We start from the raw sequence: 57,671 nt of genomic DNA on the forward strand, positions 1-57,671 counted from the left end.
TACCGTTTTTATCAGTAAATATATCCGAACAGCAGACAGCAGTCCCGGGTGGCGTGCACCGCTGGCTTTCGGCTGGACGGGCATGCGCGGCGTGGTTTCACTTGCAGCTGCATTGTCCATTCCGCATCTGATCAATGGCGGACAGCCGTTTCCGCAGCGAAATCTCATTCTCTTTATTACATTCGTGGTGATCATGGTAACCCTTGTATTGCAAGGACTGACACTACCGTGGGTGATCCGAAAGCTGAGTATAGAAGAAACAGATTACGAAATCACGGCACAGGAGCAGGATGTGCTGATTCGCCGGAAACTTGCTGAAGAGGCACTTACTCTTATCAATGAACAGTACGCCGACATAGTACCCCGAAATGAGCTGCTGCAAACCCTTAAATACAAGCTCGAAGGCGATATCGGATTTTTGAATCGCGTAAGAGAAAGCGATCCGATGCATTCCGGGCACGACTACATCGCCCAGTATCAGGCCGTCAGCAAGAAAATCCTGGAAAGAAAACGGGAGCTACTCCTCAAATTCAATAAAAAAGCGATGTTTGAAGAAGAGATAGTGAGACAACACCTCGCCCAGCTTGATCTGGAAGAGGAAAAAGTTAGGCAGCAATTCCTGCACATGGAATAATGCTGCCCAGGGTTATACCCAATCCTGCGCGTGAATGGGATAAACGTTAGATACCATCCTTTGCCTGCCCGATTCCCGGTCAAAAAAGTAGTCGAGTCTCCCGAGATTGATCCCGGCGAACCCTACCTGATTGATTGTCGTCGGCTTTCCGTCGAGATTCATCACTGCTTCGGGCGCTTTCATGAATGTGTGCGTATGTCCGCCGATGATCAGGTCGATGTTCCGCGTTGACCTGGCGAGTACCAAATCTGAAACTTTCTCGTCGCGGTACTTATATCCTAAATGCGACAGACAAACGACGAGGTCGCATTTGAGATCGTTTTTGAGCAGCGTGGCCATTTCATTTGCCTTTTGCACAGGATCAAGATACTCTGTTTCGAGGTAGTTCTTTTTGTTGACCAAACCATGCAGCTGAATACCTAAGCCAAACACACCTATCTTGATTCCCTGCTTTTTAAATACCTTATAGGATTGGGTTTTGCCTTTCAGTTCGGTATTTTCAAAATTGTAGTTGCTTACCAGAAAAGGAAAGTTTGCATGCGGAAGTTGTTTTACAAAGCCCGCTATCCCATTGTCAAAATCGTGGTTTCCCATCGTGGCCGCATCGTAGCCCATTTTGCTCATTGCGACCATCTCTACTTCACCTCCGTACAAATTGAAATACGGAGTACCCTGAAATATATCTCCAGCATCAAGCAGCAGCACATTGGGCTGTTCCTGTCTGATCTTAGTTATCAATGCTGCCCTTCTGGCCACGCCGCCGAGTCCCTGATTGCGCGACCCATCCATTGGAAACGGTTCAATCTGACTATGCACATCGTTGGTATGCAAAATAGTAAGCTGAACGGTCGAATCTTTCCCGAAGGCAGCCAGAGGCGCAGGTGCCAGACCCATCAATGCAGCCGCGCCCAGACTTTTACGTAAAAACTCCCTTCTGCTATTCATTGACAATCGTGATTCTTCCATCGAGTTGCGCATTGATTTTCTTACCCTGCCGGGTTAATTCATTGATATAATCCAATAATGCATCGCGAACTTTCGTGCCGATATCTCGTCGTTCTACAACCTTTTTGAGGAAATCCAATTCATCGCCGCCGTCTGCCAGATAGTCGTAAGTAACGAGCACGTAGGTTTTGTTTTGGTCAAAAGGCTGCCCTGCAATTTCAATATCCATTGCCTTTCCGTCTTTAATCTTCATCCGCATTCCCGCAACCGGCTGTCCACCTTTCTTGGCTACAAAATCGGCCAGTTCCTGCACATTCTCCCCGTTCAGTTTCAGAACAACCATTTCATTTTCAAATGGCATGAGTTCGAAAACGTTGGAAACCGTGATGTTACCCTGCGGCCAGGTAGTCCGGAGGCCACCTTTTGTTGCCAGCGCAAACTGGATCGAAGGCTCACGCTTCAAGCCTTCTGCCAGCATAAAATCAGCAAAGAAATTACCAAGGAGTGTTTCCGGGTTTCCCGGCTTAGTAAGCGCCTGCTCCGCCTGCCCGACCACGCGGCTCATTTCAGCCTGCATCTTTTGTTTGTAAGGAAGGTAATATTTCACCATCGACGAGTCCTCGCCGCTTTGCTGATCAATGCTGTACTGCTTGTAATCGCTGCTGGAAACAGTAAGGTGCTTCTGGCAGGAAGCGAGGAATAATGTAGTCAGGAGCAGGATATATAATCCTTTTCGTTCTTGATTAGAGGAAGTCATAACAACCATTTGGTACCTAAAATTAGCATGGAAAGTCCAAACAATTAGCGGCCGGGCCGAATAGTTGTGATACTATTTCCCGGCCCGGCCGCTATTTATCTTGCTGTCAATGTAATCTTAACTTTCACCAACCCTCATTCTGCCGCAAGTTCGGGTTTGCGTCTATTTGGCTTTGTGGGATCGGGTAGATTTCCAGCCGCTCGGAATACGGGATCAGTACGTTATCTACGATCTGGTCTGTGGTCATTGCTGCGATTTCGTCTTTCAATGTTCCCCAGCGGCGGATATCGTAAACGGTGTTGAACTCTCCGCTCAGTTCCAGCCTGCGCTCGCGACGGATTGCCGCGCGCATTTCGGCCACTGTACCCGCGCGCAATGCAGAAGCTTTTGCCCTGGCGCGTACCCTGTTCACCAGCGGCAGCGCCTGCGCACTCTTGCCGGTTTCATTCAATGCTTCCGCAAGCATCAGCAGCACATCAGGAAAACGCATTTCAATCAGATCCGTGCTGTATCCCTGCACTGCCGAGCCAGCCGGACGCGCAACCCGAGCCAGCTTTCCATAAGCAATTCCATACTTGAAATCGTCGTGAGCGAATGGCGCATTTGTTCTCTTTACAACATAGTTACCAAGTGTAGGATTGTAGATAATGCTGTCGCCAGGCACAGCTCCTGCCCTTGCTGTTCCCTGGAAGATATACCTCGGAACCGTCGTAAAATCTCTCCTCAGGTCTGTTTTTTCAAACAATTGATAAAAACTGTAAGTTAACCCGTAGTTCGTTTGCTCGTCGCCATTTACAAGTCCGGAAGGAAAAAGATTGAAAGGCAAAATGCTTCCATTCGGCTGCGATGAGTTGATAAAATATCCGAAAGAAAGGACGATTTCACGGTTGCGCTCATTGTCAAGCGAGAAAACATCCGTAAAATCCGGTAGCAGCTCAAAGTCATATTTCTCTTCATTCTCTGTTCCTACCAGCTGACTCAGTACATCTGCCGCTTTCTGGTAATTCTCTGTCCGGTTCAATGGGCGGCCCGCCATTTGCAGGTACACTTTTCCGAGCATTGCTTTGGCTGTACCCGCCGATACGCGCCCCAGTTCTGCACCTCCCCGCGAATCCGGCAGGTTGGCCTCGGCAAATGTCAGATCTGCGATGATGGCTTCGTAAACCTCCACATCCGTCGACCGAGGCGCAAAAATCAGGTTTTCATCTTTCAGCGATTTGATCTCGTCCAGGATCAGCGGCACGCCGCCGAACAGTCTAACCAAATGAAAATATGCATATCCTCTCAAAAATCGCGCTTCGGCAATGTAGGGATCGGCTTCTTCTTCCTCGCCTGGCACCGCCAGTTTTGCATTCGCGATAACAGTATTGGCCCGAAAAATAATCTTGTAAAAACGGCTCCAAACTGACTCGAATGCGGGAGAATTCGCATTGTGCCCAAAACGGTAATAAGGGTCAGCCCCGGAACCGAGTATACCGGCTGTCGCATAGCGGTGCCCTGACTCCGTCAGATTGAACCTGTTGCTGATATCCCCGAAATCAGGGGCTGTGTAAGCGTGGTAAACACCAATTGTCGCCTGGTTGAGACCGTCTTCATCTTTGAAAACTACTTCCTTGCTTAGGGACGAATATGGAGATTCTTCCAGATTTCCCTTGCAAGAACCGATCATAGTCAGCAAAGCCAGTACCGATATTTTTATATGAACTTTCATAGCATTTGTGTCGAGTTAGAAATTGCACGAGATACCGATTGTGTAGGAACGCTGCGCCGGATAAGCGCCATAATCAATGCCTTGCTGCAGCAGTGACTGTGCGTAGGAGCTTACCTCGGGATCAAAGCCGGTGTATTTGGTCAAAGTCCAAAGGTTGGTTCCTGTTACAAACAGCCGCGGATTCTGTATCGGGCCAAGTCGCGGGAAAGTGTATGAAAGACTCAGCATTTTGAGACGAACGAAACTTCCATCTTCCAGCATCGTGGAGTTGATATCACCAGAAGGGATGCCTCTCTGAATACCAGGGTACTTGGGATCATTGTGAGGGTTCGACTCGGTGTATCTTTTATTAAACCAATCTTCCGACTGATTGAACCCCACCCCGCTGTACTCCACCACCCCATTCATAATGTAAAAATTGGTGAGGTTTAGTACGTCGTTGCCGACAGATCCCGTAAACAATGCATTCACCGCCAGGTTCTTCCAGGTTAAATCGTAAGTCCAGCCGAAAGTGAAGTCGGGATTGGATTTGCCCAGCACGACCCGGTCATTGGCCGTGATGATGTTGTCTCCGTTTGTATCTGCATAAATCCACGCACCGTATATCGGTGTACCTGTGCTGCCGGCAGGCCGCGGGCCTTCAAATGTGGCGAAGGTTGGGTTTCCGTTTGCGTCAAAGTCGGTGGTCTGAGTGAGACCAGCAACCTTGTACCCGAAGAACCGTCCTACTTCTTCTCCCGGCGTCAGGATACCCGAAACGCCTCCCAGCAGGTTTCCATTCAAACTTACAAAATCAGATTGCGTACGCTCACCCAGGTCTATCAGCGTATTTACGTTTCTGGAAATGTTCAAACGTGTTGAGAAAGTCACATTCTTCTTCTGAACAATGTTTCCGGTGATGCTCACTTCAAAACCCCGGTTCCGCATGGTACCGTAGTTGTCGATGATCGTGCTTACCCCAGCCTGCGTCGGTACTCTTCTAGGTTGCAGGAGGTCGGAAGTAACCTTATTATAATAATCAAAGCTGAAAACGAGGCGATCTTTGGCGGTATTGAAATCAAAACCCAGGTTCAGCTGGCGGGTTCTTTCCCAGGAAAGATTCGGGTTAGCAATGGTGTTCGGGAAAATGCCTGTACCGATCACGGCGCCGTCTCCCTGCGGCCCCATTTCGTAAAAGCCGCTCGCATACTGCGACAATGAGGAATATGCCCCGATAGCCTGGCTGCCCGTTTCACCCCAGGAACCCCGGAATTTGGTATTGGAAATAAAAGTAATCCCTCTCATAAACTCCTCCTGATCGAGGTTCCAGGCTAGCGCTACTGACGGAAATACCCCGTACTTATTATTGGCCGCAAAAGCAGAGGCCCCGTCAATGCGCACGGAACTGTTCAGCACATATTTACCCTTGAACGAGTAATTGGCCCGCAAAAAGGCTGATTGTAAAACGCGTTTTTCCTTGAATGAACCGATCGACTGGGACTGCGCGCTGCCTATGTTATCTACCCCGAAAAACGGAATATCGTAGCCGCTCGAACTGGTGTTGACGAATTCAACAGTCTGGTCGTTATATTCCACACCCAGGGTTGTATTCAGGTAATGGTCTGTTTTAAAGGTCTTTTCGTACTGCATGTAGGCATTTACATTGTAGCTGTACGTGTTGGAAGTGTTGTTGCTGCCCTTTCCCTTCACGGGGTTTCCTTCGGCTGTGGAAGGAGGAAGAAAAACTTTCCTGCGGGTAAGGTTCTGGTTCCCGGCCAGGCTCACAACCAGGCTCAGCCCATCAGTCAGGCGGAAGAAATTTTCAATGTTCAGGATGGAGTAGTCGCTCTGCGTCACGTCTGTCTTTGCAGTCAGCTCATTCACCGGATTGGAAAAGTAGTAGCCTGAGTAGTTGGGAATACCCATACTGTTGTTTCCCAGATAATCCAGTTCCAATGTAGGCGCCGCGCGAAGTCCGTCCATTAACCCGCCTGAACTTGGCCAGGCGCGGGAGGCTGTTACCGCCCGGTTGGTCTTCTGGCGGCTGAACGAAACCTGACCTTTGACAGTATACCAATCGTTGATCTCATTGTTGAGGTTGACACGCAAGCTCGCCCTGTTATTGTCCGAATTGATGATTGTACCTTTTTCCTTTAAATAATTAGCGGAAATGTAGTAGGAGGATTTCGGGCTGCCGCCTGACAAGCTGAGCGTAATATCTTCGCGGAAGCTCGGCTGCGTGATGGCCTCGACCCAGTCTGTATTCGTGAATGCACTATCCAGGTTTTCGAAAGGCGCATTACGGCCGGTGAGCAGGTAGCTCTCGTTGATCACCTGTGCATACTGCCGCGAATTCATCATTTTGATCGGGTTTGAAACAGAGCCGAACGAGGTTTTGTTAACCAGCTCCACGCGTCCCTCGCCCCTTTTTCCTGATTTGGTCGTGATCAGAACTACGCCATTTGCTCCGCGTGAACCGTAGATAGCGGTAGCTGATGCATCTTTCAGAATCTCCATGCTCTCGATATCATTCGGATTGATCCCGTAAAGTCCGTTTTGTGAAGTGGCGCCTGTGAAATTCGCCCCGGCTTCGCGGTAAGGCGGCATTGGAAATCCGTCGACCACGTAAAGCGGCTCATTGTTCCCACTGAGTGAATTGTTGCCCCTGATCCGCACAACCGTCGCTGCGCCGGGTTCGCCGGAAGTTTCAGTTACCTGCACGCCGGTGGCCCTTCCCTGAAGCGCCTGGTCAACAGTATTGACCACTGCTGATTTATATTCCGTACCTGCTACCCTCGAAGTCGAACTCGCGAGATCGCGTTTGCTTTGCGCCCCGTAACCTACCACTACGACCTCTTTCAAGGCTTTTGCTTCTGGTAAGAGCTGCACATTAAATGTGGTTTGATTACCGATTGGCGTTTCTTTTGAAGTAAAACCTACGAAGCTGTAAACCAGGGTTCCGCCATTTGCGGGTACTTTCATTTGAAAAGAACCGTCCGGCTCAGTTATCGCCTGGATCTGCGTTCCTTTTACGAGAACCGCGACACCCGGCATTCCTATACCTTTTTCGTCGACAACCTTACCTTTAATGGACCTGGCGTCGGGACCAAGTTCTTGCGAAGCAGGGCCTGCGACCGCAGAATCTGCGGGTTGAGAAATTGGCTGGCCGGGTTGCTGTGCCGCCTGTTGCGCTGGCTGGGTGGCAGGCTGTCCCGGCTGATTTTGCGAACCAATGCTGTCGGTTTTCGCTGGTGCAGCAGTTGAGTCAGTTAATGCAGCTGCTTTTTGAGTAGTGTCAGGAGGAGTAGTCGGTTTGACCAGCGGATCGAAACTTTGCGAAGTTTTAGCTGGCGTAGTTGGTGAGGAAGTCGAGGCTCCGGGAGTCGGCACTCCAGGAGTCGGCACTCCGGGAGTCGATACTCCGGGAGTCGATACTCCGGGAGTCGATACTCCGGGAGTCGATACTCCGGGAGTCGACACTCCGGGAGTCGGCACTCGGGAAGCTGGGTTGTTGGCTGAGTCTGCGGGTATCTTTGATTTGGGGAGGGTATCAGCGGCTGGCCTGATTACCGGTTGTGGAATTGTAGCATCGGGCTTTGCCTTGCGGGTTGTGTCCGGACTTACCTGTTGTGCGTGAATGTTGTTGACTTTAAATAAAAATAACAGCAGGGAAACCAAACCAATCCTCAGAAAAATGAACGTGCCCGCAGCGGAGCTACGCCCATTTAATCGTCGAGTTTTTTGCATATAGATTCGTGGCTAGGTGAGAGGACGTTTGTCCGTATTTGTTTGAGTTACATAGCCGAGGACAAAAACCGTACCGCTATGTTCCCAGCGGTTATAAAATAGCTTCTCCCGTGAATGGGCGGCTGTTTCAGCTTATCCTTAAAAGCCGCCCGCTTGCTAACCGTTGTTGCTATATGCAACACCTTTTTTACCCGCCGCACTAGGCTGTCGGTATGTATTTTGTACATTGGCAAATAATGGCGAAAGCCAGCTCATTAATTTTTGGAAACAATAAGCTTCCGATTACATTTGCTAAACTCCCATGGTTCGTTTGGGACTATATTGCTTTTTTGTAAAAGGAGTTCAAGAAAACAGCTTCGAAATGCGCCAGGAACAACTGCTTACCGCCGACTATATTGATTCTCAGATAGGAAATGTAATTGAATATTATGTTCGCTGGGAATTTGAAGAAGACCCTTTTTATGGGAAAGCCAGGATAAAAGGATTAGTCGACGATGATTCGGGAGGATTGAAAATCATTTGCGACGTGATCGAAGGAAGTGACCTGGAACTTGCCTACGAAGAAGAAGAGATCTTCATGATGTCCGACAATCATCCCATTTACACCGGCACGCTTCCCGAAATTTACTCTGCCAACTGGGTCAGTACCGACGGCAAGAAAAAGAAGCAGATCTTCATTGCCCCTGAAAACGAGAATGCGAAGGATTTTGCGATTTCTCAGACAAACAGTAAGGTGATCGTCAAAAGGATTTATTGATTTTAAGAATATCAGAAACAGGAAAGGCGCGGTGAATGCTACTGCGCCTTTCCTGTTTCGTTTTTATTCCTTGACAATCTTCTTGGTTAATACGCGGTCCTCAAATTCGGCTTTGATGATATACAACCCTGAGGAATAATTCGTCAGATTGAAGTCGTACACATTCGATGCCACCTCACCGGTAATCAGTCGCTCGGCCACTTTCTGGCCTGCTACATTGTACACGGTAATAGCTTTCAAACCGACCGGATGCGGGTAGAACTGAACCGAGAAAATGCCCGTCGTAGGGTTAGGCGACACCAGAAACCCGGCTTCTTTCAAATTCGGATTCACGGTAACTGCCCTCACATTGACATCGTCGAGGAAAATGTCGTTCTCATTTCCATTGCTGTTCAGGAACGCGATCAGGATCTCGCCTTGTCCGATAAACTCACTGATGTTGATTTCTTCCCTCCTCCATTCGTTAACAGTCGGCGTAAATGCAACACGCGTAGCCGCGCTTCTTGTCACCAGGCTCGAGCCCCATTTCCGGTAAACACTCCGGTAAGTCTGCCCGCAATCCGTGCTGACTAGTACCTGCAAAGTATCCCAGACATTGTTTTGTACCGAGGTACTCGTGTAAGTAGCCGCGGCGAGCTGGAAGGAAACAAATGCAGAGTCGGCGCCCGCAATGTTCACGGTCGGCAGGCGCAGGTAGTCACGCTGGCCTATTGACGCGTTATTGAAGTTTGAAATACGAACTGACGCGCTGCCCGTTTTTGCCGCCACATTTGTTTTTTCCCACGTGGATCCATTATCAGGATTTACAATATCCCAGCCGCGCGGCGGGAATAGACGTTCGAAGCTCTCTGTGATCGGCGGTGCAAATGGCTCATAATATATGAAGTCAAGTGACAATGCATCGTTGGAAGTATTTTCATCCTGTGCACCATTTGGATCGGAGGTGTAGATCGTAAGCACGTGGTTACCCTCTGCGGTAGTCAGCGCTGGGAGGGTTACTGTTGTCTCTGCAAACGTGGCCAGCGAGCCGGTCCAGCGGTACGTCTGCGTGGTTCCATTGTCGATTACCGCATGAACAGTTACCGAAGTAAGTGTTTCGGTGCCCCTGTTTTCGAGGATAATGCGCGGGGTAAATGTATTTGTACAAATCCGTTGATCGGGCTGTGTAATTGATTGAACGGACGCGTCTTTGGCTTTCAGATTAACCGGCGTGCAGCCGTTTGACTGGGCCAACAATGCACGGTAGGCTTCAAAAGCAGCCTCCATCCTGGCGACCTGCTGCCTGGTGAACATCAGCAAACAAGCGTCGGGCGTGTAGTCCATATAATTCTGGTACATAATTCCGGGACTCGTCGGAGTACATCTGTCCGTTAAGATACCTGTTCTGCAAGTGTTCGTGCTCCCCGACTGGTTGGGCGTATCATCCACCTCGTCGCTTCCGGAGCAGGAATCATTATCATCGCCCCAGATGTGGTACAGATTAAAGAAATGCCCCAGCTCGTGCGTAAGTGTTTTGCCCTGGTTATATCCGGTCGTAACGCCGCCGGGCAGTGAACCATAATCTACAACGACACCTTGCTCGTCTTTCACACCGTCATTGGGGAACGTTGCGTAGCCAAGCGTCGAATTTGACAAATCACATATCCATATATTCAAGTACTTATCCGTATCCCAGGCATCCGCGCCACCTGATTCGACGTGTTTGACGAAGTTCGTTGTGTAATCGAAAGTCGAGCGATTGGTTTGGTAACGCACGATTCCATTCGAGGGAAGATCATCAGGGGTGCGCTGAGCAAGGCAGAATTTGATGCCCGACTGCCCGAACAGCGACCGGAAATGGGAAGGTATCTGGCTGGCGCCTGCATTCTGGCCCGCATAGTCTTTGTTGATCGTATCGAGCTGCGCGAGGATCTGCGCGTCGGTTACCTGCGACTGGCGGTTGAGCACCACGTGAAATACAACCGGTATCGTGACTTCCGACGTAGTCCGCATCGATTTTCCCGATTGAATACGCGCATTTACGATTTGTTTTAAAACAGCTTCCCGCTGGTCAAACATCAGCTTTAATGCAGGCTGGGCAATAAAACGCTGGTTGAGCAGCTCCATGGTTCCGCATCTTTCCTGTGCAGCGGCTGGCACCAGTATTGTGAAAAAGAGCAAACAAAATAGGTATGTAATCCGTGGTATAGAATATTGCATTGAGTGTTAGAGGAACGTTGTTGAATATCAAACCCTGCTTCAGGTTCAAAGTCTCACATGGATTACGAAAAATAAATAGCTAATGATGCGAATTGTAAAACATTTAATTTGTTTTTAACATTAAAAGTATTCCACTTTCCGTATCCCAGCATTGATGATGCCGGCCGCTCAAAGAAAAATTATTCACATTGACATGGACGCATTCTACGCTTCCGTAGAGCAGCGCGACTTTCCCGAGTATAGGGGAAAACCGCTGGCGGTGGGTGGCTCGCCTACCGGAAGGGGCGTGGTGGCCACCGCGAGTTATGAGGCGCGGAAGTTTGGCGTACGATCAGCAATGCCTTCCCGGCAGGCTATTAAACTTTGTCCGCAAATCATATTTGTACCGCCTAGGTTTGAGGTATATAAAGCTGCGTCGCGCAAAATACGAGAGATTTTCTCGCGCTATACCGATCTGATCGAACCCCTTTCACTAGACGAAGCTTACCTGGACGTGACAGAAGACAAGCTGCACATTGGATCGGCAATGGAAATTGCGAAACGTATTAAGCAGGAAATCAAAGAGGAACTGCAGTTAACGGCGTCTGCCGGCGTGTCTATTAACAAGTTTGTGGCAAAAATCGCGTCCGACCTGAACAAACCCGACGGGCTGACCTTTATCGGTCCTTCCAAAATAGAAAACTTCATGAGTACGCTGCCAGTTGAGAAATTTCACGGTGTAGGCAAGGTAACTGCTGACAAAATGAAGACGATGGGCCTGTTTACCGGAGGAGATCTGAAAGCATTGTCCGAGGAAGAGCTCACCCGGAGATTCGGAAAAAGCGGCTTGTTCTTCTATCGCATTGTCAGAGGAATTGACGAGCGGGAAGTCCAGACGCATCGTGAGACCAAATCGCTGGGCGCCGAGGATACCTTTACGTACGATCTTACCACGCCGGAGGAAATGTATAAGGAGCTGGACAGGATCGGTGAAACGGTTTGCAACAGGTTAAAGAAAAGCCACCTGCAGGGCCGAACAGTTACACTTAAAGTCAAATTCAGCGATTTTACACAGATTACCAGAAACCAGTCTTTTCCAAAGCCAATCTCGGATTTTGATTCTATTGTAGAAACAGCGCGGGCTTTGCTGGATAAGGTAGAAATGAATGAAAAGCCTGTGCGGCTGCTCGGTATTTCCTTATCAAACTTTCACGAACCCGAAGTAAGGAGCAGAAAGCCGCGGGATCCCGAGCAGCTGGAATTATTCCCTTGAGTCAAAGCAGCAATGCATCTACCCGGTGTGCCTGCACTTTTTTCTCGCAGGGCGACCATGAAAATATGGTAAACCTGCCGTCCTGTGAAGCTACGAGTGCGATAGCATCACGCTGATCGTGCACAAACTGTGCAGCAGACAAATGCCTTGTGCCGCCAGTTTGCACAGGATGGACTACCATTCCTTCATTGCCTATAACCGGCTCCGTAACTATAATTTCTTCTACCGGAGATCCATCTGCGGCGCGGCCGATCTTGGCGCCGAACGCAAGCAGTTCATAACTATCATTGATAATCGTTGCGCCGTCTACCGCAGTAAGTCCGGCCATATTGTTGATCGCGGAGCTGAATTGTGTTTGCCACGAAAAGGGATTCGGTTCTTTCAGGTATCCTCTGTAAAGCTCTGCCAGCTCAGAGAACGCGGGCTGAACATGATACGTAATGGGATGTATAATGGATTTGCGCCAGGTTTCCTGGCCGGTAGGCACAACCAGCAAAATGCCGCCGCGCTCGTGGGCGCGCATGGAAACAGCCAGCTGCACAAGCAGGTTCGGCGAATCGTTCCACATGGTTGGGGATCTGAAACCCATCATGGAATTCACCACGGAGGGACAGTCTTTTACTTTCCCGCTCTCTTCATTCACAATCTTAACCTGGTCTCCTTTAAGCACAGCCACATTGACGAACTTACCAAAACCATCTACCCGCCGGTGCTTGATTACCAGCATTCCCGGCTCAATAACTTCCAGTACGAAACACAAACCCGGGATTACCCGCGTGGTACCCCAAATGCGCAGCTCGCCACCCTCCTGCCAAACGCCCAAATGGATTCCTGACCGTTCCACAGCAGGCGCGAGCTTGGTGAGGGTGTTGGCCGACAGCGGCAATGTTTCTGCAAAAATAAGCGGGTGCTCTGCGTCGCGCGGCGGCAGATAGGCGATAGACACTTTGGGGGACCTCCCCTCTTCTTTCCGTAAACTGGCCCAAAAAGTGGTATCTACAATCGCCTCTATCGTCTTCCGATCCGGTTTGGGGGCCAGGTCCTGTTCGTAATACCTGCTGACGGCACTGTGGTGTTTCTCAAAGTGGCTGACAACCTGCTCTGCGATTTCGCGAGCTGCTTTATAGGTAGTGGTCGGGTATAACTCGCTTGCGTCGAAAGTAAATTCGGTATTAAGCATTGTAGAAAGATTAGACAGTCGGAGAAAATGAATGTTCCGGAGAGAACCTCGGTTTAGTACAAGAAACAAAAACTGGTCTTAAAAAGTTAAATCAGTAAAAAATTTAAGCAAGGTTTTAGATTACCGTACAACCATTGAGTATTTTTTTTCACACATTATTAAAAAGCAGCACCCCAGATGCAAAGTTTTTATTGATTGATTATGAGGTATTTCAAGGTGAATAAAGCCGTTAAATCATTATTTTCCGGAAAATAAAAGTGTATGCTTCCAACCAATTTAGTTTGGACAGGATCATAGGGATATCAGATACTCTGTTAGCCATGAAAATTTAAATTTAGCTTTACCGGTATGAATAACGTCCTAGAATATCGAACTTGCCTGCAACAAACCCCTATCTTTTCTGGTATTTTAAATCAAAGCAGTTAAAATTAAATTTTGTAATTGAAAAATACAGAAACAGCCTATTAAAAAGCATCGCGGATATTCTCCGGCTTTTTGACCCACCTCTCCTCGTATCATATTTTTAAGTCAGCATTCGTGGTCAGTTTTTTGAGACTACTATTTTAATAATTCAACGATATCAAGTGAACGCGTATATAGTTTTCGTGAGTAGGCGTGATTTACAATCTTAATGGTTCAATTATTTAAGGCAAGCGAGTGACTTGCCGGATACAATGAAATAATGAAGGGGTCGTTTCAAGAGGAACCTAACCTTCACAGGTTCATCCATCAACATTAATAAAATCGCTATCGGAAACACTATTACGCTACACTAAAACTGTAAATTAATGAGAAGCATCTCCGTAGTAATTCCGAATTTTAACGGAAGACACTTGTTCGAAAAATATTTCGAGACCAATTATAAAATCCTGAAAGGGCTCGGGCCGGAGGTACAAATCATCGTTGTAGACGATGCATCTACGGACGACTCGGTTGCGTATCTGGAACAACACTATGGTGATAATATCACTATCATCCGTAAGGAAAAGAACTCCGGCTTTGCGAACACCTGCAACCTGGGCATCAGAAAGGCAACCAACGATCTTATCTTCCTCCTGAATACGGATGTTACTCTGGAAGAAGGTTATTTTGAAAAGCTATATAAGTATTTTGAGCTCGAAGATACCTTCGGCGTAATGGGGCGGATCATCGGAATGGATGACGATAATATCCTCGATGCCGCACGCTCACCCAAAATCCTGGGCCGGAAAATAAAGCCGAGCAATTTCTTTTACTTGCAGGATTCCGATACACTGACGCCTACTTTCTACCTTTCCGGCGCAATTGCATTGATGGATACCCGGAAGCTGAAAGCGATCAACGGGTTCAATGAAATGTTCAATCCTTATTACGGCGAAGATCAGGAAATGTCGATCCGCGCCTGGCGTTTGGGTTGGAAATGCTACTACGAGCACAATGCGGTTTGTCGCCACGAAGTATCTGCTACGACAAAAGGCCACAAGGATATATACTCGGTAAAAAGGATCTATTTCCGCAACCGCTATTACATGCACCACCTGCACCTGCACGGCATTGATCTGAACCTTTACCATTTACAGGTTATCCTGAGCGACGTGCTGCCAAGTCTGCTTACTTTCCAGTTTTACAAAGCAGAAGCCTACCTCGACTTCCTGCGGAACATGAATGAGCTGAAAATGAGAAAGCGCGCTTTCAAGCGGCAGATGAAAGTCCACAAATCCAACATCGGGATCATCGAGGTCATCGAAAACATACAGTACATGCTCAAATACAAGCAGGTTGTGAAATTGTAACCTCGGCTAGTACTTTTACAAAGGATAAGCATTAATTTGCGTCCTCAACCGGAAATTTCTCAGTTTCCGGCTATTTTACTTTCGGGTGTACGCAATGTACACTATCCATTTAATAATGAAAACATACTTCCGATTACTGTCATTTGCACAGCCAATTGCCAGATTTGCATTTCCTTACATTGTTTGTACAGTCCTTGGTGTCATATTCAATACGCTAAACCTTGCCCTGCTGGCGCCTCTGCTCAGCACATTATTTAACAACAATGATGAAGGTACAGCGCTGATTGCCAGACCAGACAGCTGGTTCGATGTTCCTACCGCATTAAACTATTTTGCCCAACAGGCCAACCTGGAATACGGTGCACACGGCGCGCTTCGTATTGTTTGCGGCGTGATCGTGATCTCAGTTCTGCTTTCCAATATCTTCAAATACTTTTCGCAGCGCATCATGGAAAACTTACGTATCCATACGTTGCTGAACCTGCGCAAAACAGTTTTTGATCACGTCATGAACCTGCATGTAGGTTATTTCAGCAATCAGCGAAAAGGGGATATTATTTCAAAGATTGCATCCGACGTACAGGTAGTCCAATTTTCTGTGACCGGCACTTTGCAGGTGGTTTTCAAAGAGCCGCTTCAATTGATCGCTTACATTTTCATGCTCTTTGCGACCTCCGTAAAGCTGACATTGTTTGCGATTCTGGTCATTCCGGTCTCAGCTTTTCTTATTTCAAAAATTGTAAAGCGCCTGAAAGAGCAGGCTGCATTGGCGCAGCATTATTTTGGTCTGATGATCAGCTATCTCGATGAAGCTTTAAGCGGCGTTAAGATCATCAAAGCTTTCAATGCCACTGAGCAGATCAAGGAGAAGTTCCATAGTGAAAACATCCGGTACTCGGAGCTCGGCAGGAAAATGGCCCGCAGGCAGCAGTTAAGTTCACCTGTATCCGAATTCCTCGGTGTGGGTATGGTCGCGATCATCGTACTTTATGGCGGCTCGCTGATACTCGACAATCAATCTGATCTCAGCGTATCCAAGTTTGTGGCGTACATCGCTTTATTTTCACAGGTAATGCGCCCGGCGAAAGCATTGACTGATTCGTTCAGTACCATTCACGCGGGAATAGCCGCGGGAGAGCGGGTTCTGGAATTGATTGATGAAAAACCGGAAATCAACGATGCGCCCGACGCTATTGACCTGAAAGACTTCAAAGAGGCGATCAAGCTCGAAAACCTATCGTTCTCCTACCCCGCCCGGCCTGTCCTCAACGCAATTAATGTAACCGTCCCGAAAGGCAAAACCGTCGCATTGGTAGGTCCGTCAGGAGGCGGCAAATCGACGCTGATGGATTTACTGCCCAGGTTTATAGATGCGCAGTCCGGCAGGGTTACCCTGGACGGTATCGATGTCAGGAACATCAAGCAAGAGTCACTTTGGGCACTTTTCGGTTTGGTTAACCAGGAATCCATGCTCTTTAACGACACAATTTTCCAGAACATCGCTTTTGGAAATCCGGATGCTACAATGGAACAGGTGGAAGCTGCTGCACGCGTCGCCAACGCACACGAATTCATCATGAATACAGAGCACGGCTATTATAGCAACATTGGTGACCGGGGTATGAAGCTCTCCGGCGGGCAGAAGCAGCGGATCTGTATTGCGCGTGCAGTATTAAAAAATCCACCGATCATGCTTTTAGATGAAGCTACTTCGGCGCTGGACACCGAATCGGAAAAATTGGTACAGGAAGCATTGAACAATCTGATGAAAAACCGGACTTCACTGGTGATCGCGCACAGGCTGAGCACGATTCAGAATGCAGATATGATTTTGGTACTCGACCAAGGGAAAGTTGTTGAACAGGGCAATCACTCGGAGCTCATCGCACACGAAGGTCTTTACAAACGATTGATTGACATGCAGACATTTAACGAGTAGTTTAATAGTAACCAATTATGTTTAAAAAGAGAAATCTGGTTTCCCGGCTTTGGCTGAAACATACGGACAAAATCCGCTATAAACAGTATAAGTGGGAGTTGCGGAACCAGAAGCAACTGGCTTTTTCCAACTTCATAACAGACTCAGAAAAACTGACAAGCCCGGCGAAGATCATCAATTTCGCAAAACAAAACGGGAAGATCCGGCTTAGCCACAGCGGCAATGCCGGTGACGTAATATATGCATTGCCGACGATCGAGGCAATTCGCAAACTGACTGGTGCACGCATTGAACTGTACCTCCGCCTTGGCCAGCCGCTGATACTTTCGGGCTACAACACGCACCCGCTGGGCAATGTAATGCTGAATGAAAAGATGGCCGAAATGCTGATCAAACTACTCCGGCCGCAGCGATACATTGATCACGTGGAAATTCATACTGATCAAACAATTGACATAGATCTTGACTATTTCCGCGCTGGCGGAATCCCTCTTGACAAAGGAAATATCGCGCGCTGGTGCAGCTATCTGACCGGCGTCAATCCTGTGCTTTGGAAACCCTGGCTGGAAGTGGAACCGGATCGGAGTTACGAGAACATCATCGTGATGGCACGTAGCGAACGTTACCGGAACTACACAATCAACTACAAATTCATGAACCAGTACCCCGATATTGTTTTTATCGGTGTGGAATCTGAATACAAGGATATTAAGAAGACGATACCAAACATCCGCTGGGTGCAGGTGGATGATTTTATGCAAATGGCGCGGATTATCGCTGGTTGCAAGTTTTTTATAGGTAACCAGTCTTTCCCCTACTCCATTGCCGAAGGTCTGAAAGTGCCTCGCATTCTGGAAACATCATTTGAAGTAATCAATGTAGTGCCTGAGGGAAATGACGGATTCGATTTCTTTTTCCAGGAACATCTCGAATCGCTTGTAAGTACGCTCAATAATCAAAAGCAGCAGGAAAAAACTATTTAGGTACAACTTTTCAAAAGTACCTGATCAATCAACGTTCGTTATATAAATGGATAGCCCCGGAAACGTGGCAGTGGTGGTACCCCTTTACAAAACCACCCTGACCCACTATGAAGAAATTTCATTGCAGCAATGCGCGCGCGTGCTCGGCAACTATCCCATTATCGCTGTAAAACCGGAGAACCTGGAAATCAGTACACTGCCCGAAATGGCAGCTTTCAGTAAAGTGATCAGCTTCGACCCTGCCTATTTTTCGGGAATTGAAGGCTACAACCAGCTCATGCTCAGTCAGGAATTTTATGCAAAATTTATCAACTACGAATTCATTCTCATTCACCAGCTTGACGCATTTGTTTTCCAGGACGAACTAACCAGGTGGTGCAAAAGCGGGTACGACTACATTGGGGCCCCCTGGCCCAAGCGCCTGGAAGAACCCGATTTCATTAAAGCATTCAAAACAAAAGCAATTACCTTTTACCACCAGTGGCGCAACATTCAGGAAGACGGATTACCGCACCCACGCCAGTTTGATAACCAGGTAGGAAATGGCGGCTTTTCACTGCGCAGGGTACGCAAATTCCATCGTATTGCGGGAGAAATGCGGGACAAGATTGAAGAATACCATCGACGGACCGAGCACCAGTTTCACGAAGATGTATTCTGGAGTATCGAAACAAACCGCGGAATTCCCAAGCTGCGCATTCCGGAGTACAAAAAAGCTTATCAGTTTTCCATTGAAAACAACCCTGAGCGCGGCGTGCGCTTTAATAAAGGCAAGCTTCCGTTTGGCTGCCACTCCTGGGACCATAATCTCGATTTCTGGAAGCCTTATATTGAAGCATGCGGCTACACTTTGGACTAAGTCAACCACGCTTTTTCCATACCCGCCAAAGGTCGACATACAACTTATACCATTTGCCCCCGGCAAAAATCCGCGACTTACGCGACTTCCAGAGTATTTCGGCAAGACGCCCGTAAGAACTACCCTGATCCAGTTGCCTGTTATGAAAAGCTTTGAATGCTTTTCGCTCATTGCGGAGTAAATGCGCCTCATTGAGCTCATCCGTATTCACAGGCAGAATTGCACTCCATTTTTCGTGTACTTTTAAAATCGCATCTTCCCAATCCTTTGAAAAAGCGCCTTCGGAAAAGTGCCGCAGCAGGATCTCGTAGGTCACAGCCACTTCATATTTAGTACCTGTTGCAAGTGAAAAGTCGATATCGTAAGCATGAAAGCCCGTCAGCAGCTTCTCGTCGAATGGATGTTGTTCAGCAATGGATTTCCTGGTACACATCCAGCAACCGTCAATACTTGCGACCTTTGATAACTTTTCATTCCGCGGATTCCGGTAATCCAGAAACTCCTCCTTTCCGGAATACTTGAATCCCTGCATCAGGCAGCAATAAAACGCTCCATTCAATTCGAGATCTGCATTGTACCAGCTGGAAGGTACGACAGACTTATACCCGCCACCTGCCACGCCAAGTAAACCCAAGCCTGCATTGTTCCTGAAGATATCCACCAGTTTCTGCCCCCAGTTCACAGTTATCATCTCAATATCTTCATGCATGAAGCAAATGATATCATAGCTTGCCTGCCGGGCGCCCATGTTGTAAATCTCGCAGATACCTTTTTTCAGTACATTATTATCAAAGTCAAGAAGCTCAAAAGGTACCCCGATGGTAATTTCTATACTTTGCTTTACCCGGGAAAGATCCCGCGGATTGGCGGAACATATTACGATTGAAATCATGGAATACTGGCCTGGCTAATAGTTTTGGAAGTGAGGCCAAAATTAATGCTTTAAGTAGATCACCCCCAACGCATGTTTTATAAACTAATTCCAATTCAATAGATCCAGATGAAACGTTTGCTCTTCTTAGTACTCCTTTTTACCTCTCAGGCCGCTTTTTGTCAACTGAAACTCGCCCGCTTGTTCTCCGACCATGTTGTACTGCAACGCCAGAAACCCATTCCGGTTTGGGGCTGGTCGAAGCCCGGTGAAAAGGTCAAAGTAACCCTCGCGGGTCAAAGTTTGGAAGGTAAAGCCGATAATTCAGGTAAGTGGCAGGTGAGCTTCAAACCAATCGAGGCAGGTGGCCCGCATACAATGCAGGTAACGGGTAAGTCTGGCAATGTGGTTGTGAATGATATACTGATCGGTGAAGTCTGGCTTTGTTCGGGACAGTCTAATATGGAATGGCCGGTTAGTGCAGCCAAGAATTATGAAGCAGAAAAAAAAGATGCTGAATACCCCCAGATCCGTCACTTTCGCGTAGATCACCAGGTTTCAATGCAACCGGAAAAAGATTTGAATGCGGGCGAATGGAAAATTGCGACTTCCGAGGCAGTAGGCGCGTTTTCTGCTATCGGGTTTTTCTTTGCTCGTGAAATCAATCAAAAACTCAACATACCTGTCGGCATTCTGCATTCATCCTGGGGCGGCTCCCAGATCGAAGGCTGGATCAGCAAAGAAGCGATGCTCGAAGATGAGGAGCTGAAAAACTACGTCGCAACAATGCCGAAGACCTGGGAAGAAGCCGACGTAGTAATGGACGCAAAGCTGCGGAAACAGCTTTTTAAAAGCGCCTCCGTTTCGCCTTCGGCAGAGGATGAAAAAAGATACACTTCCGGAAACGCGGATTTCAGTTACTGGCAAAAAGTAGCAGATCCGGTTGGACAATGGGACTGGAAAGGTTCGCAGGGATTTCGTGGACAGGGCTATATGGCAAAAGAAGTGGACGTAACCGCCAACGTGACAGCACAGCCAACTACCCTTTCGCTACCTGAAAACGACAGTCCCAACCAGATCTATATTAATGGAAAGCTGGTGTACGAAGGCGCGATGAAAGGAACCAGAAAGATCAGTATTCCCGCGAATACATGGAAAGCAGGGAAAAACCAGCTTGTGATCAAAATGGGCAACATGGTCGGACAATCGTGGTTTGGGCCAGGCTTCATGGGCTCGGCCAATGACCTTTATCTGGAAGAAAGCGCAGGTAAGATAAGCATTTCCAAAGATTGGTACCTGATGCCGGCATTCTCAGAAAAACACGAATACGCGCACTTGGTGAACAATGTGGGAACAACCATTTATAACGCGATGATCGTGCCGTTGATCCCATTTGCGATCCGCGGTACATTATGGTATCAGGGCGAAACAAACGCCTCCCGCGCATATCAGTATAGAAAATCATTTCCGTTGATGATCAATGACTGGCGCAAACGCTGGAAAGATGATTTTTCCTTTTACTGGGTACAACTATCCAGCTTTGGAAGTGAAAATAACAGCAATCAGGGCAGTTCCTGGGCCGAATTGCGCGAGGCGCAGAATATGACATTGAGCCTGCTAAAAACAGGAATGGCTGTGTCTACTGACGTCGGAAACCCGAACGATATTCACCCCACAAACAAACAGGACGTTGCGCACCGCCTCGCGACCAATGCATTGAAGCTCGATTATGGACAGAACATTCCTTATGCTTCTCCCATTTTCGACAAGGCTGTTTTCAGTGATAAAAACGCGGAGGTAACTTTCAAGAATGCCGCAAATGGTTTGATGACGCGCGATAAATACGGGTATGTAAAAGGATTTGAAATTGCCGGTGAAGACAAGGTGTTCCATTTCGCTCAGGCAGTGATCGAGGGTGATAAAGTAATTGTTTTAAACCCTACCAACACTAAGCCTGTTTCAGTTAGATACGCATGGTCCGACGCGCCGGAAGATGCTAACCTGTACAGCAAAGACGGTTTTCCGGTCAGCGCATTCAGAAGCGACGATTGGACAGGAAAGACAGAGGGGGTTAGTTTTGAATGAATGACTGAATGACTGAATGAGTGAATGAGTGAATGAGTGAATGAGTGAGTGAATGAATGAGCCGCCGTGGAACGGCCGCCAATGAATGAGAGAATCTGATGTGGAGCGGAAGTGAACAATAAATGACCAAATGACTTAATGACCCAATGACAAAATGATAAAATCAATTCCCAAGAAATTTCTGTTGGTCGCTGTTCTGTCGTTATCAGTTTTTATCAGTTCCCGCTCTCTTTTTGTTGAAGCTCCCGCAGATGATAAGGAATGGCCGGAATACCTCGGCGGACCAGACCGCAACCATTACTCTTCGCTTACTCAGATCAACCCGGGTAATGTGAAACAATTGCAGGTAGCCTGGACCTATTCCATGCCGGACTCTGGTCAGACACAGGTCAATCCCATTGTTATAGATGGCGTTTTGTACGGCGTAACTGCCACGGTGCAGGCATTTGCATTGGACGCTTTTACCGGCAAACAGCTTTGGATTTTTGGTGATAAATCAAAAAACGGTTCCAATACAAGCCGCGGACTAACCTATTGGAGTGATGGAGAAGACAAGCGGATTCTGCATGCGATGGGTGAATTCCTGTACGCACTCGACGCGAAAACCGGAAAACCGATCAAAACCTTCGGCGATAACGGTCGCATTGACCTGCACACGGGGCTTCCCGAGGTGGCGTTGAAAAAGTACATGGTTTCAAATACGCCCGGGACAATTTTCGAAGATCTGATCATTATGCCGTTGCGCCTTTCTGAGGAATCCGATGCGGCACCGGGCGATTTGCGCGCATTCAATGTGCGTACAGGCAAGCTCGTCTGGACTTTTCATACAATCCCCTATCCAGGTGAATTCGGTTACGAAACTTTCCCGCCGGACGCTTACAAAAACACCTATACCGGCGCGGCAAATAATTGGGCTGGTACCGCAATCGATCGAAAACGCGGGATATTATATGTACCCACCGGTTCCGCAGGTTATGATTTTTATGGAGGAAAACGGAAAGGAGCTAACCTCTTTTCCAACTGTCTGCTCGCATTGGATGCACGGACCGGAAAGAGAATCTGGCATTACCAAACCATGCATCATGATATATGGGACAGAGATTTGCCTGCTCCGCCGAACTTAATTACGATCACGAAAAATGGTCAGAAGATCGATGCGGTAGCCCAGGTAAGTAAACAAGGGTACATTTTCCTCTTCGACCGGGTTACTGGCAAGCCCATTTACCCGATCCGCGAAGTCACTGCGCCGCAAACTGCGTTGCCGGGTGAACATCCCTGGCCCACCCAGCCGGTACCAACCAGGCCGGCTGCGTTTGCAAGACAAGCCTACGCGCTGACAGAGAACGACATCAGTCAATATGCACCGGACCGGGATTCACTGAAAATGAAATTCAAAACCTACAAAAAAGCATTGTTTGCGGCGCCAAGTAAGGAAGGTACCGTGATCCTCCCCGGATTCGACGGTGGCGCCGAATGGGGCGGCGCGGCGGCTGATCCTGATAAGGGTATTTTATATGTAAACAGCAATGAAATGGCGTGGATCCTGACCATGAAGGACACACCAAAAGAGTCGGAACTATCGGCATTGAGCCCAGGTGAGAAAACCTACACGACCTACTGCGCCACCTGCCACGGTGCACAGCGGAAAGGCAATGCGAAAAGCGGGTATCCCTCGCTTGTTGATATTGGTACGCGCCGAGACCGGGCATTTGTCAGCCAGCTAGTTACATCAGGAAAAGGAATGATGTCCGGCTTCCCGATGCTCACTGCCGGTGAAAAGCAGGCATTAATTTCGTTCCTTTTTGGCGAGGAAAAGGTAGAAGCTGTGTCACAAACACCTGCTTCGAAAAAGACATTTCTCCCCTATCAGAGTACCGGCTACAACAAATTTCTCGACGCAAACGGGCTGCCTGCTATCTCGCCACCCTGGGGTACTTTGAATGCAATCGATTTGAATACAGGTAAATACCTCTGGAAGATCCCATTTGGCGAAGTGGAATCTTTAAAGGCCAAAGGAGCGCCTGTTACCGGCACTGAGAATTACGGTGGCCCGGTCGTAACTGCCAGCGGACTCCTGTTTATTGCGGCTACCAAGGATGGAAAGTTCAGGGTATTTGATAAAAACAATGGAAAGCTGCTGTGGGAAACAATGCTTCCCGCTGCCGGATTTGCCACTCCCGCTACTTACGAGGTAAATGGAAAGCAGTTCGTCGTAATAGCCTGCGGAGGCACCAAACTGGGCACGAGAAAAGGAAACCAATATGTTGCTTTTGCATTGCCCTGATTTTTCAATGCAATCATTAGCCAGGCCCTGCGTAGCTTTCAGGTTAGTTATGAAACTGGGCACAAGCTTCACGCTTACAAGCTGATTTGAACCACCAGATCATTTCATTGCCGCGCTACGAGAACAAAAGGCGATGTTTGGATTTAACAAACAACAACTCGAAATGGCTATGTTCAATGACAATAAGGCGGTGGATGCAACTGGTAATGAGCTGAACTTTCTTTACGAAATGCTTTTCTGTGATGAGCTTTCCCTTTTTGAAGAAGTATTAGAAGATACCAAAGTTTACCCGTGGCAAGTGCTTTTCGACCCGGCAGCTACTCCGGCCGAGCTCTACGAACTCATTGATCTCGCCAGCAATGAGACGCGCATCAAGCTGCTTGCCTACCAAAGATTACAGCAGGCCAATCAGCCGATTTTGAAACAGGAACTGCTGGGCGTGATCATCGAAGTAGGCTTGCAGGACGGCCTGGATGTACTGGCAGCTTACCAGGACGGAACAGCCCGGTACCTGCACCACTCCGGAAAAGTGATCATGTGGGAGTCTGCTAATGAGCAATCACAGGTACTTATTGATACTTTATTTGAAGAAAGCGAAAAGGTAGTCCGGCAAATCGGTGTGTGGCCGCGCGGGCGGCTCAATCCTCCAAAAAAGGGGAATGCAAGGATTTCTTTCCTGGTATCAAACGGGCTTTATTTCGGCGAGGCAGATTGCGACGTGCTTTTCAGCGACGAGCTGGCCGGCCCGGCGCTGCTTGCTGCCACTGCATTGCTCAATTATCTTACTTCCAAAGTACAAGCGTAGCTGCATTACAGCGTTTCAAGATACTTCACCATCATTCTTCTCGTATTTGCATCAGGTAACTTGCCCGTTGCTGCACCAAGATTATCAACCAGGTGCTTCACGTCGGACGTACCCGGGATGACGCAGGTAACTGCCTGATGGCTGATCATGTATTTGAGAAAAAACTGAGCCCAAGTTTTGATATCATAATCGGCTGCCCAGCCCGGCAGCTGCTTACCTTTGGTAGCCCTGAATAATGCCCCCTGTTCAAAAGGTTCATTGATCAAAACAGCCACTCCATTATCTTTCGCCGCATCAAGCAGGCTCTTCTCCGCATTGCGGGAACGGATTGAATAGTTAAATTGAACAAAGTCCACCGATTTCGATTTAACGATCTGTTCAAGCCGGGAATGCGCCGAATCCGTGTAATGCGTGATCCCGATGTACCTTGTTTTCCCCTGCGCTTTCCAGTCTTTCAGTGTTTTCAAATGCGTTTCCCAGTCAAGCAGGTTATGTATCTGGATCAGGTCCAGCTTCGTGCGCTTCATTTTCTTCAATGAGGCATTCATCTGATCAATGCCCTCCTGCCGGCCGCTTGTCCATACTTTCGTAGCAAAGAAGAATTGCTCATTCAGCTTCAACTCAGCCGACAGGTCACCAATTACCTGCTCGGCCCGTCCGTACATCGGCGAGGCGTCCACTACCTTTCCGCCCAGCTCGTTCATTTTTTTTAAAACATCTTTCAATGGATTGCGCTCATCGGCGGAGCTACCCACATCAAACTGCTGCCAGGAACCCAGCCCCACTACCGGAAGCTTCTCTCCCGACGAAGGAATTGTACGTTGCATTAACATAGCTGGTGCTTTAAAGGCATTGCCGGGAACGGGATCGAGAAGCAGAGTTGTACCGAGAGCTCCTATTCCCTTTAATACTTCCCTTCTTGAAAATCTGGGGTCCATTGCATTAAATCATATTGTGACAGCTCAATTTACACAACAATCGATAGCGCCCCAACACTTTATAAAATAGAAAAGGAGCCAGATCGAGCTAACTCCTTTTACAAACCTTACACCAAATTTTACTTTTTACTTCTTTTCAATGGAAACATTTACCTTATAGTCTTCCAATTTAGGAGACTGGCTGGTCTCAGGATAAGGAAGTACCTCATTGACACTCAGTACATAATTTTGACCGCTGAGCGTAAATGTTTGAAAGTCGGTCCGCTTGTCTCCTTTAAAAGCTACACTCACGTCGGTAGCGTTCTTTCCATCGGAAACATTGAACTTCACATTTGCGCTACCCATTTGAATGCAGACTACGTTCTTTGGACAGCGACTGTCGGTTACCTCCCGGAGATCTACTTTCAGGTCCTCGCCTGTCGTAGGAACGGTGGTTAACTGACGGTAAGGTACAATGGTAGCTTCTGCTTTTTCCTGCGGAGCGGCCATTTCATTTTTTGTGCATGCCAGTGTAGAAGCACAGATCAATGCGATAAGAATTGTTTTTTTCATGGTATGTTAATTAAAGACAATCAAAAGAACCATGTGCGCAAAAAATGGTTGTAAGCGATGCCCGTAAATTTGCCGGATCAGATCTGTTTGGCGAGAAAAAAGTTGCTAAACTTCGAATGGAAGCTCGTATTCTCTCGAAATCGGCTTGGAGCTTCTGGTTTTGACGGTAACACGCGCTTTTAGCGGACTGCCGAGCAACAGGTGGTATTTAATGTATTCATCGTCGCTTTTCGCCCACGATTTATCCTCGATATAGTATTCAGTAGCGCCTGTTTTTCCGGCCAGGTAAGCCCAGCGTTCAGCTGTGTTTGGCTCAAAAGTGATAAACTGCCCCATAGTTACGATCTGGATTCCCGGCAGCCCTGCATTCCCCAACTCAGTCCCCGACTCGACTACTACATTAATGCTTGTATTATCTTCTAAATCCTTCACCGACCACTGGTCGATCATCGTTTTTGTATTCGCCATTGTTCCTGTTTTAAGTTTCTGATACTCAAAGTAGGGGTTCTGAAAACCTTTGCGCTTTCAAATGACGGAGCGGTAGCGTTCATTTATTTTCAGGCAAGATTGAAAGTTTAGGCATCAAAAAAGCCGGAAACGAGTTCCGGCTTGCATTAATTGCTTAGTCTGAAAATATTATCCGGCATTGTTACCATTCTTATCTAGTTTCACGCGGGCATTCTCCTTGCCCTTAGCCACCTGCAATTCGTAGTATTGCGAGCTATTGTCTTCCGTTACCAGGAAAGCTTTTTTAACTGTCCATCCGGCAAAGTCATCGCTCTGAATGGTTTTCTTCACTCCCTCGGGAAGATCTTCCGGTTTCACAGCAACTTTTTCTTCCTTATTCTCTTTCTTAACGGTCGACTGTTTTTGCGCTGCTACCTCCTGCTGTGTGGCTTCCTGCTGGCCTGTTTGCGCCTGGGCAGAAGCGAAAGAGATGAGCGTCAGGGCAAGTGCCGATACTATTAGCTTTTTCATGATCGTATGTTTTTTAGACAATTGATACTAATCTTCGTGCATCCGCACTTCTGCTGCACCTGACAACATCATTGTGCCAAAACTCATAACATATTCTTGTTCAGTATTTTATTGATAAGCCAAAAGCTAAGCTGGTGTTTAGCCCCGCCACATTTTGTAACTTTTTTCACCGAAAACAAGAAACCCGCGCCGGAAATGCCGACGCGGGTTTCTGATTCAATAACATCCCACTTAATTATTTGTCGTAGCCTGGATTTTGCACCAGCTTCGCGTTACGGTTAATCTCGTCACGGCTGAATGGGCGGAAGTACATTTTGTCCAGCCAGGTTCTGTTTTCGTGCGATTTCTCCTCCACCGGAGTGTAAGTGTAATCGTAAACAGTCGGATCGTAGTGGTAAGGCTCTCTCATGCTCTTGCCAGGCTTGAACTTGCCGAGCACCGTAATGTACTGCAAAGGCCGACCCAGGGTTTCCTTTGCAATCATCCAGCGACGTGCATCGTGGTAACGCTGCTCTTCGTAAGCCATTTCAATGCGCTTTTCGTGACGGTAAGCATCTCTCAATGCAGTTCCCGACGCCTTGATCGCCGGCATACCTGCCCGGTAGCGGATTCTGTTCAGCCAGGTTAAAGCTTCGGCTTCCTGTCCCAGTTCAATGCTCGCTTCGATGTAGTTGAAAACCACCTCGGTCACGCGGATAAATGGCCACGGGATATTCTGACGGTCTGTGTTATCATACAACGATGGATTCGGATCGATGAATTTACGCATGTAGTATCCGGTGCGGCTACCATTCCAGTCTTCGATAGAGCTGCTTCGCGTATCAAGTCCCTTGCGGTTAAACAATGCACCTTTTTCATCCAAAAGGTCGTAAGAACCTGTCTGTACCTGGTTCGCAGGATCATTCGCGTCGGACGGACGTGGTTTCCAAGGAGCTCCATCGTACAACACGGTCGCGTACAAACGGGGGTCGCGGTTCGCATAAGGCATTGCCTTGTGCGTTGGATTAGTCCAGGAGAAGTTGGTACCGTCCATCATCTGATAGTCGTCAACCAGCAAGCCGATTGGCGTATTACCAGCCCAGTTGTGGTATCCGTTAGGGCCATTGTTCAAGCCCATCTGCCGTGCTCCTTCGTTAAGGCTTGGTGAAAAATACCGTCCGAATATGATCTCACTGGCGCCAGACGCATCAACTGACTTGTCAAGGCTACCACCGCCCATTGCAATTGAAACATAGTTCTGCTTGCCTTGTTCAGCAGTTACAGGAGCTGTCAAATTCAGTTTATACCCTCCTGAGCTCGCGTCCAATGCAGCTTTTGCAGCTGCCTGTGCCGCCTGCCATCTTGCCTTGCGGTCGCCGGAAACATACCCCAGAAACTCAGGGTTCGGATAAGCAGCTAGCACCGAAGATTTCGCTTTCGCAGTGGTCATATCGTGCAAATCACTTGCAGCATAAAGCAGTACGCGGGATTTCAGTGCCAATGCGGCTACTTCTGTTGCGCGACCTTTTACCTCTGCTTTGCCTTTCAGCAACATTGCCGCGCTATCGCAATTCATCACGATAAACTTAACGCATTCCTCGTACGTGTTGCGGGGCACCGAATAGTCTTCGTTCAGGCTGTAAACCTTTGTAATCAGAGGTACAGAACCGTAGTAGCGAAGCAGCTGCTGATAGTAGTAAGCGCGAAGAAAGTAGGATTCTCCCATTAACCTGGCTTTCAGCGTCTCATCGGTAAATGTAGCTGTCGGCAGGTTTGCAAGCGCGAGGTTGGTTGCGCGAATACGGGTATACATAGGTCCCCAGCCGTAAGTATCGTCAACCCAACCCAGGTTGGACGGGCTGAGGCTACCTTCGTTTACGGTGTTGATGTTTCTTCCGGTATGGGTAAAAACAGCTTCGTCAGTCAGGGAGGCCAGCATTTGTTCGCTGAACCCGCCTTGCTGCAATCCCTGGTAGATACCAGTTACAAATCCTTCAGCCAAAGCCCCTTCTTTCCATACTTCCTCTGCAGGGATCTCAGTCGGAGGGGTTACGTCCAAAAATTCAGTGTCGCAGGAAACAAGCCCGGTTGTGGCAAGTGCTGCTAGAAATATCCAATTTTTATAACTCGATTTCATGATTATTCATTAAAATGTTACACGTACACCAGCATTCAGCACGCGGGACTGAGGATAGTACTGACCGTTTGAAGAAGTCGCCTCAGGATCCCAGATCTTGATCTTGTCAATGGTGAACAGGTTAAGTCCGTTTACGTAAAGTCTCAAATTGCTCAAACCGGCTTTCTTGCCAATCTCCGAAGGCAGGTTGTAGCCCACCTCGATGTTTTTAAGACGCAGGTAGTTGTTGCTTCTCAGGAAGTAAGTATTCGCTCCGGCATTATCGAAGTTGGTATAATACGTGTTGTTCCTGTTGGCAAGCCTTGGCTCTGTTGAGCTTGGGTTATCGATCGTCCAGCGGTTATCGTAAGCGTATTTCAGGTAGTTTCCAATGTCGCCTGATTCAGTCTGGCCGATATACTGCAAGCCGCCGAGCGTACCCTGGAAGAGGATAGACAGGTCGAACGCCTTGTAACCCAGGTTGATGTTCATACCACCTGTGAATTGAGGGCGGTTTGTTTTTTCTGACCGGAGTTTGTCATCAGCAGTAATTCTTCCATCGCCATTGATATCCTTGAACTTCATATCTCCCGGACGAATTGAACCGGTGATACCACTGTAGTCCAATGGATTCGCATCGATCTCAGCCTGGTCGCGGAACACACCGTCGTACTGGTAAGCAAGGAAAGAGTTGTAAGGCTTTCCGGTTGTTTGCTGGTAAGTCGGAGCACCCGGCGTTTCATCCCAGTACTTGATTTTGTTTTTGGCATAACCACCATTCACACCTACTGAGTAAGTGAAATCGCCAGCATTGCCATCGTAGCTCACTTTGAATTCCCATCCTTTGTTTTGCAGCTTACCCAGGTTTTGAGGAGGAAGCTTGCCGTCGATACCGGCAGAAGAAGGTGTTGAACCTGCTTTCGGGATCAGGATATTTGAACGGTTGTTTACAAAGTAATCAAATTCAAATGCAACGCGGTCGCGGAACAAGGTACCTTCGATACCGAAGTTGGAGTTGTTCGCCACCTCCCAGGTGAAGTTCTGGTTAGCTACACGTGTTTCCAGCAAGGTTTTTGCCACCTGGTCATTGATAATGTAAGAACCAAATGCCATTGTAGACAAGTACTGGTACTCAGCCAGCGTCTCGGTACCGATCAGGTAAGGCTCAGCACCCATTTGTCCCCATGAACCACGGATTTTCACGTTGTTCATGAAACGTACATTGTTTTTCCAGAAATCTTCCTCTGAAATTCTCCAACCGGCAGATACCCCGGGGAAGAAACCAAAGCGGCCTTCTTTCGGGAATACATAAGAACCATCCACACGCCACAGGAACTCTGCAAGGTACTTTTCTTTGTAGTTGTAACCGGCGCGACCGAAGTAGCTCAAACGGGCACGTCTGAACAAATCGAAATTGTCGATATTCTGCTCTGGGTTCCCACCCGCGAAAAGCTGATCAACAACAGGTGAGATGAAGTACCTGCGGAAAGCAAAGAAACCGTCAGCATCCACTTTTTCACGCTGGATACCCGCCATTACATTGAAATTGTGATCATTGATCGTTTTCTCGTAGGATACCTGGCCGGTAAGCTGGATAGAAAGCTCCTGAGATGCATTCTCGGTCAAACGCGGATCGCTGAAAGTAGAACGTACAGTTCCTGTCAGGAATGGCGTGGTTCCGTCAGCCTCAAAGGTTTTTTTATCCCAGTAGTAAAGTGTCCAGGGTTTCTGGAAAGACTTCTGGCGGCGCAATTGCTTATCCAATGCAGCCATGGCCGTCACTTTCAAGCCTTCCACACCGGGGATAAGGATCTCCAATGTTCCGTTAGTCTGGATATAGTCACGTTTGTCGTGGTTGTATCCGGTTGTATTTGTTGTGATCACCGCAGGGTTCTGGCCATTTTCGATATCAGGACCAGGGCGGCCGTCCGGCCAGATAGCGATCTCCGTCGGTTTACCGCGCATCAGCATACGGAAGATATCGCCCGCACCACCACCGTTCGGAAAGCGGCGGAATTCTTCACGCAATGCAAGCCCCAGGTTGGCACTTACATACTTGTTGATCTTCGTATCGAGGTTCACACGCATATCATATTGCTTGTAACCCGTTGCCGAATTCACGTAGTTACCTTCCTGATTGATGTAACCCAAAGAAGCCAGGTACTTGATATTGTCGCTACCTCCTGTCAATTGCAGGTTGTGGCGCTGCTGCGGAGACCATTTACGGATCACCGCATCATACCAGTCGGTGTTTGGGTGGATCAGAGGATCTGAACCGTCCCTGAAACGCTGGATGTCAGCAGGCGTGTACACTGCGCTGAGCACGTTTCCATTGTCGGTACGTGTGTACTGGCCATTGGCATTAAAGCCCTGCAATGCACCTGACCACTGTCCTACCGGGAGATTGTCATAAATCTGCAGCTCGTTACGGATAGTAGCATATTGTTCAGCATTTGACATTTCAGGCGTACGGGTCGGCTGGGCGATACCCATGTTCAGGTCGTATGCCAGCTGAGGCTTGCCTGATTTACCTCTTTTTGTTGTAATCAAAATAACACCGTTACCTGCACGTGAACCGTAAATAGCCGCAGCTGCATCTTTCAAAACGGAGATACTTTCGATGTCAGCCGGGTTCAAACGATCGAGACCGCCACTACGGTTAGGGACACCATCTACAACGATCAGTGCATTGCTGTTACCCAGTGAGTTGGTACCACGGATACGAATGGCAGATCCATCGTAACCAGGCTCACCACTCGCCTGAACAGTAGAAACGCCGGGTAAACGGCCCCCCAAGGTATTGGAGAGGTTAGTTGCCGGCGCTTTTTGCAGTTCTGCTCCTTTTACCGCTGTAACAGAGCCCGTTAGAGTAGCTTTTTTGGCAGTACCATAACCCACCACAACCACTTCGTCCAAAGCTTTGGTATCTACAAGCATTTTCACGTCCAGGCTGGTTTTGTTGGCGAGCGGTATTTCCTGTGTAATGTAACCAATAAATGAAAAGACCAGCGTCGCGGTCCCAGGTGCATTTACCATGTAATTACCTTCCAGATCAGTGACGGTACCCACCGAAGTTCCTTTCACAACCACACTCACTCCTGGCAAACCTTGTCCTTGCTCATCGTTAACTTTCCCCTTGACTGCAGCATCCTGCGCGAATGCAGCGGCACTGACCAGCACAGTCAGCACAAGAGAATAAAAGTACCGTGTTAGGTTCCGGTCCCTTCTTCTTTTAGAAATTCTCATAGATCGAACGTATAAATTAGTAGATAGTGAAAAAAAATTGGTTAAACATTAAAAAATCTTGCGTCGCGCTATCGTCACCTCCTTTGCTCTGTGTGTCTAAATCACACAATTAATAATTCAACTTTAAGTTACAAATGTCCTATTTGGATTAAAACGTAATTATATCGGGAATTATTTGCTCAGAACTTAGAGCAGAGAAAAATAAGGCTGTCGGCCATTACCTGTATAAAGCTATCTCTTCTACGGATTGTACAATATGTCACCAGCAGTACAAAAAGATATGAAATTATTCACATAAACAAGGATTCCAGCAATCTGACTATGTTTTCTTTGAAAATAACCACGGGTTACTAATCTCACTTAAGACAGTTTGGTGATATTTCAATTTAAAAATGGAGAATAGAAATAAGCGCTAAAAATCCTGGAAAAAATCCGCTCGCTCAGCAGCACTTACCGGCAGGTAATGGATTTGGCAGCCACGTTTGTCGCCCATTTACTTTGAAGGATATACATCTGCGCCCCTCACTAAGGCAGATTTCCCATCTCAAAAGAAAATGAATATGAAATCTACGTTTATTATTGTTCTGATCTGCTGCCTGCCCTTCTTCACGCAAGCCCAGTCTGCCCGGGACTTCTTCACTTTTCAGGGCGTCGCGAGAACAGCTGACGGGAAAGTTGCGGCTAATCAGAATATCTCATTGCGGTTTGGAATACATCCATTATTCAGTCCAAATATCTATCAGGAAGAGCATACCAGTCTGACGAATGAACAAGGTGTTTTCACAGTAATGGTAGGGTCTGGCAATGTGATTAGCGGCACTTTCTCGAATATAGATTGGGAGTCTGGCTATTACTTCTTGCATATTGAAATGGATGTCAACGGCGGAAGCAACTATATCAGCGTGGGTTCTACACAATTAGTTAGTGTGCCGTATGCCATTCATGCCAAGCAAACCGATCGCTGGAAAAACAATGAGCCCATTGTCCAGACTGGTTTTTTCGACTTTGGTCAGCCAATCAGCGACCAGCCCGCCGGAACCCGTCTCATCTGGTATCCTAAAAAGGCAGCTTTTCGAGCAGGATATATAAACAGCAATGCCTGGAACAACAATAACATAGGTCAACACACTGCGGCCTTCGGATTTGATACAAAAGCTTCCGGGATGTACGCATTCGCCAGCGGAAATGCAACTGCGGCACTTGGCGCAAGTGCTTTTGCTGGCGGAGACAGATCAATAGCCTCTGCAAACTCGGCTACCGCATTAGGTTCAGAAACGAAAGCCCAGTCAGCCTACGCCACCAGCTTAGGCAGAGAAACAGTTGCCAAAGGTATAGCATCGACCGCGCTCGGAATTCAGAGTACCGCCCATGGTGTTGGATCACTATCGACTGGATATTTGTCCAGTGCAGAGGGAAACATGTCTTTCACGGCAGGTGAAGGTACTTATGCCAAAGCATTTGCCTCTGCGACCTTCGGAGCTTACAATAATGTGCAGGACAATCCTTTGGGCCCCGCTATTTCTGATCGCAAAAGTTCGGACCGCATTTTTCAAATAGGGAACGGCTCCGGCCCGACGGATCTGTCGAATGCATTTACAATGCTGCGGAACGGAAATATCGGCCTGGGGAAAAACGCGCTTCTTCCGGATTTCATCCTCGACATCGATGGTCGGCCGCGCATTCGTCACAACGGAGAGACCGCAGGCATTTACTTCAGCAATACACAAAACCAACCAAATGCTTTCGTTGGAATGAAAAACAACGATGAAGTTGGCTTTTATATCGGAAATGCCTGGCGCTTTTGGGTAGACAACATTGGGAACGCAATGGTCGCGTCGGGAGTACTTCAAAGCTCTGACCGACGCCTGAAAAGGAATTTTACCGGGCTCAGCAACAGCCTTGCGAACATAAACAACTTAAAGGGATACCATTTTTACTGGAAAGACAAGCATCTTGATCAAGCTTTGCAAACTGGCGTAATCGCTCAGGAAATTGAAAAGATCTTTCCGGAATTGGTTAAAACAGATGACTCAGGTTTCAAATCTGTTAATTACACAGGCTTAATCCCGCATTTGATAGAAGCCATTAAAGAACTAAATACCAAAAACCAGGAACTAGAACAGGCGCTTTCAAGATTGAAGAGCCTGGAAGCAAGTGTAAACCAGCTCTTAAAAAATCAACAAATCACCACGCCTGTGGGCAAAGAGGCGCGTTAAATATCTCTAAACTATCGAGCGTAGTCCAGCCGGCAAGATCGTCTTCGCCGGCTTTTTCATGTTTGAACAACTGAACATACCGCCGATTCGTGTAAATCCGTTTCTCGTAGGTTTTACTCCGCTTCGCGTAGGCTCTCCGCTGACCATTACAGGTAATTTTGCCAGAGTAAATCTTAACAGCCAATCAAATCAATCAGCCATGAAAACAATCAGTTCCATTTTTAAAGCCAGGCAGTTTCTTACACTTACCATCGCGGCAGGCCTGCTTTTTAGTTGCACAGATCACGAAGTAGCGCAATCTGAATTCCAGCTAGACAGCTCGTCGGTCGCAGAATGGAAAGGTTACCTGAAAACAGGCTTCTTCAACGAAGGGTCTATTGCCGTGAAAAGTGAAAGCTTCATGATTGCAGAAGGACAGGTTAAGAGCGGATCATTTGTTATTCCGGTTTCTTCCATCGTCAACTTCAACCAGCCCACCGAGGAGCTCCGCCATGCATTGGTACACCACCTCCAAAGTCCCGATTTCTTCAATATGGTACTGCACCCCGAGGTGAAGTTCGACATTACCAGTGTGGAACCCTTTACGGGATCGGGAGAAGGGACCATCGGTGGCGCCAATTACAAAGTACATGGCAACCTCACGATCCTGGGCAATGCACACCCATTCTCGTTTCCCGCCAAAATTGAAGTAAGTGGCGATGCATTGAAACTAGAAGCCTTTGCTCCTTTCGACAGAACGATCTGGGGAATGAACTACGCCACCGAGCCTGGCCTGCCGGATGAAGCTTCGATCAGGCCGGTGATTGATGTTCATTTAAAAATTTCCGGGCACAGGAAATAGCATTGTCATCGGGCTGTCCAGCCGCCATCTGCTGTCAGCACTGATCCGACCATGTAGCTGGATGCTTCGCTGGCCAGGAAAATGGCAGCGCCCTGTATTTCTTTCAGCTGCGCCCACCTGTGCAGCGCAGTGGAGCCGAGGATAATCTCCTTGGCTTCTTCACTATCAGCAATGGGGATATTCATCTCAGTCAAAAATGGACCTGGACAAATCGCATTGACGCGAATGCCAAAAGGCGCAAGTTCAAGCGCCAGGGCGCGCGTCATTTGTACTACTGCACCTTTGCTGGCGGTGTAAGGTGTCCGGTTCGCCAGTCCTACCAGGCCAAGCGTACTCGCCAGATTGATGATCCTGCCGCTCTTTTGCGCTTTCATAATCGGACTTACCGCCCGCGAAGACAGCCAGGTTCCATTTACATTCACTTCCATGACCTTGTTGAAGTCAGCAGGCGAAATCTCGTCGATCGGCCCACGGATGTTAATGCCGGCGCTGTTGATCAAAATGTCGATCTTGCCGAAATGGTCCATTGTAAATTGCGCCATTGCCTCTGTATCAGCCTGGCTGGTGATATCTCCCGCGTAAGAAAGTACGCGCGTTTCGAATGCAATGCAAAGTTCAGCCGCACTCCGCTCACCTTCCATTGCATTGCGGTTCACCAGCACAATATCAGCACCCGCTGACGCCAGCCCGGCCGCCATCGCAAAGCCCAAACCTTTCGATCCGCCAGTTACGATGGCGGTTTTGCCGGTAAGATCAAACTGTTTAATCCCCGGCAAAATATCACGCAGCGTACTCAACGGTGGAAGGATTGCGATACAAATTCAAGCACCGAAGGCAGTGACTCACGCCAGTACTTCCAGTTGTGCGCGCCTTCTCTGACGCGGAACTCGTGTGGTACCTCTTTTTTTCGCATCGCAATGTGCACCAATGCATTGCCTTCATATAAAAAGTCATCATCCCCGCAATCGATATACCACTTCACAGCCTTTTTCTGATCCTCAGGAATGTTATTGATCAGCGCCAATGCACTGTGCCTTTCGTAATACCGGGCGACGGTTGAATCAGCGATATCCGGATTAGTGCGTACCAGGTTCTTCCGCGCATCTTCCATCGTGATCGGACCAGTGGAAGCACTTAGCGGGCAGGCTGCCACAAACAGCTCCGGATGATGCAATGCATACATGAATGTACCGCCGCCGCCCATTGACAGCCCGGCAACTGCACGAAACTCTTTCTCAGCTTTCACGCGGTACTTTTTCTCGATAAACGGAATGAGCTCCTTGAAAAAGTAATCCTCATAAGGCCAGTCACCTTTTACATCGTTGAAGTAACCGCGTCTGCCGGTATTCGCATCCGGCATCACGATAATCATCGGCGCGGAAGTGCCGTCGGCAATCGCCTTATCGGCAATGTGCTGGGCCATACCAAACTGCACCCAGCCGGTTTGGTCGTCGCCCGCCCCGTGAAGCAGGTACAACACAGGATAGCTCCGCTCCGAGGTGGCATAATCCGGCGGCAGGTAAATGGCGAACTTGCGCGCGGATTTCAGCAGCTTTGATGGAAGAGAAAGTTGGTCGAAAACCTTACTGGTCTGAGCAGTGACCAGCCTTGAACTCAATAACAAAAGGAACAAAAAGCGAGAAAACTTCATGGATTCAGGACAAAGTGATTTTGATAACTACTTCTTTCTAAGCTTCATAGCAATGGGATCCCACTTAATGATCTCCTTGCTAAAATAGCTTTCATTACAAGCGAGCACCGGCGCTGCTGCGCGGAATGCAAAAACCGGATCTTCAATCGTTCCAGTGCTGCCCTTTTTGATATTCTCGAAAAAATCCTTGAAATGGTCTGCGTGCGCATCTTCCTTGTCCGGCGCATTGAAACGTACTTCCTTCACGGGATCTGCCTTGCGGGTTTCTTCCGGATATTGCGCATCGTATTGTTTCTTAAACTCTTTCTGCTCACTTTCTGAAAAAGTATTATAGCTGTCGTATCCACCAAATCCGGGCGCTTTCGGCAATTTCTTTTTAGTCAGAATGAGGTTATTTTCGGTGAACTCGATCTGGCCCTCGGTACCGATAATGCGGGTGTTATTAGCTATGGCGCCTGCATTGGCGAAGTTGACCCGGAGCACCATCTGAAAGTTGGCATGTACGTCCGTTTTGGGATAATCAAGAATGGAAACCAGCACATCCGGCACGTCCCGCCCATCTTTCCAGTAGCTCAGCTCGCCGGAAGAAAATATCCTTTCGGGACCATTTGAACCTGTTACGAAATGAACGCCGGTGATCAAATGTACAAAAAGGTCGCCTGCTACACCGGTACCATAGTCACGGTAATTTCTCCACCTGAAAAACCGCTTCGGATCAAAAGGCACCTTCGGCGCATCGCCCAGGTAAGTGTCCCAATCTACTGTTTTCACCGAAGCGTCAGTCGGTATGGAGTAGTTCCACGCACCGATCGAATTGAAGCGGTCATTATTGGACTCAACATAATTGATCTCCCCTATCTCACCTGCCTGAAAAAGCCTTTTTGCTTCCTTAAACGACGAAGAGCTGATCCGCTGGCTTCCTACCTGCATGGTCTTGCCCGATTTCTTCCAGGCATCGATGACCGATAATCCCTCGTTGATATGATGCACCATGGGTTTTTCACAATAAACGTGTTTGCCAGCCGCGAGAGAAGCTTTTGTAATATGGTCATGCCAATGGTCGGGGGTAACTACCAGCACAGCGTCGATGTCTTTTTTGTCAAGAATTTCACGGTAGTCACGTGTTGTGAAAATATCTTTTCCGTAGAGTTCTTTAACCCTGGTCAGCCTGCCGTCGTACAGATCGGCCGCTGCCACAAACTCGGCGCCCGTTCCGCTACGCTGTGCAGCTTTGGTATCACTATGCCCCTGAATCCCCATTCCGATTGTAGCAAAGCGGATTTTATCGTTGGGACTAATTTTTTTCAGGTCTTTGATAATGTTAAATGGCTTGGCCACCGACTCTCCGGCGATCAGCACAGAGGCGGCAGACATTTTTTTAAGGAACTTCCGGCGGGCAGGATTCATTGTGAGTTCAGTAAAAAGGTGAAAGGATGTTTTTTGCTAAAATAAACAATTAATGCTTTGTACAAACTGAGGTAACTAACGAAGACTGATGGAAAAAGACGAACGAAAAAAGCTGGTCGCCGAGCTTCAATCCCTGATACAAAATGGCAATGCACACGTGACACTTTGGGATGCGGTGGCCGACTTACCAGCCGAATTACGCGGGGTAACACCTGAAAATCTGCCTTACAGTATCTGGCAGCTGGTGGAGCACCTCCGCATTGCACAAAAAGACATTCTTGATTTCTCTGCGTCTGACGATTACCAGGAAATTGAATGGCCGAAAGACTACTGGACTGAACCGCTGGATACTGTAAGCGACGAGCAATGGAATACCGCATTGGAACAGATCAAAGCGGATCAACAGACATTCCTGGACTTACTTCATGACGACGGCCGGGATCTGTTTGCCGCATTTCCCTGGGGTACGGGGCAGAATCTGCTTCGGGAAGCAATGCTGATCGCGGATCATAATGCTTACCACACCGCCGAGATCGTGGTACTCCGAAGGATCCTGAATGCCTGGCATTGAGTTTCAAAGTTCCTCGATCCAGATGTCTTTAAAGTAAACTTTGGCTTTGCCGCCGCCGTGTATCTGCAAACCGATAATCCCTTTTTGCGGAATGGACTTGTCCGGCTCGGTATAATCGACTGTTTGCATTCCGTTCAGGAACAGCTGTATTCGGCCATTCCGGCTGCGCACTTCGTAGTCGTTCCATTCATTTGGTTTCAGGATCTTCTTTATCAGCGCGGAGTCAGGAGCGATCAGCGTTTTGTTACGGCGCGATTCGTCATATAAACTCGCCCAAAACTTATCGCCCAGATCAGCCTGGTAACCTATCATTTCATAATCAGGCTCTTTGGCCCGTACACTGTGGAACTGAACACCTGAATTGATGAAGCCTTCGTTGCCCGTCAGCTTGAACTTAACTTTGAGATCGAAGTTGCCATAAGGCTTTTTGGTACACAAAAACTCATTGTGTGGTACCGTTTCGGCAAGTGAGCCGCCCGTAATGGCGCCGTCTTCTATCTTCCAGGTTTTGACGGTATCTCCTTCCCAGCCATTGAATGTGCTTCCGTCAAAAAGCGATACTGGTTTCTTTTCAGGTGCGATCATGCAGCCTACGAAAAGAAGTGCAGCAGCAGCAAGCGGGTATAATGCTCTTTTTAACATAGCAACGTGATTTTTTTCGGTTTTTGAAATCCACAAATGTAAAAGCCACGTACACTTAGGCTATACTATCACGATATTGCAGAAGTGTAATCGCGTTTTAGTGCAGGTGGTTGCAGACCTTGAATAAATTCTGTTCGCAACCAACTTGACTGCATTTACCCAGTTTGTATTTTTACCAAAAGTAAGATTGCTCCTGAGCGGCAACACTGCATTTTTAGCATTTGAATTCCTATGATTGACACCTTTAACAGCCAAACAAACGATCTGTTGGTTGCTGCAGAACGTTTTGAACTTGTTGCAAAGGCTACCCACGACGTAATCTGGGATTGGGACCTGGAAAATAACACGGTTTGGTGGAATGAAGGAATGGCCCAGATCTTCGGGCACACTCCTGAAAGTCTGGAAAGCGGCTCCGACTCCTGGTATAAAAACATTCACCCGGAGGATCAGGAAAGGATTGTAAAAAGAATTAACGAGGTTATCGAAAACGGCGGGTCCAAATGGTCCGACTATTACCGGTTCAGGAAAGCAGACGGCACCTATGCCCACGTGCACGACCGGGCTTATACTATTCAGAAAAACGGTAAGGCAGTTCGGATGGTAGGCTCCATGATGGACATTACCGAGCAGCTCAGACTGGAAGATGCGCGACGGGAAAGTGAAGAAAGCTTGAAGTTCGCTTTGGACGCAGCGGACCTGGGAACATGGAATTTTGACCCGGTAAGCCAGAGGATCGTAGCAAATGAGCGCTGTAAGGAGCTTTACGGAAGTCCGGACGATGAAGAATTCGAATCAGGCCAGATCTTTAAATACATTCACCCCGACGATTTGCCGACAGTCATGGAAGCGGTAGGCGCCGCTTTGGACCCGCAGATACGCGCACCTTACGAAGTACGCTACCGTACAATCGGCGCGAAGGATAAAGTATTGCGGTGGCTGCATTGCAGGGGGCAGGCCTATTTTACACCCGAAGGCACCACTTACCGTTTCGCAGGGATAACCAGGGAAATTACAGAAGAAGTAATCAGGCAGGAGAAAATCAGCTGGGCTGACAAACAGGCTGCTATGAGCATTGAAGGCTCCGGCGCCGGCTCCTTCCTGGTTGATCGTGACACGGATGAAATCATCTACTCACCTACTATGGCGCGGATCCTGACCGGCCAGGAAAACAGACAAATTACGAGAAGTCTTTTCATCGATCACGTTCATCCGGAGGATAAGGCTATTCGTGAAGAGGCCTACAAAGTAGCCGCGCAAACGGGCGAGCTAAGGTATGAGGCGCGGTTTATCTGGGTGGATAAGTCCATTCACTGGGTGCGTGTTATCGGACAATATCTATTTGACAGTGAAGGAAAAACTACTGCGCTTTCGGGGATTGTGATGGATATCTCTGACCGGATCAATTCGGAGCTGCGGCTGCGTACGAGCGAGGAGCATCTGCGAACGCTGATCGCCCAGGCGCCCGTGGCAACCACTTTATTTGTCGGCCCGGAATTCATCATTGATTTACCCAACGCGGCAATGCTCAAACTATGGGGCAAAGGAGAGTCTGTCATTGGCAAACCGTTAAGAGAAGCATTGCCGGAACTTAAAGACGAGTCGTTTCTATCCATTCTAGAAAAAATCTATACGACAGGAGAAGCATATTCCGAACAGGGGGCACGCGGCGAAATTATGGTAGACGGTGTTTTGCAGACGTTTTACTACGATTATACCTACAAACCCCTGAGAAACGCAAAAGGTGAAATTTACGCGATACTCGATATGGCGGTAGATGTAACCGAGCAGGTAAAGTCCAGGCAGGCACTGGAAAAAAGTGAGGAAAGATACCGGCAGCTGGCCAGCGAGCTTGAAGGCAGAGTGCAGCAGCGGACAGCAGAACTGAACCAGACGAATGCGGAACTGATCAATTCAAACAACAATTTGCAGCAGTTTGCGTACGCTGCCAGTCACGATATGCAGGAGCCGCTGCGCAAAATCCAGTCTTTCGGATCGCGCCTGCAAATGCTTTATGCGAAGGAACTCGATGAGAATGGAGCATTTATGCTTAACCGCATTCAGGATGCTTCCAAAAGAATGTCCGTGATGATCGACGATTTGCTCGCTTATTCGCGTCTTGCTACCCGCGATTCGGAGCTGACTGCCGTGAACCTTAAAGGAATTGTAAACAACGTGCTGGCGGATCTGGAAATATCCATTCAGGAGCATGAAACCGAGATTATCGTCAATGAAATGCCCGAGGTACACGGCAATGCATTGCAGCTGACCCAGTTGTTGCAAAACCTGATAAGTAATGCGATCAAGTACCGCAAAACCGATGTGCCTTCGCGAATAGAACTGTCGTACAGAGACGCCACGGATGCCGAAATTTCCGCTATTCCGAAAGTACTTGAAGACCATGGTTACATAAGGCTGGAAGTCTCCGACAATGGAATCGGCTTCGACGAAATCCATCTCGACCGTATTTTCCAGATGTTCCAGCGCCTGCATGGCCGCAGCGAATTTTCAGGATCCGGAATTGGGCTTGCTTTGTGTAAAAAGGTTGCCCAGAACCATCACGGCTACATTACCGCAACGAGCACAGTAGGTTTCGGCTCGACTTTCATCGTGTTTTTACCAAAATCATCAGGGATGTAAAGCTGCTTTACCAGCAGCTTTACTTTTTCCAGATATCTTCAAACTGGTCCGGGTGGCGGCGGAATTGCAAATGCACGTACTCGCAGAGCGGCAGGACTTGCAGGCTTTCTTTTCTGGCGTAACTCACCATTTCATCGAACATTTGCTTTGCCATTCCCTTCCCTTCCAGTTCAGGATCGACTTCGGTGTGATAGACGGTAAGTACGGTATCGCTGACGCCAATCACCATTTCTCCGACCTGCTTGCCACCGTCCTCCAAATAGAACGCGCCGCGCTTGCGGGCATCCAGCTTTAATTTTACTTCGCTCATAGTGCCATGTTAAATGCCCTCCGCAACTTTCTTCATTTTAGCCAGGCCAGTTTTCGCTACCAGTAATGCATCCTGTGCGTAGTACCCCTGATTAAACACTTCGAAAGACAGGATCACGGGCTTTTCAGGATTTTTAAGGTTCTTCAATAAATCTTTTAATGGCGCTACGCCGTCTCCGGCATAAATGCGGTCTGCATCTGTGATGGTCTCGCGCGGCGGTGTTGCCGGGTAATCATTGATATGAAAAATCTCGACCAGCGGCTTGCCAACATCCTTTACACTATCCATGCCAGAGCCACCTTTATGCAAATGGTACACGTCCATCAACACTCTTGCAGACGGATGCGCGGCCTCCACGGCCACATACAGCAGCTCACCCACCCTGCTCAGGTTTTTAGAAAAGCCCCAAAGTTCGAGATGGGGCGTTACTCCGGTTTTTTCACCCAGTTCGAGAATGGCGCGGTAACGTTCGGCGACCCTTTTCAGATCGAGCGAGTCGCCGGTTGTGGCTCCCATCGGCGGCGCTGCCACGCGCGGACAACCGATTGCGGCCAACTGCTCCATTTCCATTTTAAGTTGTTCAAGGGCTTTCTCCCGGGTAGTATTATCGTCTACAATCCAGTGTGCAAAGCCGATTGCGTCCTCTACTTTCAAACCTAAATCCTTGATAATCGCGCTGGCTTCCTTCAATGAGCCGCCACCTTTCAGGTAGTCCTGCAAAGTATTGATCCAGATCTCAACAGAACCATAACCCGCCTTCGAAGCTACTTCAAGCTCTTTGCGGAAGCCCAGCTTGTGCCCGCGCAACGTGCTCATATTGAGAGAATAGATAAACGGCTCCTTTTTTGCAGCAGCAGCGGCTTCAACAGGTAAAAGGCTTGTTCCGCTCACAGTCAGGATAGAAGATAATGCTTCTCGGCGATTCATAAAATGTCTTGAATTGGGATAACTGGTTTAGTTGGTAAAGATGCGCGCGGGATTTTTTTACCGCAAGAAGCCTGAATATTCGCCGCTTGTTCGCGGATCTTGAAGACTAGGCGCGTCCTAAGCAAGAGCCAGGTGAATCAACAAGGCCCTGTTCACTTCCTCCATTCTCACCTTTGTAATTGCACCTAATCGTTCACGAATGCGCATCTTATCGATAGTTCTGATCTGATTCGCCTTAATTTTTGAATCGTTTTTCAGACCTCCTTCTGATGACAGAAGTTTAACCTCAAAAGGATAAATCTTTGCAGTACTCGAAGTAATGGGGAGTATGGTAAGTGTCGACCCATACTCATTGTTTATGTCGTTTGAAACAATGAGTACAGGTCGTATTTTGGCAATTTCGCTTCCTATAACGGGATTCAAATCTGCCCAGTAGATTTCGCCGCGCAGCATTTACAAATTTCTCGGATCAGATGGCGCATATTCCAGGCTGATTTCGAGATCCTCCTCTGCTGTGGCCTGATAACCTTCTTTTAGAAGACCGTTTATATCGCTAATTTTCTCACGCGCTATTTTTTCCTTAAGCGCTTCGCCTGCGTACACAGCTCCCTGCTTGTTAGCACGCTGGATATATTCAAAATCTGAATCTGAAATAGTGATCTGTAAAGTTTTCATGTGTGTAGTTTTTTCGAAAATAACCATTATTGCTTTAACAACAAGCCTGGTTGGCTTCGAAAGCTTAATACTTCATCAGCAAAGTCAGCAATTTTCGGTCGAGCTTTTGTCCGTGCCAATCTTCATACGCCACGTCCTCGCGACCAGAGTTGAGCAGACCAAAATCCCCGGAAAACTCCCACAATGCGTACCCGATTCCGTGTGAGCTGAGGATATCCAGCACATCACCAAACCAGGCAAGAAAAACAGGATGCGGCGTCTTGTTAAAAGCGCCGCTTTCGCCACAATGCACCCCTACTCCCTTGTTGACCAGTTCTATCCAGGGCTGGTAAAATTTTTCGAGCATTTCGCGTCCGAGGTATTGCTCTCCCACTTGCCCGGGCCACTTCGGCTCAGGTGCTTTATCGGGATCTTTCATCGCCCAGGGCGCTTTGTAATGTGAGATAATGCCCGGGTGATATCCGCGACAGCTTTGCGCGATGTCGAGGTCGGCGAGCTCCGGAACTACATTGGAGCCTCCGTTATTCCCATCGGCCACAATCAGGTGATTCGGATTTTCTTTTCTGATCGCCTGCTGCGCGCCTATTGCCACTTTCCTGTAAATATCACCAGGTACCGCCGAGCGTTTTGAATGCTGGTCATTCATATCTTCCCGCATGCTGGGCTCATTGAGCAGGTCGAAGCTGATCTTCTTGGAAGATGTATTTTTGTACCTTTTCGCCCACATATTCCAGTGGAAGTAAAATGCCTCCTGCGCTTTCTGGTCGCTCCAAAGGTTATACGGCTCGTGAAAACCTGCATTAATGCAATAACCAGGTGCGCGGTGGAGATTCAGGCTCACGTGCATATTGTACTTGTGGCCCAATGCGACAAGCTGATCAATTTTCTCAACCTGCCTTTCGTCTATGCTATATACTTCTTCCGGGGTTATATGCCGGCTGCGGTCGAATTTGATATAATAAGGATACGCGATGGGAATGCGTATAAAATCAAATCCCCAGTCGCTCATCCATTTGAGCTGCTCTTCCGTAGTTGGCTTGCGCTGCTTGTCAGGATCGGGACCGAAAAAGTCGAGCAGATTGAAGCCTTTCCATTTGGGCAGCTTGTTTTTGGCCAGCTGCTTTTCTGCCAGCGCGAAGCCGCCTGGCATTGCCATGCCGGGCATCGCCATGCCGGCGGCTGCTATCATACTTGTATTTTTAATGAATATCCTGCGATGCATTGCTAAGCTATCTTGATGTACTTTGTTAAAATACAACAGGCAGCAGGTTTTTACTGTTTTTCCCGGGTGTGTATTGTGCCGGAAAATGTGTAGCCAGTTCTTCCTTTGTAGTTATAAACCATCTCTGTACCTGGCTCGGTCAGATACTTTTCTCTGATCTTCCTCTGAATGTCAGCGGGTTGTTCTACTCCATTGACTATAAACCCGGAGCTGGATAGAATATAGGACAGGTTTTTGGTATCCTGGATCACGCCCATTTTAAGTAAATCGTCGATAAGCGAAGCCTGTTTTTTCTCGTATTCTCCGCGTGTTTTTTCAGCCGCCTGTCGCATTACCTCAGCCGTTTTGCGGTTTTGCTCGGCCTGCTCGCGCAGCTTGTCAGCTTCTTTGCGCAGCTGTTCAGCCTGCTCCCGCATTACATCCGCCTGCTTCCGCAACTGCTCCGCGTTCGCGCGATTCTGTTCAGCCTCTATCTGAACAGCCTTTGCGTGCTGGCGGTGCTTGTCAGCTTCCGCCCGGCTTTGCTCGGCTTCTAAACGGACTTTTTCTGCTTCTCTCCGGTGCACAGCAGCTTCTGCCCGCATTTCTTCCGCTTTCGCACGTTGTATCTCCGCTTTCTTGTGTTCTTCCCGAATTTTTGACTCGATTTTCGAGATGTCACTTTCGTACTTTCCATACTCGCTGGCCGGTACCTCTTTACCATCTACATCCAGCGAAACAATCTTTCCATTCTTCTTTACGATTTCATAACGCTTTCCGCCAACGTGAACATCATAGGTAGAAACACCCTCCGTCGGCGTATATACGTTGGCGGAATGGATCTGAATAGACTCCTGCTTTTTCTTCTTTGGCAATGTGTCCATCGCAGCGACAGGTTGTTGCACCGGAACCAGTGCGGATGCTGGCTCCGAATAAATGCGCTGATGATCCTTAACAGACCGGCCGCTGGCTGGCGATTTAGGTGAAATGGCTGCCGACAAGGCAATTGCCGCTACCAGGCTAACTGAAACAAACACTTTTTCCATGGCATCAAGAGATTTATTGTTGTGATTGATAATGCGTTTGATCCGGTTGAGCAAGTGGTTTTTCTTTCCTGCAAAAGCCACCTGCGCAAGGTTAACGGAAAGGTTATATTCCTGAAACGACACCAGTGCGTGAACAAAAGAGGTTTTGTTTTCCATTACCTCAATGGCGAGGTCGTCGCAGCAATGCTCGCGTTCTTCCCTGATCAGGTAGGAAATCCAGAGAAGCGCCGGGTTGAAAAAATAAATATTCTCACAAAAGATCTGGATCAGGTTCACCAGATAGTCACGCCGGCGTATATGTGCCAATTCGTGCATCAAAATGGCCTCAACCTGCGCTGCCGGCATTCCCGCCAGCATTCCCAAAGGAACCAGTACAATCGGCGTCAAATGGCCGATCACCATAGGAACTGATACACATTCAGACTCGAGAAATTGAATTCGCTGAGTAATGCCCAATTTTCTTGATAAGTCAGCAAAAACATCCTTCCAGTGATTTGAAGGTGCGTGAAGGCCTGTTTTCCGGAGCTTCTTCAAATGCATTAAACCCGCAGTGGCCCGGGCACTTTTCCAGAGAAAGACAAGCAGCCAGATCGCCAGGATAGTAGAAGCATGCCGACTGCAGAAATCCGTCAAATCGGAGCTCAACGAGTTCAGCTCAAATGAAGATCGGGTCCCGGCAATGTTAACCTCGGTCGCAGTAGCTGTGGAAATAAAGACGTTTCCCGTAATCTCCGTCTGGTTTTTAGGCAGGATCAAAAAGAATGTAGCCGCATTGACTAGCAGCAGTCCACCCAGCAAAGCGACCAGCACATTATACCGGAAAACCGGGCGGCTTTTTCTGGTCAGCATCAGCAATCCACCAGCCAGAACAGCTGCAACAAGCCCTTGCCAGAGTGAATGAAGGAAAGTCAGGCATACCGCTTTAATCAGCTCGGTAAAGAAAGGTGTGTCTACAATTTCTAAATTCATGGCTACCGGATTTATGATTGTTGATCGAGGTTGTTCAGGAAATCCTTAATCTCTTTCAGCTCCTCGGCGGTTGTTTTCTTACTGCCAAAAAGCTGCATAACCAGGCTGGACGCAGAGCCTTTGTACATCGAATCGACGAAGCGGTTGAGCAATGCATGCTTCGTTTTATCCTCGGCCTCTGCCGGCCGGTAAATGTGCTTCATACTGCTTTCATCCCGCAGCAAAATGCCTTTATCGAACATGATCTGCATTAGCTTCAATGTAGAAGAATACTGCACAGCCCGCTTTTCTTCATTCAATTTATCATTGACAAACCGCACGGTCTGCGGTCCGTGCTCCCATAATACCTGTAAAATTTCCAGCTCTGATTTTGTAGGTTCCATCTCATTTTTTATTCAACATTTCAAAGGTAGGAAATTTTTCGTACGAACAAATATTTAGGTTAAATTTTTTATATTTACTTCATAAACACACTGCTATGTACATCAAGACCTTCATTCCGAAAAGCACTTCACTGTTACTTGACTTACCGGACGATTTTGTCGGAGAGCAAGTCAGAATAGTTGCTGTTGTTGAAAAAGCACAAGAAGGTTCTCGTGAAAGAGGACAAAAGCACGTTGCTGAAACCTACTCAAAGTATCCCAAAGTTGACCTCACCTCATTGAAATTCGATCGCGAGGAGGCTAATGAGAACTGCTAAGTATTTCCTGGATTCGAATATCATTCTGTATCTTTTTGATTCTAACGCATCGAAGCGCGCTATCGCAGAGGAGCTTCTCTCCACCTTTCCAATTATCAACCCGCAGGTTTTGATTGAGGTGGCTAATGTATGCAAGAGAAAGCTTGGCTTCTCAAAAGATCAGGTTTGTCAGTTATGGCTTGATCTGCTAAATGACTGCACCTGTACGGACGTGACGGAACAAACGATGTGTACAGCAGCCGGGCTTGTAAAACGGTACGACATGCAGCTGTTTGATGCCATTTTGATTGCAGGCGCATTGGAATCAGAATGCCCGGTGTTCTATTCTGAGGATATGCAGGATGGAATGTTAATAGATGGCAAGTTGCGAATCCTCAATCCATTCAGGTAGTCAAACGGGATCAAAACATATAAAAATGGCGACTACCTGTTGAAGATAATCGCCATTTACGATGCACTAGTAGTTTAATTACGCCATCAGCGCCTTTCTTGCGTACTCGACGCACTTAGCTGTTTCCTTAACAGCATCCGAGCCGGCCGGGATCTCGTATTCCAGCTCGATTGTCGCCGGGAATTTGTATTTTTTTGTTCGCATCAATTCGAGTACCGGGATAATGGGTGTGTCACCTGTACCCCAAACCACATTTGCGCCGCCATTTGCCTTGGACTTGCGGTCTTTCATGTGCATACTTAATATGTGATCGTGTTTTGCATTGATCAGCTCGATAGGCTCAAAACCTGCGGCCACATAGTGCCCCATATCCAGGTTCATTGCATTGAATTTGGACTGGCTTAATGCAGTATCCCACCAGGTTGGCGTTTGCTGAGTATGTCCGTGGTAGGCAATGTATGTTTTGTTTTTGGCTGCAATGTCTCCCAGTCTTTTGGTCTGCGCAGGATCGTTCGGAAGCTCAACCGTCGCCTGGTTAGCGCCGAGTGCGCGGGCCGCTCGGAGCGCATAGTCTACTTCGGCATCGGTGTTGTTTACTCCCAATGCATTCGGCTTGTAAGCATAGATTGTCACGCCCGCATCATTGTACATCTTGCGGAGCTGGGTGAATTTATCCATCGAAACCTTCGCGCGCCATTCCGCCATTTTGGTACCATGTTCTTTCATAGCCGCTTTTTGATCTTCGGTCAGTTCAGGCCGCTTACCATCCGGGCCGGCCGCCATGTTCGGGCGCGGTGGTGCTTCGGGCGCTCCTGCAAATTGTTCCGGTGTATTTCCCATCATTTCAATCGCGCTGATGTTGCAATCCACGCAGTACTTCAATACACTTTCGGCATCCTGCGGCATGCTGCGCCAGGAATACGTGATCGCTCCTATTTGCACCCCATTGAACAGCGAATTGGGCTTGCCCAGATTTTTGATATAAGCCGGTGCGCCGAAAACCGGAGTGCGTAACAATGCAAAACCAGCTGCTGCCAATGCAGAAGTTCCTAAAAAGCGCCTTCTTGATGAGTCCAGTTCTTCCATGATTTAGTTAGTTTTTAACATCAATAATATCTTCCTACATATTTATTCTCGACAATCATTTTCTTCATTTTTGCGGGCTCAATCGGCCCCTGTTTTGCGTAAACGATCTTTCCGCCCGGCTCTACGAGGATCGTGTAAGGCAATGCGCCCTGCCACTTCGGGTCGACGGCCTCAATCAGCTTGTACTTATCGTCCGACGGGAAAATGAAGTTTTTGTTCGAAGCGTATTTGCCTTGCAGGAATTTCAAAGCTTTCGCTTCTTTGTCCGGACTATCTGCGCTGATGGACACGAATTCGAAATCACGCCCGCGATACATATGGTGCATTTCCATAAAATCAGGGAATTCAGTCACGCACGGGCCGCACCAGGTTGCCCAGACATTGATTAACCTCAGCTTGTCAGACTTGTTTTGGATCAGCTCTTTGATTCCTGCTTCATCAATTTTCACCAGACTTACCGCTTCCTTCGCCCAACCTGCCTGCTCTGTTTGCGCGCCCTGCTCTTTGGAAGCCCATTTCATCGAGCATCCAAAAGTTTTTGTTGTCGGTGCAGGCACAGGTTTGCCTGCCAGCAACGCATCCAGTGCATTCCTCGCATCCAGGTTCTTGGGTGTTGCGGTTGGTTTCTCCACATCATCGATCCGACCGGTATATTGCAGCTTGCGGTTTTTATCAAAAATGAAAATGTGCGGCGTGGCAACCGGCCCGTAAGCCAATGCGGTTTTCTGATCGTCGCCGTCGTAGAGGTAGGGAAAGTTATACGCCATATCTTTTGCCCTGATCTTCATATCCGCATAGGTATCGCTCAGGTCGGTGTAGCCCAGCTCGTCGAGCCTGATCGCCTTTGGATCGTTTGAAGAAATGGCCACCACTGCCACCTTTTTGGCTTTGTAATCATTGACCAGACCTTTTATCCGATTTTCGTAAGCCTGTGCGGTGGGACAATGGTTGCACGTGAAAACGATTACCAGTGCGTCCGCGGCGGCAAAACTTTTCAGAGAATAGCGCTTCCCGTCTGTTCCCAATAAGTTAAAGTCTGGTGCTGCTGCTCCGATCTTCAATGTCTCGGGCTGCTCGGCGGCAAATGCAGTGGTATGAGCCAGGCCCAGCATCAGCAGCATGCATATTTTGCGAATAAGGCGCATAGTATCGGCAGTTTTAATTCACAAATGAGATATCATGCAAAAGCGACAGAGTTACAACAAAATACTGTTTTTATCCCATTAAAACTTACTTTGAAAATAAATCCCATTCGCAATGAACACTGCTGACAGGAGGTTGTCACTCCGGCAATGTTATTTTGGTAAAACTAAACTGGCGGATCATGGATAACACGACGAAATGTGCTCGGCATTATGACAAACCCGCATTATACAGAACTCGCAGGCAAACATGGAAAGTAAGGACGGAAAAGAAGTAGTAATCGCCGCCTCAGCACAAGAGTGGCGCGACTGGCTGGAACAGAATGCTGATTCAGCCAGCTCAGTTTACCTGGTTATTTACAATAAAGATAGTGGCGTAAAAAGTGTCGGTTACGTGGAGTCTGTGGAACACGCACTCTGCTTCGGCTGGATCGATAGCAAGACAATCAAGCGCGACGAGCATAGTGTTTATCAGACATATACCAAGCGTAAACCTGTCAGCAATTGGGCCAAAACCAATAAGGAGCGCGTTGTAAAAATGACGGAACTGGGGTTAATGCGGCCGCAGGGACAGGCAATGATAGACCTGGCAAAACAAAACGGCTCCTGGGACCGGCTCAACGACATTGATAATGAGGTGATACCGGAAGATTTGCAAATTGCATTAGACCAAAATAACGCGGCCAAACAAAACTTCCTGGCATTCGCGCCTTCATCCCGCAAACTGATCCTTTACTGGATCTCATCTGCCAAACGCCCCGAGACCAGGCAAAAACGTATTCAGGAAACTATTGAGAAAGCTGCATTGAATTTGAAGGCAGTTTAGAGTATTTTGTCTGGTAGTTAAATAAGAAGTCTATACCTACCCAACTCTATGAAGCTTTGTATCATAATTATCCTGACTGCCTTGATTGCATCCAATTCATTTAGCCAGGTGCCGCTTATCTTGCGGCCCTGCGGGCAACAGCAAAAGCTTCCATTTAAAACTGTTGAAATCATCGATAACAGGGATGAAAAGCAAATACTTGGCTTTGTTCAGGTTGGTATTGGTAATGTGACAAGGTTAGTCACGTTCGATGGAATATTAGCAGATACCCTCGCGAAATTCTTTCCACCTGCACCTGTGAGTAGCTCAAATCCGCAGTCGCTGGTAATACTTCTTGACCAGCTCTATATGGATGAAAACACCGAGTATACAGAAACCGGTCTTTTGAAAATTTCAATGCGTTTTTTTTCGGATAGCATTCCCGGCAAATTCTCCGAAATCTGGACGCTGGATCAGAGTTTTGAAACAAAAGGATCTGATGTAACAGCAAAAATGCTTACCGATATTAGCAAGATTATTTGCCGGATTTCACAAGAAGTTCCAAACCATAAAGTCGCGATTAATCAGGAAGTTTATACCCGTGCTGAATTGAACCAACTCGACAGTCTGGAAATTATTAAACTTCCGATTTTCACTGCCGACAAACCCCGCGCCGGCATCTTCAAAGACTACGCACATTTCAAATCAAACACACCGGACATTGAAACTGAAATGTTTATTGAAGATTCCAGAAAAAAGACCAATGTAGCTAGGCTTTATGGTGAAAAAAGGAAGAAAGTCTGGATTGAAACGAAGGGTATTTACGCAGTTTCCGACGGGAACAGAATGTTCAAAGCAACGTCTTACGGTTTTTTTGAGATCAAAAAAGGAGCCCGGGAGTTGTATTATGAACGAAATGCAAGCTATACAGAACTTGCTGGTCCGGCGAATACTTATTTTGGAGCCACAGGCAGTCTTGTTCCTCTGCGAAAGGATATGCCCAGACGCTATAAACTAAAAATCAACCATCGCCGCGGCAACATAATTCCGATCGCTATTCAGCAGTAAAGTTGGGAAATAGTGAATCTGTCTTAACTTTCCGACCAGACAATATTCATTGCCGAAAACCGACCACAGAAAATCTATGACCAGGAAGATTACCATTTTACTCGCATTCATTGCGCTGAAATTCCTTCTACAATATATACTGATCCTCCCCTCTTACGACCTGCACCGCGACGAATACCTGCATTTGGACCAGGCTAACCATCTTGACTGGGGATATATGTCGGTCCCGCCCGTTACTTCCTGGATTGCGCTGGTGATCAAATGGCTGGGCAATTCGGTGTTTTGGATCAGATTCTTTCCCGCTCTTTGCGGCGCGCTGACGATACTGGTTGTCTGGAAAACGGTCGAGGCGCTTAGAGGCAGCCTGTATGCTTGCGTTCTGGCTGCTACCTGCACGTTGTTTTCTGCATTGCTGCGGTTAAATCAATTATTCCAGCCCAACTCAGTCGATGTATTATGCTGGACAACACTTTACTTTTTACTGCTCAAGTACATTCAAACTAAGAGTCCAAAATGGCTCTACTTCATTGCCGTTGTTTTCGCTTTTGGCTTTTTGAATAAATACAATGTCGCATTCCTGCTGATCGGACTTCTGCCTGCTATTTTACTGACTGAACACAGGGTGATTTTTTTAAACCGAAACCTGTATTTCGCAATCCTGCTCGCCATCGTGTTGATTTCTCCCAACATCATCTGGCAATACCAGAATGACTTCCCGGTATTTCACCATATGAAGGAGCTCACTGAAAGACAGCTTGTCAACATGAGCCGCGCGGATTTTTTCAAGGAGCAGTTTATCTACTTTATCGGGTCATTACTCGTCATTGTTCCGGCTTTTTATGCATTGCTGTTTTACAAACCATTTGCCAAATACCGGCTCTTCTTTTTTTCTATTGTTTTCACACTGGCGGTATTCACCGCGCTGCGGGCAAAAGGCTATTACGCGATCGGGATCTATCCGATATACATTGCTTTTGGCGCTGTGTTTGTCTCAGAAAGGTTGAAGTCTGTTTGGCTGCGGGCGGCATTCATCATCATTCCCGCAACCATATTTATTCCGGTATCGCGCGTTGCATTTCCCAATAAAACGCCAAAGGAAATTGTCGCTGGCTCCGGCAGGTATAAGCGGGCCGGACTGCTGCGCTGGGAAGACGGAAAAGACCACGAGATCCCGCAGGATTTTGCAGATATGATCGGCTGGAAAGAACTGGCTGAAAAAGTGGACGCTGCCTACGCGAAGTCGCCCAACCCGGAAAACACGCTGGTACTTTGCGACAACTACGGCCAGGCGGGAGCAATTAATTACTACTCCAGGAAAAACGTGAATGCGGTCACTTTCAACGCAGACTACGTTAACTGGTTTGACCTCAGCAAAAAATACAAACACGTAGTGCGTGTCAAAAATGGATGGGAACGCGAAGCAGAGATCAAAGAAACTGCGCCTTTATTTAACAACTATTCCATTACAGACTCGGTAACCACAGCATACTCCCGCGAACGAGGCACAACAATTTTCCTGTTTGAAAATGCAAAAGTGGATATCAACGCAAGAATAAGCCAGGAAATCGAAGAAGAAAAATGGTAAGAAAAGGGCTCCAGCCCGAAAAAGATCCCCTGCCCCAGGCTTCAGCCCAACAAAAAATCCCTTGCCCCGGGCTTCAGCCCGGGGACAAAAAAGAGGCTCGGAATTCGAGGGGAGAGTAGTTTGTTTTTGTTTTGAATAGTTTGCTGAAAGACTGCGGGTGCTCGAAGCCGAGCTCGTAAGCGATCTCACTAACAGACAGATCCGTGACAGACAACCGCTCCTTTGCTTTTTCGATCAGCCTGTTGTGGATATGCTGCTGGGTAGTTTGCCCGGTGAGTGTTTTGAGCATATTGCTCAGGTAATTGGGCGAAATATTCAAGCTCGCGGCAACGTACTGCACAGTAGGCAAGCCTTTTTGCATTAAGTCCGGACTGCTGAAATAGGCATTGATGATCTCCTCCAGCCGATCCAGGATTTTATGGTTGATGTTTTTACGGGTGAGAAACTGGCGGTGGTAAAAGCGTTCGGCATATTTCAGGAGCAATTCAATCTGCGCAATGATCAGATCCTGACTGAACTTATCCAGATTCGCGCGGTATTCCTGCTGAATATTTTCGACGATTGTGTTCAGCGTCGCTTCTTCTTTCTCCGAGACAAAAAGCGCCTCTTTTACACTGTAATCAAAATATTCGTACTGCTTGATACCTTTCGCAAGCGGCGTGTTCCAGAGCAGATCGGGATGGAGCATCAACATCCACCCCGATTGCTGTACTTCAATGTCAATCTCCGTACCAAACCTGAGCACCTGTCCGGGTGCCATGAAGAACATCACACCATTGTCAAAATCCACATCCTGCTGTCCGTATTTCATCTTCACATTGAAATTACGTTTCAATGCAACGGAGTAAAAATCCTTCACGATGGCGGGTTCGTTACCTGCAACATGCCGCACCAGCGACATATCTATCACGCTCACGAGCGGGTGCTCGGGTGCGGGCAAACCTCGGAATCTGTGAAATTCGCTGATGGTCTTAAAACGGATTGGCTGTATAGTGGACATGTTACAAGTTACTCAATTCTCCCTGAATGCAGCTGCAAACTCCTGCGCAAAGTCGGCAAGCTTTACCTTTCCCATGACAGCCGGGCGGTTTTTGACATAATCTTCACTCAACAAACCGCTGTACAATGCACCGTACATTTCTGTTAACCCTGCCGCCACTGCCGGGTTCATGCCCACCGAAAGCAGGCTATTAAGCGATTCCTCCGAAGAAATCACCACCCATTTCATCTCCGGCTTGCCGATCGCTTCACCCAGAATGCGCGCACTTTCATCGCCCGTAAGTTCCTCGCTTGCTACGTAGCGGACGTTTCTGCCCGTAAACCCGGATTGCAGCTGTTCTGCCACAGCATCGGCAATGTCAAACGGAGATACCCACGGAATCATGCGGTCGCCGCCATAGTTTACATAAATCCCGCCTGTGGCTTTGATCATCGGCAAGTAACCGTACAGATTGTAGTAGAAAGAAACAGGCCGCATATGCGTGATCGAAATATTGGCGGGTAATGTATTCAGCGTTTGCTCGACGTGGTACGCCCCGGCCAGAATGCCATTTCCCTCGGCCAAATGCGCACCGATAGTACTCAGATTGACTACCCGCTTCACGCCCGAATTTTGGATAGCTTCGGCGTAATGCTGCCCCATTTGTTTGTAAAAACCAATAACATCCAGGTCTTTACTAAAGTAGCTGTGCGCTGCTACCATCGTGTAAACTGCATCGGCGCCGGTGAAGGTTTTCGTAAGAAAATCCACATTTTCAAAATTGCCGATTGCGGCTGTTGCACCTAGGTCTTCAATGTCCTGCCGGCGTTCCGGGTTGCTGCTGATCACGGTGACGTTGTGACCATTTTCAATTAACTTTTGGGCAAGTGGCTTGCTGATGTGCCCGAGCGAGCCTGTTAAAACTATTTTCATTATGCTGTCTTTTTTGGTTTATGCAAAATTGCGCAACACCGAAAAAGCACACGTAGCCGAATCTACGGTTGTTGTAGCCGAAAGAAGGGCAGCAATGAGGACGCTTCAAGTTTTTGGAAAGATATTTGCATTAGCACCAGCAGAACTATCAAATCTACATTCCCATGGCCCAGCCTGAACTCACCGGACTCCAGAAGCGAGCCTCCAAATACATCGACAAAGCAATCAGCTACAAAGTCCGGCCGGGCGAGGTAATCGAAGGTTACTTTTCCGGCTTTGATGAAAAAAATAATGAGCGCGCTGTGATCCAGATGTCCAATGCAGCCGACACGGCCACACTGCCATTGATGACCGTGGTGAATTATTTTGAAGGCGTTGACGACGAAGAAGTGGAGGGGAACCCTTGATTGCTTAATCTGCTCACGTGGTAACTCTGTTAAATGATGTTAAATACTTCATATAGCAGCAGTTAGTTGCTGAGCTGCCCGGTCTAATTTTTACCTTTATGCAGCTAACTCACGTGCGATTTTATGCTGCAAAACTACCTCACCGTCGCAATCCGCAACCTGCGGGTAAACGCTACCTATACCCTGCTCAACATCCTCGGCCTGGCCCTGGGCATCGCCGGCGCAACGCTGATCTTCCTTTTTCTAAGTTACCATCTCTCTACCGACAAACACCAGCCCAATGCCGGCAGGCTCTATCGGGTCGTACTCGATCTGCATTTGGACGAAGGGATTGTGCGGGAGCCAGGTTCGGCGTACCCCATGTCTGCTGCTTTGGGGAAAGACTATGCGGGAATCGAAAAAACAGGATTTATCCGCCGAATGCCCATGGTATCCTTCGCAGCCGATGCTGCAAGTGGCCCCAGGCGTTTTATGGAAAAAGAGAATGTCGCTTACGCAGACTACGGTTTCATGCAGCTGTTTGCATTGGATTGGAAGTCCGGCAATGCAGCAGCTACCATGCAGGAGCCTTTTACGGTGATTGTAAGCCAGAAGCTTGCACAGAAATACTTTGGAACGGAAGATGTAACAGGAAAGATCCTGCGGCTCGACAATGCGCACGACCTGAAAATTACCGGCGTGATCGGGGATCAGCAGCACCCCAGCGACTTTTTCTTTGACGCTTACATTTCCCTGCCCACCATCAAAACCATTGAACCCACCAACTGGACCACCGATTTCGGCTGGATCAGCAGCCGGAATTTCACGTTCGCAAAACTCGCACCTGACACACAGCCTGCACACATTGAGCAGCTTATCTTGAAAAACGGGAAGAAATATTATGCCGAAAATGCACCCTACTACCGGCACCATTT

General features: G+C 47.9%; 49 protein-coding genes (2 of these 49 only partly in view). 21 read left to right on the top strand and 28 right to left on the bottom strand.

The window, feature by feature from the left end; all coding sequences use genetic code 11:
- On the top strand, positions 1-634 hold the 3' portion of the coding sequence (locus Q369_RS0107475; RefSeq protein WP_031527180.1) for a Na+/H+ antiporter. It extends 980 nt beyond the left edge of the window; 634 of the gene's 1,614 nt are visible here — the last part of the coding sequence; the start codon falls outside the window, past its left edge; the stop codon is at positions 632-634.
- A 12-nt stretch (positions 635-646) separates the two neighbouring features.
- Here Q369_RS0107475 and Q369_RS0107480 read toward each other — a convergent pair whose 3' ends face one another.
- The 4 genes from Q369_RS0107480 to Q369_RS0107495 all read right to left on the bottom strand — a co-directional run bounded on the left by Q369_RS0107480 (position 647) and on the right by Q369_RS0107495 (position 7,773).
- Positions 647-1,579: a bifunctional metallophosphatase/5'-nucleotidase gene (locus tag Q369_RS0107480; RefSeq protein ID WP_229206764.1), complete on the bottom strand. Its 933-nt coding sequence runs from the start codon at positions 1,577-1,579 to the stop codon at positions 647-649.
- Positions 1,572-2,336, bottom strand: a complete 765-nt coding sequence (locus Q369_RS0107485) for a 5'-nucleotidase C-terminal domain-containing protein (protein ID WP_084165668.1) — start codon at positions 2,334-2,336, stop codon at positions 1,572-1,574. The genes Q369_RS0107480 and Q369_RS0107485 overlap by 8 nt, the downstream gene beginning before the upstream one ends.
- 124 nt (positions 2,337-2,460) lie before the next feature.
- A complete protein-coding gene (locus tag Q369_RS0107490; protein WP_031527183.1) occupies positions 2,461-4,047 on the bottom strand; it encodes a RagB/SusD family nutrient uptake outer membrane protein in 1,587 nt (528 codons plus the stop codon).
- 15 nt (positions 4,048-4,062) lie between these two features.
- Positions 4,063-7,773, bottom strand: coding sequence for a SusC/RagA family TonB-linked outer membrane protein (locus tag Q369_RS0107495; RefSeq protein ID WP_031527184.1), 3,711 nt, complete (start codon positions 7,771-7,773; stop codon positions 4,063-4,065).
- A gap of 361 nt (positions 7,774-8,134) precedes the next feature.
- On the opposite strand from Q369_RS0107495, the gene Q369_RS0107505 reads away from it, so the two are divergent.
- Complete coding sequence (locus Q369_RS0107505; RefSeq protein ID WP_031527185.1) at positions 8,135-8,530, top strand: hypothetical protein; 396 nt, start codon at positions 8,135-8,137, stop codon at positions 8,528-8,530.
- A 63-nt stretch (positions 8,531-8,593) separates the two neighbouring features.
- On the opposite strand, the gene Q369_RS0107510 is transcribed toward Q369_RS0107505, so the two are convergent.
- Entirely contained in the window at positions 8,594-10,690 is a 2,097-nt protein-coding gene (locus Q369_RS0107510) for a M43 family zinc metalloprotease (protein WP_229206765.1), read from the bottom strand.
- 193 nt (positions 10,691-10,883) lie between these two features.
- Between Q369_RS0107510 and dinB the strand changes: the two genes are divergently transcribed.
- Positions 10,884-11,981: a DNA polymerase IV gene (dinB, locus tag Q369_RS0107515; RefSeq protein WP_157488094.1), complete on the top strand. Its 1,098-nt coding sequence runs from the start codon at positions 10,884-10,886 to the stop codon at positions 11,979-11,981.
- A gap of 1 nt (position 11,982) precedes the next feature.
- On the opposite strand, the gene Q369_RS0107520 is transcribed toward dinB, so the two are convergent.
- A complete protein-coding gene (locus Q369_RS0107520) occupies positions 11,983-13,161 on the bottom strand; it encodes a putative sensor domain DACNV-containing protein (RefSeq protein ID WP_031527188.1) in 1,179 nt (392 codons plus the stop codon).
- Between the two features lie 788 nt (positions 13,162-13,949).
- On the opposite strand from Q369_RS0107520, the gene Q369_RS0107525 reads away from it, so the two are divergent.
- The 4 genes from Q369_RS0107525 (at position 13,950) to Q369_RS0107540 (ending at position 18,714) form a co-directional block, all read left to right on the top strand.
- A complete protein-coding gene (locus Q369_RS0107525) occupies positions 13,950-14,933 on the top strand; it encodes a glycosyltransferase family 2 protein (protein ID WP_031527189.1) in 984 nt (327 codons plus the stop codon).
- Positions 14,934-15,048: 115 nt separating this feature from the next.
- Complete coding sequence (locus Q369_RS0107530) at positions 15,049-16,872, top strand: ABC transporter ATP-binding protein (protein ID WP_031527190.1); 1,824 nt, start codon at positions 15,049-15,051, stop codon at positions 16,870-16,872.
- A 17-nt stretch (positions 16,873-16,889) separates the two neighbouring features.
- Complete coding sequence (locus tag Q369_RS0107535) at positions 16,890-17,855, top strand: hypothetical protein (protein ID WP_031527191.1); 966 nt, start codon at positions 16,890-16,892, stop codon at positions 17,853-17,855.
- Positions 17,856-17,901: 46 nt separating this feature from the next.
- A complete protein-coding gene (locus tag Q369_RS0107540; protein WP_031527192.1) occupies positions 17,902-18,714 on the top strand; it encodes a DUF5672 family protein in 813 nt (270 codons plus the stop codon).
- 1 nt (position 18,715) lies between these two features.
- Here the strand turns inward: Q369_RS0107540 and Q369_RS0107545 are convergent, their stop codons facing one another.
- The gene (locus tag Q369_RS0107545) at positions 18,716-19,606 is read right to left on the bottom strand and encodes a glycosyltransferase (protein ID WP_051663960.1); all 891 of its coding nucleotides are present in this window, start codon (positions 19,604-19,606) and stop codon (positions 18,716-18,718) included.
- A gap of 108 nt (positions 19,607-19,714) precedes the next feature.
- On the opposite strand from Q369_RS0107545, the gene Q369_RS0107550 reads away from it, so the two are divergent.
- The 3 genes from Q369_RS0107550 (at position 19,715) to Q369_RS0107560 (ending at position 24,759) form a co-directional block, all read left to right on the top strand.
- Complete coding sequence (locus Q369_RS0107550; RefSeq protein WP_031527194.1) at positions 19,715-21,670, top strand: sialate O-acetylesterase; 1,956 nt, start codon at positions 19,715-19,717, stop codon at positions 21,668-21,670.
- 154 nt (positions 21,671-21,824) lie between these two features.
- On the top strand, positions 21,825-23,954 hold the full coding sequence (locus Q369_RS0107555; RefSeq protein ID WP_031527195.1) for an outer membrane protein assembly factor BamB family protein: 2,130 nt from the start codon (positions 21,825-21,827) through the stop codon (positions 23,952-23,954).
- 163 nt (positions 23,955-24,117) lie between these two features.
- On the top strand, positions 24,118-24,759 hold the full coding sequence (locus Q369_RS0107560) for a hypothetical protein (RefSeq protein WP_157488096.1): 642 nt from the start codon (positions 24,118-24,120) through the stop codon (positions 24,757-24,759).
- 5 nt (positions 24,760-24,764) lie between these two features.
- Here Q369_RS0107560 and Q369_RS0107565 read toward each other — a convergent pair whose 3' ends face one another.
- The 6 genes from Q369_RS0107565 to Q369_RS0107590 form a co-directional block, all read right to left on the bottom strand.
- Positions 24,765-25,697 (bottom strand): aldo/keto reductase, encoded by a 933-nt coding sequence (locus tag Q369_RS0107565; protein WP_031527197.1) that lies wholly within the window; start codon positions 25,695-25,697, stop codon positions 24,765-24,767.
- 126 nt (positions 25,698-25,823) lie between these two features.
- Positions 25,824-26,249: a hypothetical protein gene (locus Q369_RS0107570; protein WP_031527198.1), complete on the bottom strand. Its 426-nt coding sequence runs from the start codon at positions 26,247-26,249 to the stop codon at positions 25,824-25,826.
- Positions 26,250-26,354: 105 nt separating this feature from the next.
- Complete coding sequence (locus Q369_RS0107575; protein ID WP_031527199.1) at positions 26,355-26,717, bottom strand: hypothetical protein; 363 nt, start codon at positions 26,715-26,717, stop codon at positions 26,355-26,357.
- A 168-nt stretch (positions 26,718-26,885) separates the two neighbouring features.
- Positions 26,886-27,227 (bottom strand): hypothetical protein, encoded by a 342-nt coding sequence (locus tag Q369_RS0107580; RefSeq protein ID WP_031527200.1) that lies wholly within the window; start codon positions 27,225-27,227, stop codon positions 26,886-26,888.
- A gap of 235 nt (positions 27,228-27,462) precedes the next feature.
- Positions 27,463-29,343, bottom strand: a complete 1,881-nt coding sequence (locus Q369_RS0107585) for a RagB/SusD family nutrient uptake outer membrane protein (RefSeq protein WP_031527201.1) — start codon at positions 29,341-29,343, stop codon at positions 27,463-27,465.
- A 9-nt stretch (positions 29,344-29,352) separates the two neighbouring features.
- The gene (locus tag Q369_RS0107590; RefSeq protein ID WP_084165669.1) at positions 29,353-32,568 is read right to left on the bottom strand and encodes a SusC/RagA family TonB-linked outer membrane protein; all 3,216 of its coding nucleotides are present in this window, start codon (positions 32,566-32,568) and stop codon (positions 29,353-29,355) included.
- Positions 32,569-33,128: 560 nt separating this feature from the next.
- On the opposite strand from Q369_RS0107590, the gene Q369_RS0107595 reads away from it, so the two are divergent.
- Both Q369_RS0107595 and Q369_RS0107600 read left to right on the top strand, forming a co-directional pair.
- Positions 33,129-34,784 carry a tail fiber domain-containing protein gene (locus Q369_RS0107595; protein WP_169739240.1) on the top strand — a complete coding sequence of 552 codons (1,656 nt, stop codon included), beginning with the start codon at positions 33,129-33,131 and terminating at the stop codon, positions 34,782-34,784.
- 199 nt (positions 34,785-34,983) lie between these two features.
- Positions 34,984-35,625, top strand: coding sequence for a YceI family protein (locus tag Q369_RS0107600; protein WP_031527204.1), 642 nt, complete (start codon positions 34,984-34,986; stop codon positions 35,623-35,625).
- A 5-nt stretch (positions 35,626-35,630) separates the two neighbouring features.
- Here Q369_RS0107600 and Q369_RS0107605 read toward each other — a convergent pair whose 3' ends face one another.
- From Q369_RS0107605 to Q369_RS0107615, 3 genes are read right to left on the bottom strand one after another with little or no spacing between them, the layout of a single operon-like run.
- Complete coding sequence (locus Q369_RS0107605; RefSeq protein ID WP_229206767.1) at positions 35,631-36,422, bottom strand: SDR family NAD(P)-dependent oxidoreductase; 792 nt, start codon at positions 36,420-36,422, stop codon at positions 35,631-35,633.
- Complete coding sequence (locus Q369_RS0107610; protein ID WP_031527206.1) at positions 36,419-37,276, bottom strand: alpha/beta hydrolase; 858 nt, start codon at positions 37,274-37,276, stop codon at positions 36,419-36,421. The genes Q369_RS0107605 and Q369_RS0107610 overlap by 4 nt, the downstream gene beginning before the upstream one ends.
- A 27-nt stretch (positions 37,277-37,303) precedes the next feature.
- Positions 37,304-38,683, bottom strand: coding sequence for a Gfo/Idh/MocA family protein (locus Q369_RS0107615; RefSeq protein WP_031527207.1), 1,380 nt, complete (start codon positions 38,681-38,683; stop codon positions 37,304-37,306).
- An 88-nt stretch (positions 38,684-38,771) separates the two neighbouring features.
- Between Q369_RS0107615 and Q369_RS0107620 the strand changes: the two genes are divergently transcribed.
- A complete protein-coding gene (locus tag Q369_RS0107620) occupies positions 38,772-39,254 on the top strand; it encodes a DinB family protein (protein WP_031527208.1) in 483 nt (160 codons plus the stop codon).
- Between the two features lie 3 nt (positions 39,255-39,257).
- On the opposite strand, the gene Q369_RS0107625 is transcribed toward Q369_RS0107620, so the two are convergent.
- Positions 39,258-39,896: a 3-keto-disaccharide hydrolase gene (locus tag Q369_RS0107625; protein WP_031527209.1), complete on the bottom strand. Its 639-nt coding sequence runs from the start codon at positions 39,894-39,896 to the stop codon at positions 39,258-39,260.
- A 231-nt stretch (positions 39,897-40,127) separates the two neighbouring features.
- Between Q369_RS0107625 and Q369_RS0107630 the strand changes: the two genes are divergently transcribed.
- Positions 40,128-42,533, top strand: a complete 2,406-nt coding sequence (locus tag Q369_RS0107630; protein WP_031527210.1) for a PAS domain-containing sensor histidine kinase — start codon at positions 40,128-40,130, stop codon at positions 42,531-42,533.
- A 19-nt stretch (positions 42,534-42,552) separates the two neighbouring features.
- On the opposite strand, the gene Q369_RS0107635 is transcribed toward Q369_RS0107630, so the two are convergent.
- From Q369_RS0107635 to Q369_RS0107665, 7 genes are all read right to left on the bottom strand, one after another.
- Positions 42,553-42,843 (bottom strand): GNAT family N-acetyltransferase, encoded by a 291-nt coding sequence (locus Q369_RS0107635; RefSeq protein WP_031527211.1) that lies wholly within the window; start codon positions 42,841-42,843, stop codon positions 42,553-42,555.
- A 9-nt stretch (positions 42,844-42,852) separates the two neighbouring features.
- Entirely contained in the window at positions 42,853-43,770 is a 918-nt protein-coding gene (locus Q369_RS0107640; protein WP_031527212.1) for a sugar phosphate isomerase/epimerase family protein, read from the bottom strand.
- 117 nt (positions 43,771-43,887) lie between these two features.
- Entirely contained in the window at positions 43,888-44,223 is a 336-nt protein-coding gene (locus Q369_RS29850) for a type II toxin-antitoxin system PemK/MazF family toxin (protein WP_031527213.1), read from the bottom strand.
- On the bottom strand, positions 44,224-44,445 hold the full coding sequence (locus Q369_RS0107650) for a hypothetical protein (RefSeq protein WP_157488098.1): 222 nt from the start codon (positions 44,443-44,445) through the stop codon (positions 44,224-44,226).
- A gap of 64 nt (positions 44,446-44,509) precedes the next feature.
- A complete protein-coding gene (locus tag Q369_RS0107655) occupies positions 44,510-45,667 on the bottom strand; it encodes a glycoside hydrolase family 5 protein (protein WP_031527215.1) in 1,158 nt (385 codons plus the stop codon).
- A 50-nt stretch (positions 45,668-45,717) separates the two neighbouring features.
- Positions 45,718-47,661, bottom strand: a complete 1,944-nt coding sequence (locus Q369_RS0107660; protein ID WP_031527216.1) for a M56 family metallopeptidase — start codon at positions 47,659-47,661, stop codon at positions 45,718-45,720.
- Between the two features lie 11 nt (positions 47,662-47,672).
- The gene (locus Q369_RS0107665) at positions 47,673-48,044 is read right to left on the bottom strand and encodes a BlaI/MecI/CopY family transcriptional regulator (RefSeq protein WP_031527217.1); all 372 of its coding nucleotides are present in this window, start codon (positions 48,042-48,044) and stop codon (positions 47,673-47,675) included.
- Between the two features lie 95 nt (positions 48,045-48,139).
- On the opposite strand from Q369_RS0107665, the gene Q369_RS0107670 reads away from it, so the two are divergent.
- On the top strand, positions 48,140-48,361 hold the full coding sequence (locus Q369_RS0107670) for a hypothetical protein (protein ID WP_031527218.1): 222 nt from the start codon (positions 48,140-48,142) through the stop codon (positions 48,359-48,361).
- On the top strand, positions 48,348-48,752 hold the full coding sequence (locus Q369_RS0107675; protein WP_031527219.1) for a PIN domain-containing protein: 405 nt from the start codon (positions 48,348-48,350) through the stop codon (positions 48,750-48,752). The genes Q369_RS0107670 and Q369_RS0107675 overlap by 14 nt, the downstream gene beginning before the upstream one ends.
- A gap of 78 nt (positions 48,753-48,830) precedes the next feature.
- Here the strand turns inward: Q369_RS0107675 and Q369_RS0107680 are convergent, their stop codons facing one another.
- Both Q369_RS0107680 and Q369_RS0107685 read right to left on the bottom strand, forming a co-directional pair.
- Positions 48,831-49,838, bottom strand: a complete 1,008-nt coding sequence (locus Q369_RS0107680) for a sugar phosphate isomerase/epimerase family protein (RefSeq protein WP_031527220.1) — start codon at positions 49,836-49,838, stop codon at positions 48,831-48,833.
- A 20-nt stretch (positions 49,839-49,858) separates the two neighbouring features.
- Positions 49,859-50,983: a redoxin domain-containing protein gene (locus Q369_RS0107685; RefSeq protein WP_031527221.1), complete on the bottom strand. Its 1,125-nt coding sequence runs from the start codon at positions 50,981-50,983 to the stop codon at positions 49,859-49,861.
- A 247-nt stretch (positions 50,984-51,230) separates the two neighbouring features.
- On the opposite strand from Q369_RS0107685, the gene Q369_RS0107690 reads away from it, so the two are divergent.
- The 3 genes from Q369_RS0107690 to Q369_RS0107700 all read left to right on the top strand — a co-directional run bounded on the left by Q369_RS0107690 (position 51,231) and on the right by Q369_RS0107700 (position 54,438).
- Positions 51,231-51,806: a YdeI/OmpD-associated family protein gene (locus tag Q369_RS0107690; RefSeq protein ID WP_031527222.1), complete on the top strand. Its 576-nt coding sequence runs from the start codon at positions 51,231-51,233 to the stop codon at positions 51,804-51,806.
- A 48-nt stretch (positions 51,807-51,854) separates the two neighbouring features.
- On the top strand, positions 51,855-52,853 hold the full coding sequence (locus Q369_RS0107695; RefSeq protein WP_031527223.1) for a hypothetical protein: 999 nt from the start codon (positions 51,855-51,857) through the stop codon (positions 52,851-52,853).
- A gap of 76 nt (positions 52,854-52,929) precedes the next feature.
- Positions 52,930-54,438 (top strand): glycosyltransferase family 39 protein, encoded by a 1,509-nt coding sequence (locus tag Q369_RS0107700; RefSeq protein ID WP_031527224.1) that lies wholly within the window; start codon positions 52,930-52,932, stop codon positions 54,436-54,438.
- 73 nt (positions 54,439-54,511) lie between these two features.
- Here Q369_RS0107700 and Q369_RS0107705 read toward each other — a convergent pair whose 3' ends face one another.
- Positions 54,512-55,438 carry a helix-turn-helix domain-containing protein gene (locus tag Q369_RS0107705; RefSeq protein ID WP_031527225.1) on the bottom strand — a complete coding sequence of 309 codons (927 nt, stop codon included), beginning with the start codon at positions 55,436-55,438 and terminating at the stop codon, positions 54,512-54,514.
- A 12-nt stretch (positions 55,439-55,450) separates the two neighbouring features.
- Positions 55,451-56,350 (bottom strand): NAD(P)H-binding protein, encoded by a 900-nt coding sequence (locus tag Q369_RS0107710; RefSeq protein WP_031527226.1) that lies wholly within the window; start codon positions 56,348-56,350, stop codon positions 55,451-55,453.
- A 164-nt stretch (positions 56,351-56,514) separates the two neighbouring features.
- On the opposite strand from Q369_RS0107710, the gene Q369_RS0107715 reads away from it, so the two are divergent.
- On the top strand, positions 56,515-56,757 hold the full coding sequence (locus Q369_RS0107715; protein ID WP_031527227.1) for a hypothetical protein: 243 nt from the start codon (positions 56,515-56,517) through the stop codon (positions 56,755-56,757).
- 123 nt (positions 56,758-56,880) lie between these two features.
- Positions 56,881-57,671 carry the beginning of an FtsX-like permease family protein gene (locus tag Q369_RS0107720; RefSeq protein WP_031527228.1) on the top strand. The gene runs 1,609 nt beyond the window's last position, so 791 of the gene's 2,400 nt are visible here — the first part of the coding sequence; it begins with the start codon at positions 56,881-56,883; its stop codon lies off the right edge, out of view.

The organism is Dyadobacter crusticola DSM 16708, from assembly GCF_000701505.1.
Classification (GTDB): domain Bacteria; phylum Bacteroidota; class Bacteroidia; order Cytophagales; family Spirosomataceae; genus Dyadobacter; species Dyadobacter crusticola.

What these genes read in the sequence shown, in the direction of transcription:
- Q369_RS0107480 (WP_229206764.1), bottom strand. Translation starts at nt 1,579, where the DNA reads ATGAATAGCAGAAGGGAGTTTTTACGTAAAAGTCTGGGCGCGGCTGCA.
- Q369_RS0107485 (WP_084165668.1), bottom strand. Translation starts at nt 2,336, where the DNA reads ATGACTTCCTCTAATCAAGAACGAAAAGGATTATATATCCTGCTCCTG.
- Q369_RS0107490 (WP_031527183.1), bottom strand. Translation starts at nt 4,047, where the DNA reads ATGAAAGTTCATATAAAAATATCGGTACTGGCTTTGCTGACTATGATC.
- Q369_RS0107495 (WP_031527184.1), bottom strand. Translation starts at nt 7,773, where the DNA reads ATGCAAAAAACTCGACGATTAAATGGGCGTAGCTCCGCTGCGGGCACG.
- Q369_RS0107505 (WP_031527185.1), top strand. Translation starts at nt 8,135, where the DNA reads ATGCGCCAGGAACAACTGCTTACCGCCGACTATATTGATTCTCAGATA.
- dinB (WP_157488094.1), top strand. Translation starts at nt 10,884, where the DNA reads ATGATGCCGGCCGCTCAAAGAAAAATTATTCACATTGACATGGACGCA.
- Q369_RS0107520 (WP_031527188.1), bottom strand. Translation starts at nt 13,161, where the DNA reads ATGCTTAATACCGAATTTACTTTCGACGCAAGCGAGTTATACCCGACC.
- Q369_RS0107525 (WP_031527189.1), top strand. Translation starts at nt 13,950, where the DNA reads ATGAGAAGCATCTCCGTAGTAATTCCGAATTTTAACGGAAGACACTTG.
- Q369_RS0107530 (WP_031527190.1), top strand. Translation starts at nt 15,049, where the DNA reads ATGAAAACATACTTCCGATTACTGTCATTTGCACAGCCAATTGCCAGA.
- Q369_RS0107535 (WP_031527191.1), top strand. Translation starts at nt 16,890, where the DNA reads ATGTTTAAAAAGAGAAATCTGGTTTCCCGGCTTTGGCTGAAACATACG.
- Q369_RS0107540 (WP_031527192.1), top strand. Translation starts at nt 17,902, where the DNA reads ATGGATAGCCCCGGAAACGTGGCAGTGGTGGTACCCCTTTACAAAACC.
- Q369_RS0107545 (WP_051663960.1), bottom strand. Translation starts at nt 19,606, where the DNA reads ATGATTTCAATCGTAATATGTTCCGCCAATCCGCGGGATCTTTCCCGG.
- Q369_RS0107550 (WP_031527194.1), top strand. Translation starts at nt 19,715, where the DNA reads ATGAAACGTTTGCTCTTCTTAGTACTCCTTTTTACCTCTCAGGCCGCT.
- Q369_RS0107555 (WP_031527195.1), top strand. Translation starts at nt 21,825, where the DNA reads ATGATAAAATCAATTCCCAAGAAATTTCTGTTGGTCGCTGTTCTGTCG.
- Q369_RS0107560 (WP_157488096.1), top strand. Translation starts at nt 24,118, where the DNA reads ATGGCTATGTTCAATGACAATAAGGCGGTGGATGCAACTGGTAATGAG.
- Q369_RS0107565 (WP_031527197.1), bottom strand. Translation starts at nt 25,697, where the DNA reads ATGGACCCCAGATTTTCAAGAAGGGAAGTATTAAAGGGAATAGGAGCT.
- Q369_RS0107570 (WP_031527198.1), bottom strand. Translation starts at nt 26,249, where the DNA reads ATGAAAAAAACAATTCTTATCGCATTGATCTGTGCTTCTACACTGGCA.
- Q369_RS0107575 (WP_031527199.1), bottom strand. Translation starts at nt 26,717, where the DNA reads ATGGCGAATACAAAAACGATGATCGACCAGTGGTCGGTGAAGGATTTA.
- Q369_RS0107580 (WP_031527200.1), bottom strand. Translation starts at nt 27,227, where the DNA reads ATGAAAAAGCTAATAGTATCGGCACTTGCCCTGACGCTCATCTCTTTC.
- Q369_RS0107585 (WP_031527201.1), bottom strand. Translation starts at nt 29,343, where the DNA reads ATGAAATCGAGTTATAAAAATTGGATATTTCTAGCAGCACTTGCCACA.
- Q369_RS0107590 (WP_084165669.1), bottom strand. Translation starts at nt 32,568, where the DNA reads ATGAGAATTTCTAAAAGAAGAAGGGACCGGAACCTAACACGGTACTTT.
- Q369_RS0107595 (WP_169739240.1), top strand. Translation starts at nt 33,129, where the DNA reads ATGAAATCTACGTTTATTATTGTTCTGATCTGCTGCCTGCCCTTCTTC.
- Q369_RS0107600 (WP_031527204.1), top strand. Translation starts at nt 34,984, where the DNA reads ATGAAAACAATCAGTTCCATTTTTAAAGCCAGGCAGTTTCTTACACTT.
- Q369_RS0107610 (WP_031527206.1), bottom strand. Translation starts at nt 37,276, where the DNA reads ATGAAGTTTTCTCGCTTTTTGTTCCTTTTGTTATTGAGTTCAAGGCTG.
- Q369_RS0107615 (WP_031527207.1), bottom strand. Translation starts at nt 38,683, where the DNA reads ATGAATCCTGCCCGCCGGAAGTTCCTTAAAAAAATGTCTGCCGCCTCT.
- Q369_RS0107620 (WP_031527208.1), top strand. Translation starts at nt 38,772, where the DNA reads ATGGAAAAAGACGAACGAAAAAAGCTGGTCGCCGAGCTTCAATCCCTG.
- Q369_RS0107625 (WP_031527209.1), bottom strand. Translation starts at nt 39,896, where the DNA reads ATGTTAAAAAGAGCATTATACCCGCTTGCTGCTGCTGCACTTCTTTTC.
- Q369_RS0107630 (WP_031527210.1), top strand. Translation starts at nt 40,128, where the DNA reads ATGATTGACACCTTTAACAGCCAAACAAACGATCTGTTGGTTGCTGCA.
- Q369_RS0107635 (WP_031527211.1), bottom strand. Translation starts at nt 42,843, where the DNA reads ATGAGCGAAGTAAAATTAAAGCTGGATGCCCGCAAGCGCGGCGCGTTC.
- Q369_RS0107640 (WP_031527212.1), bottom strand. Translation starts at nt 43,770, where the DNA reads ATGAATCGCCGAGAAGCATTATCTTCTATCCTGACTGTGAGCGGAACA.
- Q369_RS29850 (WP_031527213.1), bottom strand. Translation starts at nt 44,223, where the DNA reads ATGCTGCGCGGCGAAATCTACTGGGCAGATTTGAATCCCGTTATAGGA.
- Q369_RS0107650 (WP_157488098.1), bottom strand. Translation starts at nt 44,445, where the DNA reads ATGAAAACTTTACAGATCACTATTTCAGATTCAGATTTTGAATATATC.
- Q369_RS0107655 (WP_031527215.1), bottom strand. Translation starts at nt 45,667, where the DNA reads ATGCATCGCAGGATATTCATTAAAAATACAAGTATGATAGCAGCCGCC.
- Q369_RS0107660 (WP_031527216.1), bottom strand. Translation starts at nt 47,661, where the DNA reads ATGAATTTAGAAATTGTAGACACACCTTTCTTTACCGAGCTGATTAAA.
- Q369_RS0107665 (WP_031527217.1), bottom strand. Translation starts at nt 48,044, where the DNA reads ATGGAACCTACAAAATCAGAGCTGGAAATTTTACAGGTATTATGGGAG.
- Q369_RS0107670 (WP_031527218.1), top strand. Translation starts at nt 48,140, where the DNA reads ATGTACATCAAGACCTTCATTCCGAAAAGCACTTCACTGTTACTTGAC.
- Q369_RS0107675 (WP_031527219.1), top strand. Translation starts at nt 48,348, where the DNA reads ATGAGAACTGCTAAGTATTTCCTGGATTCGAATATCATTCTGTATCTT.
- Q369_RS0107680 (WP_031527220.1), bottom strand. Translation starts at nt 49,838, where the DNA reads ATGGAAGAACTGGACTCATCAAGAAGGCGCTTTTTAGGAACTTCTGCA.
- Q369_RS0107685 (WP_031527221.1), bottom strand. Translation starts at nt 50,983, where the DNA reads ATGCGCCTTATTCGCAAAATATGCATGCTGCTGATGCTGGGCCTGGCT.
- Q369_RS0107690 (WP_031527222.1), top strand. Translation starts at nt 51,231, where the DNA reads ATGGAAAGTAAGGACGGAAAAGAAGTAGTAATCGCCGCCTCAGCACAA.
- Q369_RS0107695 (WP_031527223.1), top strand. Translation starts at nt 51,855, where the DNA reads ATGAAGCTTTGTATCATAATTATCCTGACTGCCTTGATTGCATCCAAT.
- Q369_RS0107700 (WP_031527224.1), top strand. Translation starts at nt 52,930, where the DNA reads ATGACCAGGAAGATTACCATTTTACTCGCATTCATTGCGCTGAAATTC.
- Q369_RS0107705 (WP_031527225.1), bottom strand. Translation starts at nt 55,438, where the DNA reads ATGTCCACTATACAGCCAATCCGTTTTAAGACCATCAGCGAATTTCAC.
- Q369_RS0107710 (WP_031527226.1), bottom strand. Translation starts at nt 56,350, where the DNA reads ATGAAAATAGTTTTAACAGGCTCGCTCGGGCACATCAGCAAGCCACTT.
- Q369_RS0107715 (WP_031527227.1), top strand. Translation starts at nt 56,515, where the DNA reads ATGGCCCAGCCTGAACTCACCGGACTCCAGAAGCGAGCCTCCAAATAC.